Source organism: Clostridium sp. AF32-12BH, assembly GCF_003477935.1.
Classification (GTDB): Bacteria; Bacillota; Clostridia; order Lachnospirales; family Lachnospiraceae; genus Brotaphodocola.
The window spans coordinates 116654-174324 of the sequence record NZ_QUEH01000005.1; the positions used below are offsets into that span (position 1 = coordinate 116654).

Annotated in this window: 48 protein-coding genes and 1 pseudogene (1 of these 49 cut by a window edge); 41 read left to right on the plus strand and 8 right to left on the minus strand. The window is 48.2% G+C overall.

The genetic code is table 11. The features are described 5' to 3' along the window. On the plus strand, positions 1 to 2065 hold the 3' portion of the coding sequence (locus DWZ40_RS06510) for a pyruvate formate lyase family protein (RefSeq protein ID WP_118541909.1). It extends 338 nt beyond the left edge of the window; only the last 2065 of its 2403 coding nucleotides appear in the window; its start codon lies off the left edge, out of view; it ends in the stop codon at positions 2063 to 2065. A 63-nt stretch (positions 2066 to 2128) separates the two neighbouring features. Here DWZ40_RS06510 and DWZ40_RS06515 read toward each other — a convergent pair whose 3' ends face one another. Both DWZ40_RS06515 and DWZ40_RS19410 read right to left on the minus strand, forming a co-directional pair. After that, on the minus strand, positions 2129 to 3454 hold the full coding sequence (locus tag DWZ40_RS06515; protein WP_118541911.1) for a helix-turn-helix domain-containing protein: 1326 nt from the start codon (positions 3452 to 3454) through the stop codon (positions 2129 to 2131). A 115-nt stretch (positions 3455 to 3569) separates the two neighbouring features. After that, positions 3570 to 3725 (minus strand): hypothetical protein, encoded by a 156-nt coding sequence (locus DWZ40_RS19410; protein WP_182431639.1) that lies wholly within the window; start codon positions 3723 to 3725, stop codon positions 3570 to 3572. 214 nt (positions 3726 to 3939) lie between these two features. On the opposite strand from DWZ40_RS19410, the gene DWZ40_RS06525 reads away from it, so the two are divergent. From DWZ40_RS06525 to DWZ40_RS06560, 8 genes are all read left to right on the plus strand, one after another. Further along, complete coding sequence (locus DWZ40_RS06525) at positions 3940 to 4410, plus strand: tripartite tricarboxylate transporter TctB family protein (protein WP_118541915.1); 471 nt, start codon at positions 3940 to 3942, stop codon at positions 4408 to 4410. A 15-nt stretch (positions 4411 to 4425) separates the two neighbouring features. Beyond that, positions 4426 to 5970 carry a tripartite tricarboxylate transporter permease gene (locus tag DWZ40_RS06530; RefSeq protein ID WP_118541917.1) on the plus strand — a complete coding sequence of 515 codons (1545 nt, stop codon included), beginning with the start codon at positions 4426 to 4428 and terminating at the stop codon, positions 5968 to 5970. A gap of 62 nt (positions 5971 to 6032) precedes the next feature. After that, entirely contained in the window at positions 6033 to 7151 is a 1119-nt protein-coding gene (locus DWZ40_RS06535) for a tripartite tricarboxylate transporter substrate-binding protein (protein ID WP_182431640.1), read from the plus strand. A gap of 86 nt (positions 7152 to 7237) precedes the next feature. Continuing rightward, positions 7238 to 8734 carry a PHB depolymerase family esterase gene (locus DWZ40_RS06540; RefSeq protein ID WP_118541921.1) on the plus strand — a complete coding sequence of 499 codons (1497 nt, stop codon included), beginning with the start codon at positions 7238 to 7240 and terminating at the stop codon, positions 8732 to 8734. A 3-nt stretch (positions 8735 to 8737) separates the two neighbouring features. After that, positions 8738 to 11140 (plus strand): pyruvate formate lyase family protein, encoded by a 2403-nt coding sequence (locus DWZ40_RS06545; protein WP_118541923.1) that lies wholly within the window; start codon positions 8738 to 8740, stop codon positions 11138 to 11140. A 215-nt stretch (positions 11141 to 11355) separates the two neighbouring features. Further along, positions 11356 to 13050, plus strand: a complete 1695-nt coding sequence (locus DWZ40_RS06550; RefSeq protein WP_118541925.1) for a PHB depolymerase family esterase — start codon at positions 11356 to 11358, stop codon at positions 13048 to 13050. A 21-nt stretch (positions 13051 to 13071) separates the two neighbouring features. After that, positions 13072 to 14241 (plus strand): alpha/beta fold hydrolase, encoded by a 1170-nt coding sequence (locus DWZ40_RS06555; RefSeq protein ID WP_118541927.1) that lies wholly within the window; start codon positions 13072 to 13074, stop codon positions 14239 to 14241. Between the two features lie 26 nt (positions 14242 to 14267). After that, positions 14268 to 15437: an NADP-dependent malic enzyme gene (locus DWZ40_RS06560; RefSeq protein WP_118541929.1), complete on the plus strand. Its 1170-nt coding sequence runs from the start codon at positions 14268 to 14270 to the stop codon at positions 15435 to 15437. A gap of 3 nt (positions 15438 to 15440) precedes the next feature. Here DWZ40_RS06560 and DWZ40_RS06565 read toward each other — a convergent pair whose 3' ends face one another. Then, positions 15441 to 17060 (minus strand): helix-turn-helix domain-containing protein, encoded by a 1620-nt coding sequence (locus tag DWZ40_RS06565; RefSeq protein ID WP_118541931.1) that lies wholly within the window; start codon positions 17058 to 17060, stop codon positions 15441 to 15443. Positions 17061 to 17322: 262 nt separating this feature from the next. Between DWZ40_RS06565 and DWZ40_RS06570 the strand changes: the two genes are divergently transcribed. The 4 genes from DWZ40_RS06570 (at position 17323) to DWZ40_RS06585 (ending at position 21936) form a co-directional block, all read left to right on the plus strand. Next, positions 17323 to 18612 (plus strand): SLC13 family permease, encoded by a 1290-nt coding sequence (locus DWZ40_RS06570; RefSeq protein ID WP_118541933.1) that lies wholly within the window; start codon positions 17323 to 17325, stop codon positions 18610 to 18612. A gap of 188 nt (positions 18613 to 18800) precedes the next feature. Beyond that, on the plus strand, positions 18801 to 20102 hold the full coding sequence (locus DWZ40_RS06575; RefSeq protein ID WP_118541935.1) for an SLC13 family permease: 1302 nt from the start codon (positions 18801 to 18803) through the stop codon (positions 20100 to 20102). 22 nt (positions 20103 to 20124) lie between these two features. Next, a complete protein-coding gene (locus DWZ40_RS06580) occupies positions 20125 to 21054 on the plus strand; it encodes a DUF4037 domain-containing protein (RefSeq protein WP_182431641.1) in 930 nt (309 codons plus the stop codon). A gap of 156 nt (positions 21055 to 21210) precedes the next feature. Beyond that, complete coding sequence (locus DWZ40_RS06585) at positions 21211 to 21936, plus strand: DUF4125 family protein (RefSeq protein WP_147354142.1); 726 nt, start codon at positions 21211 to 21213, stop codon at positions 21934 to 21936. Here DWZ40_RS06585 and DWZ40_RS06590 read toward each other — a convergent pair. After that, positions 21879 to 22436, minus strand: coding sequence for a PadR family transcriptional regulator (locus DWZ40_RS06590; RefSeq protein WP_118541941.1), 558 nt, complete (start codon positions 22434 to 22436; stop codon positions 21879 to 21881). The two genes, DWZ40_RS06585 and DWZ40_RS06590, sit on opposite strands and share 58 nt — an antisense overlap. Positions 22437 to 22734: 298 nt before the next feature. Between DWZ40_RS06590 and DWZ40_RS06595 the strand changes: the two genes are divergently transcribed. Beyond that, complete coding sequence (locus tag DWZ40_RS06595) at positions 22735 to 24360, plus strand: CoA-transferase (RefSeq protein ID WP_118541943.1); 1626 nt, start codon at positions 22735 to 22737, stop codon at positions 24358 to 24360. A gap of 84 nt (positions 24361 to 24444) precedes the next feature. Here DWZ40_RS06595 and DWZ40_RS06600 read toward each other — a convergent pair whose 3' ends face one another. Beyond that, positions 24445 to 25680: a PucR family transcriptional regulator gene (locus tag DWZ40_RS06600; protein ID WP_207664490.1), complete on the minus strand. Its 1236-nt coding sequence runs from the start codon at positions 25678 to 25680 to the stop codon at positions 24445 to 24447. Between DWZ40_RS06600 and DWZ40_RS19760 the strand changes: the two genes are divergently transcribed. Then, complete coding sequence (locus tag DWZ40_RS19760) at positions 25681 to 25983, plus strand: hypothetical protein (protein ID WP_207664491.1); 303 nt, start codon at positions 25681 to 25683, stop codon at positions 25981 to 25983. 110 nt (positions 25984 to 26093) lie between these two features. On the opposite strand, the gene DWZ40_RS06605 is transcribed toward DWZ40_RS19760, so the two are convergent. Then, positions 26094 to 27737: a helix-turn-helix domain-containing protein gene (locus DWZ40_RS06605; RefSeq protein WP_118541947.1), complete on the minus strand. Its 1644-nt coding sequence runs from the start codon at positions 27735 to 27737 to the stop codon at positions 26094 to 26096. A gap of 291 nt (positions 27738 to 28028) precedes the next feature. Here DWZ40_RS06605 and DWZ40_RS06610 point away from each other — a divergent pair, with 291 nt between their 5' ends. From DWZ40_RS06610 to DWZ40_RS06645, 8 genes are all read left to right on the plus strand, one after another. Further along, on the plus strand, positions 28029 to 29183 hold the full coding sequence (locus DWZ40_RS06610) for a CapA family protein (RefSeq protein WP_118541949.1): 1155 nt from the start codon (positions 28029 to 28031) through the stop codon (positions 29181 to 29183). Between the two features lie 206 nt (positions 29184 to 29389). Continuing rightward, entirely contained in the window at positions 29390 to 30688 is a 1299-nt protein-coding gene (locus tag DWZ40_RS06615) for an SLC13 family permease (RefSeq protein WP_118541951.1), read from the plus strand. 33 nt (positions 30689 to 30721) lie between these two features. Further along, complete coding sequence (locus DWZ40_RS06620; protein WP_118541953.1) at positions 30722 to 31867, plus strand: CapA family protein; 1146 nt, start codon at positions 30722 to 30724, stop codon at positions 31865 to 31867. Positions 31868 to 31955: 88 nt separating this feature from the next. Then, entirely contained in the window at positions 31956 to 33134 is a 1179-nt protein-coding gene (locus DWZ40_RS06625; RefSeq protein WP_182431642.1) for a 2-hydroxyacyl-CoA dehydratase family protein, read from the plus strand. Next, positions 33134 to 34489: a 2-hydroxyacyl-CoA dehydratase family protein gene (locus DWZ40_RS06630; protein WP_118541957.1), complete on the plus strand. Its 1356-nt coding sequence runs from the start codon at positions 33134 to 33136 to the stop codon at positions 34487 to 34489. The genes DWZ40_RS06625 and DWZ40_RS06630 overlap by 1 nt, the downstream gene beginning before the upstream one ends. Before the next feature lie 125 nt (positions 34490 to 34614). Then, complete coding sequence (locus tag DWZ40_RS06635; RefSeq protein ID WP_182431643.1) at positions 34615 to 35838, plus strand: CoA transferase; 1224 nt, start codon at positions 34615 to 34617, stop codon at positions 35836 to 35838. A gap of 4 nt (positions 35839 to 35842) precedes the next feature. After that, on the plus strand, positions 35843 to 37204 hold the full coding sequence (locus tag DWZ40_RS06640; protein ID WP_118541961.1) for an MATE family efflux transporter: 1362 nt from the start codon (positions 35843 to 35845) through the stop codon (positions 37202 to 37204). A gap of 201 nt (positions 37205 to 37405) precedes the next feature. Beyond that, positions 37406 to 38044, plus strand: coding sequence for a DUF6198 family protein (locus DWZ40_RS06645; protein WP_118541963.1), 639 nt, complete (start codon positions 37406 to 37408; stop codon positions 38042 to 38044). Between the two features lie 82 nt (positions 38045 to 38126). Here the strand turns inward: DWZ40_RS06645 and DWZ40_RS06650 are convergent, their stop codons facing one another. Next, entirely contained in the window at positions 38127 to 38837 is a 711-nt protein-coding gene (locus DWZ40_RS06650) for a GTP pyrophosphokinase family protein (RefSeq protein WP_118541965.1), read from the minus strand. Positions 38838 to 39211: 374 nt separating this feature from the next. Between DWZ40_RS06650 and DWZ40_RS06655 the strand changes: the two genes are divergently transcribed. Then, a complete protein-coding gene (locus DWZ40_RS06655; protein ID WP_118541967.1) occupies positions 39212 to 40048 on the plus strand; it encodes an Mrp/NBP35 family ATP-binding protein in 837 nt (278 codons plus the stop codon). 16 nt (positions 40049 to 40064) lie between these two features. On the opposite strand, the gene DWZ40_RS06660 is transcribed toward DWZ40_RS06655, so the two are convergent. After that, complete coding sequence (locus DWZ40_RS06660; protein ID WP_118541969.1) at positions 40065 to 40859, minus strand: GNAT family N-acetyltransferase; 795 nt, start codon at positions 40857 to 40859, stop codon at positions 40065 to 40067. 298 nt (positions 40860 to 41157) lie between these two features. Here DWZ40_RS06660 and DWZ40_RS06665 point away from each other — a divergent pair, with 298 nt between their 5' ends. The 17 genes and pseudogenes from DWZ40_RS06665 (at position 41158) to DWZ40_RS06740 (ending at position 57584) form a co-directional block, all read left to right on the plus strand. Then, positions 41158 to 41544 carry a CidA/LrgA family protein gene (locus DWZ40_RS06665; protein WP_118542112.1) on the plus strand — a complete coding sequence of 129 codons (387 nt, stop codon included), beginning with the start codon at positions 41158 to 41160 and terminating at the stop codon, positions 41542 to 41544. Then, positions 41541 to 42230 carry an LrgB family protein gene (locus tag DWZ40_RS06670; protein ID WP_118541971.1) on the plus strand — a complete coding sequence of 230 codons (690 nt, stop codon included), beginning with the start codon at positions 41541 to 41543 and terminating at the stop codon, positions 42228 to 42230. The genes DWZ40_RS06665 and DWZ40_RS06670 overlap by 4 nt, the downstream gene beginning before the upstream one ends. A gap of 423 nt (positions 42231 to 42653) precedes the next feature. Then, a complete protein-coding gene (locus DWZ40_RS06675; protein WP_118541973.1) occupies positions 42654 to 43574 on the plus strand; it encodes a YitT family protein in 921 nt (306 codons plus the stop codon). 133 nt (positions 43575 to 43707) lie between these two features. After that, positions 43708 to 44625 carry an orotidine-5'-phosphate decarboxylase gene (gene pyrF / locus DWZ40_RS06680; protein WP_118541975.1) on the plus strand — a complete coding sequence of 306 codons (918 nt, stop codon included), beginning with the start codon at positions 43708 to 43710 and terminating at the stop codon, positions 44623 to 44625. A gap of 116 nt (positions 44626 to 44741) precedes the next feature. Continuing rightward, a complete protein-coding gene (locus tag DWZ40_RS06685; RefSeq protein WP_118541977.1) occupies positions 44742 to 45521 on the plus strand; it encodes a dihydroorotate dehydrogenase electron transfer subunit in 780 nt (259 codons plus the stop codon). Further along, positions 45521 to 46423, plus strand: a complete 903-nt coding sequence (locus DWZ40_RS06690; RefSeq protein ID WP_118541979.1) for a dihydroorotate dehydrogenase — start codon at positions 45521 to 45523, stop codon at positions 46421 to 46423. The genes DWZ40_RS06685 and DWZ40_RS06690 overlap by 1 nt, the downstream gene beginning before the upstream one ends. Before the next feature lie 108 nt (positions 46424 to 46531). Continuing rightward, positions 46532 to 47206, plus strand: a complete 675-nt coding sequence (pyrE, locus tag DWZ40_RS06695; protein ID WP_118542114.1) for an orotate phosphoribosyltransferase — start codon at positions 46532 to 46534, stop codon at positions 47204 to 47206. A gap of 11 nt (positions 47207 to 47217) precedes the next feature. Continuing rightward, positions 47218 to 47367: a hypothetical protein gene (locus tag DWZ40_RS19415; protein ID WP_182430467.1), complete on the plus strand. Its 150-nt coding sequence runs from the start codon at positions 47218 to 47220 to the stop codon at positions 47365 to 47367. Between the two features lie 182 nt (positions 47368 to 47549). Further along, positions 47550 to 48014, plus strand: a complete 465-nt coding sequence (locus DWZ40_RS06700; RefSeq protein ID WP_118541981.1) for a VanZ family protein — start codon at positions 47550 to 47552, stop codon at positions 48012 to 48014. Then, complete coding sequence (locus tag DWZ40_RS06705) at positions 48011 to 48352, plus strand: calcium:proton exchanger (RefSeq protein ID WP_118541983.1); 342 nt, start codon at positions 48011 to 48013, stop codon at positions 48350 to 48352. The genes DWZ40_RS06700 and DWZ40_RS06705 overlap by 4 nt, the downstream gene beginning before the upstream one ends. Before the next feature lie 140 nt (positions 48353 to 48492). Beyond that, the gene (locus DWZ40_RS06710; RefSeq protein ID WP_118541985.1) at positions 48493 to 50580 is read left to right on the plus strand and encodes an aminopeptidase; all 2088 of its coding nucleotides are present in this window, start codon (positions 48493 to 48495) and stop codon (positions 50578 to 50580) included. 240 nt (positions 50581 to 50820) lie between these two features. Further along, positions 50821 to 51336 (plus strand): 5-(carboxyamino)imidazole ribonucleotide mutase, encoded by a 516-nt coding sequence (purE, locus tag DWZ40_RS06715; protein ID WP_118541987.1) that lies wholly within the window; start codon positions 50821 to 50823, stop codon positions 51334 to 51336. A 124-nt stretch (positions 51337 to 51460) separates the two neighbouring features. Next, positions 51461 to 52492: a phosphoribosylformylglycinamidine cyclo-ligase gene (gene purM / locus DWZ40_RS06720; protein WP_118541989.1), complete on the plus strand. Its 1032-nt coding sequence runs from the start codon at positions 51461 to 51463 to the stop codon at positions 52490 to 52492. After that, positions 52486 to 53082 (plus strand): phosphoribosylglycinamide formyltransferase, encoded by a 597-nt coding sequence (gene purN / locus DWZ40_RS06725; RefSeq protein WP_118541990.1) that lies wholly within the window; start codon positions 52486 to 52488, stop codon positions 53080 to 53082. Before purM ends, purN begins: the two co-directional genes overlap by 7 nt. A 139-nt stretch (positions 53083 to 53221) precedes the next feature. Then, the gene (gene purD / locus DWZ40_RS06730) at positions 53222 to 54496 is read left to right on the plus strand and encodes a phosphoribosylamine--glycine ligase (RefSeq protein ID WP_118541992.1); all 1275 of its coding nucleotides are present in this window, start codon (positions 53222 to 53224) and stop codon (positions 54494 to 54496) included. 255 nt (positions 54497 to 54751) lie between these two features. Beyond that, positions 54752 to 55268, plus strand: a pseudogene (locus DWZ40_RS19765) (N-acetylmuramoyl-L-alanine amidase); the annotation flags it as partial. A 186-nt stretch (positions 55269 to 55454) separates the two neighbouring features. After that, entirely contained in the window at positions 55455 to 57584 is a 2130-nt protein-coding gene (locus tag DWZ40_RS06740) for a transporter substrate-binding domain-containing protein (RefSeq protein ID WP_118541994.1), read from the plus strand. The last annotated feature ends 87 nt before the right edge of the window (positions 57585 to 57671 follow it).

The window sequence follows — 57671 nt, forward strand, 5'->3', positions numbered from 1 at the left end:
CCATGATCCGGCTACCCAGATCGGTATGCAGGGCGACATCTTCTATGAGCAGGAGGATGAGCGGATCTTAAAGCTGTTAAAGGCAGGTCTGGTTCTTCCGCCGTGGAAAGATAAATCTGAGGGACGTGGCGTAGGCGGCGGTTATGCACAGAGTGGTCTTGGCCTTGGACCGAGCCTTGTGCTTCTTTTGGTAGACTATACCAAAATCCTGGAAAATGGTACACTGGCACTGATCGAGCAGGCAAAGGAATGCCAGAAAGAGCTTCGCTTTACCGATGCAGAATCCATCGACAAGTTCCGTTACTACCGTGCCGTAGTTATGGCATTTGAGGCAATCAACACCCTGGCTGACCGTTACTCTGCACTGGCATTTGAGATGGCAGAAAAAGAGACCGATCCGGTGCGCAAGGAAGAGCTGAAGACCATCGGCGAGACCTGTTCCTGGATCCCGCGCCACAAACCGCGTACTTTCCGTGAGGCAATCCAGTGCTTCTGGTTCCAGTTCTTAATGCTGAGCCCGAGTACCACGCTGCCGGGCGGACGTTTCGACCAGTATATGTATCCGTTCTATAAGGCAGATCTGGAAGCAGGCCGTATTACAAAAGAGGAAGCAATCGAGCTTCTCTGCTGCATGCGCCTGAAAGATATGGAATTAAACCGTACTTCCGGAAAGAACAACCGAAAGAAAAATGCAGGTTTTGCAAAGTGGCATAACTTCATCATTGGCGGTGTAAAAACGGATGGTACCGATGCAACCAACGATTTAAGCTACATGCTTCTGGATGCAGCGCTGATCACCAAAACCCCGCATCACACCATTACCCTGCGTGTGGCTCCGTCTACTCCGAAGGAACTGCTCTTAAAGGGCGTGGAGTGTATCAAGGCAGGCTTAAGCATGCCGGCATTTGTCAGCGATGAAAGCTACACCGAGTTCTTCACCATGCATGGTGTTTCCTTAGAGGATGCAAGAGACTTTGCGATTACCGGCTGTCTCGATGCAAACCTTCCGGGCAAGAGCCGTACGGGCCCGGTTCCGATGACGATCATGACCGTTATCTTCGATCTGTTCCGTCATAACGGTATCAATGTGAAGAACGGCGAGCTTGCAGGAATCCAGACCGGTGACTTCACCCAGTTTAAGGATTTCGAAGAGCTGTTTGCTGCATGGGAGAAGCAGTTTAAGTACTGTGTCGGCATTGTAGGAGAGCGTAACAATGTCGAGTTGAAGGTAACCCAGGAAGTACTTCCGGATCCGCTGCGCAGTGCGCTGATGTACAACGGAATTGAGAGTGGTAAGGATATCTGGTGCCGTCATGACATTCCGTTCGATAACACCGCATCCGTATGTACCATCGGTATGGTTAACGTAGGTGATTCCCTGGCAGCCATCAAGAAACTTTGCTTCGATGAGAAGAAATATACCCTGAAAGAACTTTACGATGCCCTGGAAGCAGACTGGGTAGGATATGAGGATATGCGCAAGGACTTCCTGGATGCACCGAAGTTCGGCAACAACGATCCTTATGTAGATGAGATCGTAGCACGCTGCTATAAGATGTTCACCGACTTTGTTCCGACCCTGACCACCGTTACAGGCGGAATCACCGTTCCGTGTGGTATTTCCATCACCAGCCATCAGCCAGGCGGTCTGTTAACCGGAGCTACCCCGGACGGACGTAAAGCAGGAACCCTTCTTGCCGATGGTACCATGAGCCCGATGCAGGGCATGGATACCCATGGTCCGCTGGCAGTATTGCAGTCTGCCATGAAGGTAGACCAGGATCCGTTCCAGGCAACCCTGTTAAATATGAAGTTCCATCCGTCCGCACTGAAGACCGAGGCAGATATGGAGAAGCTTGCTTCCATGATCCGTACTTACCTGACCAACGGCGGAAAGCATGTACAGTTCAACGTTGTTGCAAAAGAAACCCTGATCGATGCAAAGGAAAATCCGGCAGCGCACAGAGATCTGGTAGTCCGCATTGCAGGCTACAGTGCTTACTTTGTACAGCTGAATGAGTCCATGCAGGAAGAGGTTATCAACAGAACCGAGCATACCTTATAATAGAAGATTGAGATTCTGTGATAAGCAGAAAAAATAAGTGGATGCGCCATTCGGCGCATCCGCTTATTTTTTTTCTGATGTTTCGGTGGATTTTTCAGCTTCCTGTGTACGGAACGAATATTCCAGTTTTTGCTTATTGTAGAAAGGAACCCGGCTGTAACGGTCCTGGTAGAAGAAGATCATACAGGACACTAACAGACGGCACTGGATCATTCCGCTTTTGGTGAAATCATCCCAGATCAGTTCATTCAGTTTGTTGATCTTGGTCTGTATGGTGTTGCGGTGTACGTTTAGGGCAAGCGCCGTTTCGTTGATACTGCAGCCATTTAATAAGTAGTAATACAGAACTTCAAGTAAATTGGTGTTGTGATCCCGGTCATAACTGTTTAACCGCAGAATGGCCGGATGCGTCAGATAGGTCAGGTCTTTGGAGTCATGAATTTCGCTGAAAGAAGCAGCTGCCAGGTCAATCAGGTAATAAATGGAGTAGCTGTTGTGGTAATAAATCCTTGTATTTTTTTCCAATCCCAGTTCTTTGCCAAAACGGGCGGTTGCCTGTGCCAGGATAATATTGGTGCGGTAGCGGTATTTGGTATAGAGGGAAAGCCCGACACAGGCATCGTATTTTTCGAGGAGCCAGTTGAATTTTGCATTTTGCAAGTCCAGCGTCGGTGTTTTTTCCGTGTTTGGACAGAACATGACAAAATCATTTCCGTAAGAACCCACGATGTAATTGGGGAACAGCTGGGTCAGCTCCGACAGGAAAAAAACGTGGGTCATGGCAGAAGCAGAGTCCGGCATGAGGATGTAAGCAAACGTGGTAAAGAGGGATGGAACCAGAGCGAGTGCAGTATAACGCTCATACGCGTCGGTCCAGTTCCGTACATTCTGACTCATGATATCGGAAATCAGCTGGGTGACAGCTTCTTCCCTGGGAGCATAAAAGGGAATGTCATGGTCTGCCATGCTGATGAGAATATGGGAAAGTGCTTCCTGGGCCAGCCACTGGATATCGATGTCGGAAAACGGTTCTTTCTTCAGGAAAACCAGATAAAAGGTACGCCCGTGAAATGCCTGCTCGCGGATACAGATGTGACGATGGTATTCTTCTATGAAAAAAGAAACAGTCAGACGCTGCAGCTGGTTTGCATCCGGAAATGTCAGATTGGCGAGAAGTTCCTCATCTTCTCCGCCGGAGGACAGCAGCATTTTCTTTTTTTCGTCGTAAAGGGCACATTCCGAGGCTGTCATGGAAGCAAGCATGTGAAAGTATGTTTTGATGCCCTGATAGTCACGCAGTGTTTGGGAAAGCAGTTTCTGTGTGGATTCATAATTCTGGTAAATGCGGACAATGCGGGTACAGAGCGCCGGGTAAGACAGGTCACACACAATATAGTTGCAGGTATAAGGAATGTCAGATGGAAGTTCTTCTTCACGGGCCGCAATGAAAAAGCAGATCTTGGGAGGAAGTTCCTGGCGGATTGCATTGGAAAACGTTTCTGCATCACAAAAAATAAAACAGCAAGGTTCTAAAGGAAGCGAGAGTTCTGCATCCAGAAACAGCAGTTTGTTTGTAGGGAAGAGAAAACTGGTTGTAGGGCAGCTGGTAACGGATCACGTGGCTCTCTAAACGTGAAATGATATGATGAAATGTAGCCATAATAATAACCTCCTGATGCAGAAAGTATATCAAAAAATGTCAGTCCAAACAAGAATAGAAGCAACCGGTTTGTGAAGAATGCATGAAAAAGAACTGAAAATTGTGCATCGTGAATAGTGGAATGAAATAAAAAACGAAAATTCTTGTTGTGTGAAAAAAATCTCATTATACTGTAGTCAGATTCAATAAAAGACAGGAGGAAACAAAGGAAAAAATGAAGAAATTGTACAAAGACCAAGTTCTTGGACTGATTATGATTGCATTTTCTCTTTTGGCTGGTTATATGACCAGCAAGATCGGTGTCAGTATCCTGGAGGGTGATCCGGGACCGAAGGTATTCCCGGCAGCAGCCAGTGTGTTGATCGGGCTGTGCGGAATTGTTCTCTTTGTGGCACCGGAAAAGAAAGAGGGAAAACCATTCTTATCCAAGGTTGAATGGAAACGTCTTCTGACTCTGTATGGGCTGTACCTGCTGTACTGGGGGATGCTGTGGCTGGTTGGTTACCGGGTTGCAATTCCGGTCATTCTCTTTATCATCAGCTTTCTGTTTTCAAAGGGAACCAATACCAAGATCGGCAAGATCCTTATTTATACGATCGCCGTATCCGCAGCGATCATGTTTATCTATGTTGTACTGATGGAGACCCGTCTTCCAGAGGGCATCCTGTTTGAAAAATTTTTCTGATTGGAGGAATAAAAAATGGCTGAAGCAATTATGAATACGCTGCAGACCCTTGCTACACCGACCGGTCTCCTTTATATGATCGGCGGTTCTCTGATCGGCGTAATCCTGGGAGCAATTCCTGGTCTTGGCGGAGGTACCATCACCATTCTGCTGCTTCCAATGACGTATCGTATGGATCCGACCCTGGCACTTGCTTTATTCATGGCAATCTATGTAGGAAGTACATCGGGTGGATGTATCGGTTCCATCCTATTAGGAATTCCTGGAACGAACTCATCCATCGTTACCTGTTGGGACGGTTATCCGTTAACCCGAAAGGGCGATCCGGTAAGACCGCTGAGTGCGGCAGTCGTATCGAACTTTATCGGTACCGTACCATCCCTGATCCTGGCTGTAATCCTTTGTCCGTATCTGGCACAGTGGGCAGTGAAGCTTGGCCCGTGGGAGTATTTCGCACTGTGCTACTGTGCAATCGCCATGGTCATCGGTCTTTCGAAAGGAAATGTCGTAAAGGGTCTGATTGCCTGCGGCATGGGAATTCTGGCAGCGTGTGTTGGTTCTGCACCGCTTTGCGGAACTCTTCGTTTCACTTTTGACAGCATGTACTTAATCAGTGGTTTAAATATTGTCAACCTGATGATGGGTATGTTCGCAGGCAGAACCATCCTGATGGAGTACACGAAAGGCTCCAAAGCTTCTGAGTCAGCAAATGTAAAGGTTCGTGGATTTAAGCTGCATATCAAAGATTATACCCAGAACATCGGAAATATGCTCCGCTCTTTTATCATGGGCGCATTCATCGGTTTCCTTCCAGGTCTTGGTGCAAATACCTCTACCGTGCTTGCTTATGCGAATGAAAAGAACATCGCAGAGAAAAAACACAAACAGGGCAAGATCAAAGACGAAGACTGGGTACCGTATGGCGAGGGCAACATCGGCGGTGTTATCGCTCCGGAGACTGCGAACAATGCAGGCATCGGTGGTGCGATGATCCCAATGATCGCACTTGGTATTCCTGGCAACGGTGTTATGACCATTTTCATGACTGCCATGACCGTACACGGAATCAACGCAGGTCCGCTTCTGTTAAAGACAAATCCGGAAGTTGTTTACATGCTTTATACCGCAGCAATCATTGCAGCGATCATTATCCTGGTATTTGAAGTTGTCGGCATGCCGATTTTCCCGGCAATGTTAAAATGCCCGTACCATTTCCTGTATCCGGCGATCATCATCATCTGCATCCTGGGTTCCTACATTTCCGGCGGTAACCTGTTCAGCGTTGGTGTAGCACTGGCAACTTGTGCACTTGGTATTTTCTTCGCTTATTTCCAGATTCCGCAGATGCCGTTTATCCTGGCATTTATCCTTTGCGGTCTGCTTGAGAAGAACTTCAGAAGCGGCATGAACATGGCAACGAACGGATTGCTGTCCTTCTTTACCAAGCCGTTCTCCTGCATCTTCATCATTCTGGGAACTGTTGTTTTATTCAGTAACATCTTTATGCCGACCATCCAGAAAAAACTGGAGGAGAAAAAGGCAGCAAAACAGGCTGCATAAAGCCTGGTTGGATCACGTTAAAAATGTATTGCATTTATATCATGAAAGGAAGGGTTTACATTATGAAAAAAAGAAGTCTTGTACTGGCAGCTGCACTGATGGCAGCCGTAACACTGGCAGGATGCGGAGGTTCTTCTGCAAAGGAGACCACGGCAGCAGAAGCAAAAACAGAGGCAGCAGCTGAGACCAAAGCCGAGGAAAAGGCAGAAGATACAAAAGCAGATGCCGGCGAGAGCAAAGCAGAAGCAGGAACCATTGATACCAGCAATGTAGACTGGCCGACCGGAACCATCGATATCATTGTTCCAGGCAGCGCAGGCGGCAACTCCGATCTGTCAGCCCGTGTTATGGTAGAAGCGTGGGAGAAGAAATATCCGAAGGCAAAATTTAATGTTGTAGATGAAAATACCGGAAGTGGTACCCTGGCTATGGAGAAGACCAGAACTGCAAAGAATGACGGAAGTACGATCATCTTTACCGGTTCCGGATCTAACATCATGTATCATCAGAAAAAATATCAGTACAGTGTTTTGGATCCAGATCAGTTTACCATTATTGCTCCGGCAGCAGGCGGAAATGGCATGGGTTCCATCCTTCTGACCCAGCCGGACAAACCGTACAGTACCCTGGATGAGTTTGTTGAGTACTGCAAGGCACATCCGGGCGAAGTATCTGTCGGCACCAGTACTGGTACGACCCAGGAAATCAAAGTAAAACTTCTGATGGAACATTATGGTCTGGATGTCAAATACGTTGTAGTAAGTGGCAATGATACCGTTACTTCCCTTCTTGCGGGCAACCTGGATGTTGGCTTACAGAACTCTAATCAGGCTTCTGGCTATATCGAAAATGGTGACCTGAAGGGTCTTGTAAACAATACCATGATGAGCAAAGATGAAGTTGCAAAAGATTTCCCGGCACTGGCAGATGTAGATACCTATGAGACTTTAGGTCTTGATGAAATCGCATTTACCGCTCCGATGTACATTGTAGGTCCTGGCAAGATGGATCCGGCTCTGGTTCAGAAGATCAACGAAGAGGTTTGCGCAGTAGCAGATGATCCGGAAAGCGTTGAGAGATGGGCAAGCATGAAGAGCCTGCTGAAACCATGCAGCGTGGAAGATATCCAGAAGCAGGTTGAAGATATGGATGCAGATATTGCAAATGTTCTTGGCAATTAAGACTGAAAAATTAAAAATTGCAGCATGTAGGTGTTATAGTTCTATAACACCTATTGCTGTATCAGGAAAGAGATGAGGCTACAGGTATGAAAATGAGAGTAAAACCCCGTATTAATTACGTAGAAGGTCGTGAGATGTTTGACCGGCCGGACGGGATCATCGACTGTGCAGGGGAGATTGACGGCTTTATGAGAAGCTGGAAAGAATATGTTCCGTCCAGTTACGATGGGAGTAAGACAGTTCCACTGGTTGTGACGCTCCATGGCGGAAGCAGTACACCAGGAAAGAATAATCATCGTGCAGATCTGACCACGGCCTGGGCTTCTGTAGCTGAGCGGGAAGGCTTCATTGTTTTATATCCCCAGTCCCTGACTCCGGAGTGGGCATGGTCTGCGTGGGAGAACTTTTCTGACAAAAAACGGACTGCGGGACTGCCGGACGATATCCGTTATCTGAATCAGCTTCTGGAACTGATCTTAAAGAAATACCAGATCGATACCACCAGAATGTATCTGCATGGTCAGTCCTTCGGTGATGTGATGGGCACATTCTATCTGCTGAATAATCCGGAACATCCTTATGCGGCAGCCGCAACCATGTCCGGACCGGTTGGCGCAGAGCGTTTGTTTGAAAAAGATGGTTCTTTCCGGTATGGCGAGGAGTGCGCGCTTCCAGTTGTAAGAACCCATGGATCGGAAGATCTTGCAATTCCGATGGGCAATTACCAGCATATGAACGATGCGGTTCCGACGTTTGATCTGATGCGTCATATGAAAGAACAGGGCAGAAGTAAAGATGAGATTATTCATGCAAAGCTGGTATTCCATCAGATTCCGCTGCTGGAAAACTGGAAACACTGCAACGGCTGCACGGGCGAAATGCAGATCAGTGTACGTGGGCGTTACAATGCGATCACGTATCCTGGAAAACAGGATTTCCATTTCTATATGGTAGAAGGCGGCGGACATGGACCATCTATGGATATGGCAGATTTTATCTGGACGAATTTTTTGAGCGGCTACAGCCGTGTAGACGGCAAGATTGTAAAGGGTGAGCCGAAACAGGCATTTGTTCCGGATGAAGGTGCTGTGATCCTGGCAGATGGAGCCGGGAAAGCAATCGTTAACAACCAGACCGTGGAACTTAACGGAAAAGTGCGGGAAATTGAGGGCAGCTTTTATGTGCAGCCGGAATGCATCCCGCAGCTGTTTCCAGAACTTTCCGTGGAAGCCGGAGAGAATGAGGCAGTCATCCGTCTGTGCGAGAAAGAAATGCAGGTATCTGCATGCAACCGCACGTTTGTATGGTGTGACCATTTAAAACATGGGGAGAGAACGCTGACCGATGGTGATATCCTGCTGATCCCGGCAGCGCAGATCGCAGAGTATTTCTACGGATGCAAGGCAAAATGCAGGGACGGAGTATGTTATCTGTCAAAAGCCGATGGAGTCCTTACCTATGATTTTGCATATCTGATGCGTCAGATGCTCGGAACAGAGCCGGTTCTGACCCCGGAAGAAATGCGTGAAAAAGCAGATGAAATTTTGGCAAACGTGCCGCAGCCAGGAATGAAGGAGGAATAAGGTATGACCGAACGTGTAGAACGGGTAAAACAGAGAATCCGCAGCGTGAAGCAGTATCCAATCTGTGTGGAGAAAGCCCAGATCATTAAGGACAGCTTCGAGAAGAATGATGGCTATCCGCAGATCATCCGCCGTGCCCAGGCAGTGGCAGATTATCTGGACAAGAAGACCATTTTTATCCAGGACGATGAACTGATCATCGGTAACGTGGCAAGCAAGCCGATGGGCATGGAGCTTGGTTCCCAGGGACCGGGCTGGCCGGATGACGATCTGGACGATCTGTTAGCTGGTGGTCAGATTACCATCACCGACGAGGAAAGAAAAATCTTAAGAAGCCTGGATGATTATTTCCTGGATAAGGGAAGAACCCAGGATGAGTGGCAGGGCAGCTACTATAACGATGAGCGCCTGTGGCCGTTTATCAAGGCTGGTTTCTTATGCCCACCGTGGCAGAAAAAGAACCAGGGCCGTGGACAGGGCGCAGCCGGTGTGGGCTGGGGACTTGGCATGGGACCGACCAGCTTAAACTGCCCGGATTATGAGAAAGTAATCGCAACCGGTTACCAGGCAATTGTGGATGAAGCCAAAGAACGTCTTTTAAACCTGCGTTATTACAGCGATGAAGCAGTAGAGCAGGCAGACTTCTACAAAGCCTGCATCATCGGTTTCCCGGCCATGATCCGTCTGGCAAACCGCTATGCGGACCTGGCAGAAGAGATGGCAGCAAAAGAACCAGATGAAAAACGAAAAGCCGAGCTGTTGGAGATTGCTGAGACCTGCCGCCAGGTCCCGGCAAAACCGGCACGCACCCTGCGTGAAGCAGTACAGGCTTTCTACTTCTACTGGATCCTGATCGGTTCCGGTACTACTCCGGGCGGCCGCTTTGACCAGTATATGTATCCGTACTATAAAGCAGATCTCGAAGCTGGAAGAATTACCCGCGACGAGGCACTGGAATTATTCGAACTGCTCCGCTTAAAGATCATGGAAATGAACTTTGTGGGCGGCGGCAAAGGCCAGCGCGAAAAATGGGCAGGTATGGCAAGATGGCATAACTTCGTGATTGGCGGCTGCGATACCGAAGGAAACGATGCAACCAACGATGTAACCTACCTTCTGCTGGAAGCTGCAAAGGAAACCAAGACCCCGCACAATACCCTGACCATCCGTGTCAGCAAAAATACACCGAAAGAACTGCTCATCAAAGGTCTGGAGGTTGTCCGGACCGGAATCGGTATGCCGGCATTCATTTCCGAGGACAGCTACATCAACTTTGTGGTAAAAGAAGGCATCGACATTCATGAGGCACGGAAATTTGCAATCGCAGGCTGCATGGACTTAATGCTTCCGGGCGCATCCAGAAACCAGGCATTCGGTATGATGCTTGTTCCGATGATCCTGGAGTTGGCGATCAACAATGGTGTCAATCCGAGAACCGGCTACCAGATCGGACCGAAGACCGGCGAATTCAAAGACTTCAAGACCTATGAGGAGTTTTATGAAGCATTCAAGACCCAGTTAAAGACCGTCATTGGCATGGTTGTAGAAGAGCACAACATCCTGATCATGGCACAGCGTCGTCTGTATCCGGACGTATTCCACAGTGCATTCCTGGTAGACGGCATGAAAGTTGCAAAAGATGGTCTGAGCCGTGTGATGCCGTTTGAGAATGGCTGCGCGATCAATGTAGTTGGTATGGCAAACACCATCGACTCCCTTGCATCCATCAAGAAGAATGTATTCGATGACAAGACCATGAGTGCAGAGACCATGTATGAGGCTTTAAAGGCGGACTGGGAAGGCTATGAGAAAGAGCATAAGGCATGTCTGGATGCCCCGAAATACGGAAACAACATCGATTATGTCGATCAGATCGGTGCCGGACTCTGGCATGATCTCGGTCAGATCGTAAGAACCTTTACTTCTGCATTTGGCGGCAAGCCGGTACTTCCGACTGCAATCTCCATCACCGCACATGCACCGGGCGGCGCACTGACCGGAGCAACCCCGGATGGCCGTAAGGCAGGAGAAACCTTCGCAGATGCATCCATCAGCCCGGAACAGGGCAAGGATGTATCCGGTCCGCTGGCAGTTTTACAGAGTGCCATGAAGATTCCGCAGGGCGAATTTATGGCAACCCTGATGAACATGAAGTTCTCCCCGAACACCTTGAAGACCGAAAGCGATCTGGAGAAACTTGCCGTGATGATCCAGACCTACTTAACCAACGGCGGCAAGCAGATCCAGTTCAACGTCGTAGACAAAAAGACTCTGGAAGCAGCCAAAGTCGAGAAAGAAAAGTATCGTGACCTGGTTGTCCGCGTTGCCGGATACAGTGCTTACTATGTGACACTGACTGAGCGCGTGCAGGATGAGCTGATCAAGCGTACTGAGCAGGAACTGTAATCATTTTATTAAAATAGAGACATCTGGGATCGCCATTGGCGGTTCCGGATGTTTTTTTTGTTTTGGAAAAATGAAAAAAGTGTGCATTATGAACAGAGAAAAAAACTGTATATGGAAATCGGTTGTGCAGGATAGTGAATATTGGTAAGCTAAAGACAGAAAAATTAGGAGGATTACCTGAGAAAGGATCAGGCAGAGCAAAAGGAGGAAAAACAATGCTGACAGTGAAAGATTTTCCAGAAGACCGGCAGGTATATTTTAAAAATCCGAATAAACAGGATTTGTACCGGATGCCGTATCATGGTTTATATCATAATACTATGAAAGAATTCCCGGAGCGGGAATATCTCGTTTATATCCCGGAGAGTGCGTACCTCAGCACCCCGGCAGTGCTTCTGATTCCAGATGAGCAGGACAGCAAGCTTGGCTTTGTGGAAAACAGCGGCTGGGCTCAGGCAGCAGACGAGAACGGCATGCTGCTGTTTGTGACAGATCCGGATGTAACGGAAGAAGAATGCTGCAAGATGATCGATGAGATGCGTCTGCGGGAATGCTTTACTGCCAATAAGAACTATCTGTATCTGGCTGGTTATGGCACCGGTGCTGCCCGTGCCCAGCGTCTGGCGATGAAGAATCCAAGTGCGTTTGGCGGACTGGTGCTGGCAGGAGCCTGCGATGTGCCGGAGGAAGAACTGAAGGCAATGAATGAAGTGCCGTCCGAAGTTCCGTTCTGCCCGCTCAGCCAGGTTTCTATGCCGTTATGGCTTTTGACAGAAAAACTGACAGAGAACCAGCGTGCTGTTCTGGAGTACTGGAAGAACGCAAATAAAGTTCAGCCGGAGCCGTATGTATCCCAGGGAAGCACCTGGTATCTGCCGTCAGAATATACAGAGCATTCTCTGATCGAGGAATTGGTAGGCGGCAAAGTCCGTGTCAAGGAAGGCGTTTCATTCAATCCATATCCAAGTGTTTCTCCAGACAAAATCTGGAAAGAGCAGTTCTCCAGATATTTTCGTTCCACCGGTATCGGAAACTTTAACTTGAAAGTATGGAGAACCGAGGAAGAAGCCGGAGTGGAGTTTAAGACCATCGAAGTAGATGGATACCGCAGAGAGTGGTATCAGTATATTCCGTCCAAAATGCGTCAGAATCCGGATTATAAGGCTCCGCTTGTAGTTTCCTGTCATGGAGGAAGCAACCTTCACAAGATGTTCTTCCCGGCTACCGACTGGATCAAGGTTGCAGAGGCGAGAGGTTTTATGGTGGTATTCCCGGCTGCAGCACTCCGACATTTCCCGAAAACAAACTGGCTTCCGCATGCTGCCTGGAATGCAAGTGCGAATGACGAACAGCTGAACGATGAGAAATTTATCCGCGAGATGGTAAATTACCTGACGGAGCATTATTCCATTGACAAGGGAAGAATCTATGCAACCGGACATTCGATGGGGTCTGCCATGGGCCAGAGACTGCTCCTTGCAATGCCGGATATTTTTGCTGCAGCTGGTCTGACCAGCGGCGTGCTGCGCGGCGGTTTCTTTGGCAATTACGAGACACCTGGTATTGTGGAAGACCATCAGCGTCCAATCTGGATTTTAATGGGAGAAAAAGATATCGGCGGCGGCACCCCGGAAAATAACCCGGATGTTGCAAAGTATATCGAATACTGGACTAAGCGCGATAAGACAGCCGCTCCGGAACATCCGAAGACCTACCAGACCGGTGCCTATGCGACCAGAGTATACTGCAACAAAGATGGCGTGCCGATGGTGCATTTCAGTACGGTAGAAAATAAACCGCATTCCTGCACTGCACAGGATTCCTGGTTCTTATACGATGAATTTTTCTCAAAATTCCATCTGGATGAGCAGGGAAGAAGTGTTTATATGAATTCGGATGCAGCAGAGTAAAGCACAGGAAGGGAGAATATTATGAAAACATCAAAACTGACAGGCAGAACATTCTGCTTTCAGCCGGAAGAACTGGCAATTGCAGATGGAAGAGATCTGGTGCTGATTGGGGAACGTCAGTATCGTTTAAAAACAGCAGTCAGAAAACAGGATAATGGCTGGCTGCTTCCGCTTGACGATGTCCTCCGTCTGCTTGCGCCGGATATTGAGGCGCAGGTGCAGGACGGAAACGTTGCGATTACTTATGAGGGCAGAGCATATCAGGTGCCTGCTGAAACCGATGAAGCTGGAAATGAGCTGATTGATCTGAAGTATTTCTTATGTGATCTTGCAGGACTTCCGTTTGCTGTGTTAAAGGATGAATTTATGGTCATTTCCCTGAACGGAAAGCAGCCGGAGTATACGCCGAGAAAAGTGCGCTTCCTGGACTGGAAGCTGCAGGAAAAGCATGTCGGGGAGCTGTTTAAGACCGTATGGATCCCGGAAGCAAACCGGTTGAATTCGTATCGTCTGTATGTGCCGTCTGACTGGGAAAACTTAAAACGAAAGAAAATGCTGATTTTCCTGCACGGTGCGGGCGGCAATGAAGACAACTGCTTTGAGCGCAGCGAGGGCAAAATGCAGTATCTTGCAGAGAAACACGGTTATCTTGTATTTGCGCCAAATTCTTATGTGCATCGCAGCAACTTTGGCGGAAGTGTTCCGCCGTCCGGGCAGTTTAAAAAGCCAGGATTTGTGGATGCAGAAGGAAAGCCGCAGTATTACAGTGAAGCCGATTTAAAAGAAAACCGGAAAGCACAGGAATGGCTGGTGCAGCTCTTAGATCAGGTGATGGAGGAGTATCAGGTCGATCCGGATGCAGTCATGCTGATGGGAAATTCCATGGGTGGCATCGGCACCTTCTATCTGGGCGGCGAAATGCCGGAGCGCTTCCAGGGGCTGATCCCGTGCGGGGCAATCCCGGAGCCGAAGCTGGTTGACTGGAAAAAGTATGGAGAGAAAGAGATTCTTTATATTGCAGGAACCGAAGACCACAATGGATACGAACTGATGGTAAAAGACAGCAATTATATTGCTGCGCAGGGCGTACATATCCGCAGACTGACTGTGGGAGGCGGAGTTCATTCCTATGCGTGGGCAGCAGAACTGGAGGAAGTATTCCGTTTCAGCGACAGTCTGTGTGAAAAATAAAAGAGAATAGCAGGAGAAGGAAAACAATGGATGTAAATGAAGCTTCTTTAAAAATGCATTATGATTTAAATGGAAAGATTGAGGTGGTTTCCAGAAAGAAAATCGAGACAAGGGAAGATCTGTCTTTGATGTATACACCGGGCGTGGCAGAACCATGCCGGGTCATCGCCAAAGATTATGAGCAGTCCTTTAAGCTGACCCGCCGCGGCAATCTGGTTGCGGTCATTACCGATGGAACCGCAGTGCTGGGCCTTGGAGATATTGGTCCGGCAGCCGGTATGCCGGTTATGGAGGGCAAGTGTGCACTGTTTAAAGAATTTGCCGATGTCGATGCATTTCCAATCTGCATTGATTCCAAAGATACCGATACCATCGTTCAGACCATTGCCTTAATCTCCAAGAGCTTTGGCGGAATTAACCTGGAGGATATTGCAGCACCGCGATGCTTTGAGATTGAGCGCCGCTTAAAAAAAATCTGCGATATTCCGGTATTCCACGATGACCAGCACGGAACTGCCATTGTCGTTGCAGCAGCCATGATCAATGCCATGAAAGTCACCCATAAGGAAATGGGCAAGATGCGCATTGTCATCAACGGCGCCGGTGCAGCCGGAACTGCGATCGGAAAGCACCTGATCGGCATGGGCTTTGGCAATGTGATCATGTGTGATATCCACGGCATCATCTGTGAGGGTGATGAGGGCTTAAATGCAGGACAGGAGGAAATCTCCCATATCAGCAACTTAAATCACGAACATGGAACCCTGGCAGATGCGATGAAGAATGCAGATGCATTCATTGGTGTGTCACGTCCGGGTCTGGTGAGCCGGGAAATGGTTGCTTCCATGAACCAGGGAATCGTGTTTGCCCTTGCAAACCCGACTCCGGAAATCATGCCGGATGAGGCACTGGCAGCTGGAGCAGCCGTGGTTGGAACCGGCCGCTCGGATTTCCCGAATCAGATCAACAACGTATTGGTATTCCCGGGTGTATTTAAGGGTGCACTTTCTGTCCGCACCAAAGAAATTACGGAACTGATGAAGCAGCGTGCTTCCTGGGCAATCGCGAGTCTGGTGCCGGATGACAAGCTGACTGCAGAAAACATCATCGCATCCCCGCTCGATAAGACGGTTGCCGATGTGGTTGCAAAGGCTGTTGCAGACACTGCGATCGAGCAGGGCGTTGCGCGGATTTAATTATTATTCTTTCTCATACTCCGGAATATCGAGCTGGTGGAAGGAACTGAGCATGCTTTGCGGGTTGCTGAACGGTTCTTTTAAGTAGCGGTCCTGATAGAAAAAAACCATGCAGGAGATCAGGATGCGGCACTGGATAATCCCGTTTTTGGTAAAATCTTCGTGAATGATCTCGTTAAGTTTGTTCAGCTTTCCCTGGACGGTATTCCGGTGCATATTCAGGCTGATGGAAGTATCGCCTACCCGGCATCCGTTGATCAGGTAATGGTATAAGACCTCCAAAAGGTTCGTATCATGCTCAATGTCATAGCGGTTGATGTGCAGGATACAGGGATGCATCAGATAGGTAAGATCTTTCGAATGATGAATCCGCTGGAACGAATCGGCAGCCAGATCGATCAGGTGGTAAAACGAATATTCATTGCTGAAAAACAGCCGCCGGGAAGGTTCCAGTCCCAGAATCTGACCGAATTTTGCATTGGATTCCGCTATAAGAATAGAAGTCCGGAAACGCCATTTGGTCCAGAGGGAGCTTCCGGCATAAGCCTGGTAGCGTTCGAGAAGTTTTTGCAGTCCCTCTTCGTACTGATCCAGCCGGGACTGCCGGTCCGGGTTTGGGATAAACGCGATGATATCGTCGTTCCAGGGACCGATGAGTGCTTCCGGAATCAGCTTATGCAGTTCATCCAGGAAGAAAATCCGGGATGGTGCAGTATCGGAGTTTGTAAAACGGATATAAAATATAGTCGTGTATTTGCTGTCATAGTGGACCAGGGAGCGGAAACGGGCATAATCCTCAAGCAGATCCATCGATTTCTGATTCATAATATCAGAAATAAATTCCCCGGCTTTCGTTTCCTCTTCGGTGTAGAGCAGTGTGTGAAAATCAGAAAGGCTGTGCAGGATTGCACTCAGTGCTTTTCGGCTCACCCATGTGATATCACAGTGGAATTCATCTGACGTAACTGCGTAGAGAAAGAAGTTTTCTTCGCCCAGTTTCTGACATTCTAAATAAAAAAATCCTGGCTTGTCCGGAAACTTCAGAGGCTGTCGTACCCGTTGAAACAGATGGGACGGCAGCTTTTTTTGCATTTTATATTGAGATGATGCCGGCAGGCTGTCTGCAGATTGGGCAGGAATATCTGGCTCAGAAGAGGAAAACATGGGAAGCAGTTCTCCATTCTGATTATAAAGGGAAAATGCGATCCCGGTTTCGGAAGAGAGCTTCTGCAGATACGAACGGACCTGACGGCTGTCGGTCAGTTCCAGATTTAACAGATAGCGGTAGCGGGTATATTCCTGATAAATCGAAATAAAACGGGTGCAAAGTTCGGAATAGGAATCCCTTACAGCGATATAACAGCAGTTTTGCGGAACATACAGTGTGGAAATCACGTTTTGGCTGTCGGATACGCAAAAGCAGACCTTCGGCGGAAGTGCAAGCTCCAGATACTGGCGGAATGCCCCGGCTGTACACAAAACAATGCTTTCCGAAGAGAGCGGAGCCGAGTTTGGCGTATCGGAAAAAATGAGGTGATAATTTAAGGAAAACTGGTTAAAGGGAAGCTGATATTGAAGTAACGTGTCCTGGAATACGGACAGCAGATACTGGTAGGAAATCATAGTAGGTACTCCTTTATAAGCGAAATGTCATAGATCAGTATGACTGAAATGATGACAAAAAATAAAAAATTTATGTCAATTGTGATTATACTATGAAATAAAATAAAAAAGAATATTCAACATGCACGTGAAAATGCAAAAAAATGTGCACGTTGAATAGAAAAAAATGTGCAGTTTCACAATATCTTGAAATGGCGTTCTGCAAATCATATAATGCTGTTAAATAATTCGCAGGGCTCGCGATAAAACACAGGAGGTACGTATGACGAATGTATTGCTTTTCTTTGGCGGATTTGTTGTAGCGATTGCTTTGGGACAAAAGCTGAAACTGAATCCGGGCTTTCTGGCTATTTTTCTTGGATTTCTTCTTTCCTGGGGCGTATTGGGAGAACCGTCCAAGAACTTTATCGCTCTGTTCCCGACATCCCTGTTCTGGAATATAACCTTACCGATGATCTTTTACGGCTTTGCAAATGCAAACGGAACCATGTCGGTTCTCGGCAGAAACGTGGTATACCGTTTCCGTAATGCACAGTGGGCGATTGCGATTGTAATCTTCTTAACCACTGCACTGGTTACTGCAACCGGTGCCGGTTTAAGCAGCAGCCTGATCATGGCTCCTCTGGCATGGGAACTTTGCATGCAGGCAGGTGTTACCCCGCTTCTGATCCCGTTCTCTACCTGGGCAGGATCCCTGACCATGGGCTTTGCATCCTGGACTGCGAATGGTGCAAAATTCCTTGGCTTCTTTGATGAGTATTTCCCGGAAGTTCCGCCGGAACCGCTCTTACTTCGTATTACCGTATGGCATATCCTGTTCTTCACCCTTGCATTTGCAGCAATGTTCATTATCTGCAAAGGCTGGAAAGTACAGAAAAGTGATGCAATCATGCAGAAACCGGAAGCATTTAACGATGAGCAGAAACGTACGCTGGCAGTTGTAGTTGGATGTATCGCATTTTTGTTAGTCCCGGCAATTGTCGGTCAGATTTTCCCGAATCCGGTATTCAAATGGATGAAATCCAACTTAACCATGCCGGTTATGGCATCCATCGGAATCTCTGTTTTATGTCTGTTCCGCTGTGGTGACTTACGCAAGGTTATGTCCACGAAGGTCGGCTGGCCGGCGATCTGGACCATCACCGGTATGGGTATGTACTGCGGACTTGCAGAAAAGATGGGCGTGATCGATGCGCTCGGAAATATGCTGCAGACCATGCCGAAAGGCGCGATCGCACCGGCAATCTGTCTGGTAGCAGCAGCTTTGAGCTTCGTAGTATCTGCAGGTGCCGTTCAGCCGTTCCTGTTTGCAATGATGCCGGCACTGGCAGCAGCAGCCGGAACTTCAATCCCGGCTATGGTAATCCCGATGCTGATCGGTTGTGCCGTTACTTCCTTCAGTCCGTTCTCTTCCGGCGGCGTTCAGAACCTGGTTGGTTCTACTCCGGAAGTACAGTCCGGCCTGATCAATAAGATGATCATTACGGCAGTTGCACTGGCAATCGTAGGAGCACTGTTCTCCGCAGTTGGAATATTTGCGATCGGTGCATAAAATAAAAAAATGATGACAGCAAGCAGCACAGATCAGGTTTTTGAAGTTTGGAATTCATGCACAGACTTCAAAAAAGGATTTGTGCTGCTTGCACAGTTATACAGAATCTTCTGTGAAAAGATTGTCGAAGATCTGCCAGAAATGGTATAGTCAGGATAATCTAAAAAATAACAAAGGGGGATTTTGTTATGGCTTTGTGGCTTTGCATTCTTGCAATCGTGATTTCCATTCTGGTCGGATGGAAATACAAGCTGAATACCGGTATCATCGCAATGGGATTTGCGTTTGTTATCGGTATCTGTGTCATGGGGATGAAGGCATCTGATGTCATCAACTTCTGGCCGACAACCATTGTATTTTACCTGTTATCCATTTCTCTGTTCTTTAACTACGCAACAGAGAACGGCACCATGAATGTGCTGGGACAGAAACTTCTGCACGCTATGGGCGGAAATGCAAAACTGGTTCCGTTCGCGATCGCAGCAGTATCCGCAATCGTCGGTGGTCTTGGCGCAGGTGCATCCACTCCGGCAATCGTTGGTCCGTTTGCATTCGTTATGGCAGCAACTGCAGGTGTGAATCCGGTTCTGACTGCGATTGCAATTACGTTTGGCAACCTGATCGGTTCCAACAACCCGTACAACGGATACGGCGGCAGTATTTCCAAAAACCTGATCATCGCAAACAATGTGGATGAGGCGATGACCATGGACTGGTCTTTAAAGATCTGGTTTAACTGCTGTATCATCACTTTGATCGTCATTGTCCTGTTCTATTTTGCACTGAAGGGACACAAGGCAGGCAAGGTCAGCATGAAGGAAGCAGCACCGAAGTTCAACGAAGTACAGAGCAAGACCTTCAGCATTCTGCTCGTTGCATTCTTCCTGATGGTAGTTCCGCCGATCTTAAATACCTGGATCAAAGGCGTACCGGCTCTGAAAACCTTAAACCAGCTCTGCCAGCCACAGGTAATCATGATGCTTGGCGCACTGCTCTGTGCAATCCTGAAACTGGGCGATGAAAAGACCGTCATCCGCAAGATCCCGATCAGTACCATCGTTATGATCGTAGGTGTATATTCCCTGATCAAGGTAGCTACGGAGGCTGGTCTGGTTGATTTCATCTCCGGCGTTCTGACAAGCAGCATTCCGAGAGCACTGGTTCCGGGAGCAATCGTACTGTTTGCAGCATTCTTAAGCTTCTTCTCCAGCTCCACTTCTACGGTTATGCCGCTTATGTACCCGATGGTACCGGCACTGGCAAGCGGACTTGGCTTAAACCCGATCGCACTGTATACCTGCATTTTCTTCGGCGGTCTGGCAACTGCATGTTCTCCGTTCTCAACCGGTGGTGCTGTATGTATCGCAGCAAACCCGTACGAAGACCAGAAGGAGCTGCTCTCCAACAAGATGATCATTGTAGCCCTGATCGTACCGGTGATCACGATCATCGCTGCAGAGGTTGGACTGTTCAATCTATTTGGAGTATAAACACATGTAAAGGATGAAACATATGAAGGGAATGGACCTTGCAAGAGACTACTATATGCAGTACGGACGCCCCATGCTCGAGGAGCATTTTGGGGATGATGCGCCGCATATTACCGTTGGTCTGTGTGGGGAAGGTTCCGAGTGTTTCGGATTTGATGATGAAATTTCAAGAGACCATGATTTCGGTCCGGCGTTTTGTTTATGGCTGGACCAGGAACTCATGGGAAAAATCGGGGAGCGCCTCATAGCAGAATATGAGGCACTCCCTGCCTTGTTTTACGGGATGCCGGTCCGCCGTGACAGCCGCATGAGCGGACACCGGATCGGTGTGTGGGAAAGCGGGAAATTTTACCGTCATTTTCTTGGAAATGCGAAGGGACCGCAGTCGCAGATGGAGTGGCTGAACCTGCCGGACAGCTACCTGGCGGTGGCAGTGAATGGCTGCATTTTTAAAGAGGGGAGCGGTTCCTTTCTGGAAGTCCGCAGCCGCTTAAAAGCAGGTCATCCGGAAGATGTGCGCATCAAAAAAATGGTGGCGCGGGCAGCCAATATGTCCCAGTCCGGACAGTACAACCTGCCGCGCAGCGTGCGGCGCGGGGAATATGTGGCAGCCGGGCTGGCGCTCGCGGAGTTTGTGCGCCACGGGATGGCTCTGATTTATCTGCTCAATCACCGCTATGCACCGTTTTACAAGTGGGCACACAGAGGATTGGGAGAACTTCCGGTTCTGGGAAATACACAGGCGCTGTTTGCACAGCTGATGGATCCGAGTGTTGCAGATTGGGAGCAAAAGCAGGAACTCATCGAAACGATCTGCAGTCTGATCTCGGCAGAATGGCAGCGGCAGGGATTGATCACGAAGACAGATCTGTTTTTACAGAACAGTCTGGATGAACTTATAAAGCAGATTCAGGATCCGCAGATTGCGTCATTGCCGTGGCTGTACGGGTAGTGCAGGCAGTACAGGAAGCAGACTAGATCCGTACAGCACAGTTTTGGACGGTATAAATCGGAAATGGCAGGTCTGAATTGATTCAAAATCAGAAGAATGAAACGAACAGAGTGCATGTAACCGTCAAAACGTGAAACAGCGAAATTGGGAAAAATTGTGAAAAGAATAGAAGGTGAGAAAGATATGGAACAGAAGCAGGAAAAGGAAGAGCAAAAAGAAGAACAAAATTTAAAAAAAGAACAGCCCGATCAGGGAAGCGATACACGGATTCATAAAATCGTGCAGGCAGAATGGGAGATGTTTGACCGTGTCTCCAATGCAGGCGGGAGAGCCGGATGTCAGGATGACTGGGAAACATTTGATATTATGCGGCGGAGCCAGTTCTCTGTCTGGGATGCGGAAAGTCTTCAGTCATACTGGAACGATCTGCAGGACGCAGAAGCACAGGGCAGAAACCTTCTCACAGAAAAATACGCTTATATGATGCAGGATACCTGCCCGGAAGAATATCAGAAGATTGCAAAAGAGCTTCCGGTGCTTTCCAAAGAAAAACAGAAACTGGTGTCGGAACTGACCGAACTTCAGACCAGATGGATGGAGCGTTTCCATGAAAGTCATCCATTGTTTGGCAGTCAGGGGCGGGCAGTCCGAAAGAAAGATGCTTACCCGGGGGAGGCATCGGTGGAGACGTATGCAATGGGAGAGTTATCGACCTATTCCGAAAAGACCCTCGCATGTTTAAAAGCTTGCTATGAAACATTAGAACAGCAGGAAAAACATCCGGAGGTCTTACAGATGGACTACATGGCGCGCTGCTATGGGTATCAGTCTGCAGAGGAAGCAGAGCAGCGGCTGAGACAGTCCCGGAGCCAGTCGATATAGGATTTTTCGCGCATGATAGCGCCTTCCAGTACCATGAAGTCGCCGAATTCGCGGGTGCCGATGGCAGGGGCAATATTATTGTGATGTTCCTGCATCATATCGGACAGGTACTGTTCTTTTAAGATATGCTTTTGAAGCTGGTTGGTAAGATGGGTTTTTAACTGCTCCGGGGTCATAAAATCAGAAAAGTACATGCGCAGGCGGAAGACATCCTTCGGGGTGGCTTCCAGCGCTTCGTCTTTCATGAGCCATTCCTGAAGCTGCTGTTTTCCGGCATCGGTGATGGAGTAGAGTTTTTTCTCCAGCTTTTCTCCCTGGATGATCACTTCGCAGGTGACCAGTTTTTCTTCCATGAGACGGCTCAGTTCCGGATAGACCTGGCTGTGCTTGGCGTACCAGAAATTTGCAAGGTTGTTGCTGTTAAATTCGCGGGTGATATCGTAGCCGGTCATGGGCTCCCGATTGATCAGTCCCAGAATCGCATATTTTAAAGTTCTCATAAGAACGTTCCTCCTATATCAAAAATGGCAGCTCCCTGGGAAGACAGCCGTACTGTATATCACAGTATGTCATGATTGATATGTAAATTTTAACATAAAAATGGAAAATGAAAAATAGAAAAATAATTTGTCATGGATATTTCACAAAAATTTGATTTTAAAATCGTGGAATACGCTGAAAAAAGTCATGGTTTTACATGTATATATTTACATGTACTTGTATACATGGTATAATACGTTAATAAAATAACGCAGAAATTATTTTACTACATAGTAGAAAAGAGGAGGTATTTTCATTATGGCTAAGTTTATTACTGCCAGAGAAGCAGCACAGCTGATCCCGGACCACGCAACCGTAGGTGTTGCCGGTATGGGACTTTCCGGCTGGCCGGAGGAGGTTGCATGTGCGATCCGTGATAACTTTGCGGAAACCGGACATCCTTGTGACTTAAACTTAAAGCAGGCAAGTGCACTGGGTGACTGGGGTTACGGAAACAAGTTTAACGGTTGGGACAGAAACCCGCTCCCGGAGGCAGATACCGAACATGGAAACCGTGGTGTTACCCGTTTCGGTGAAGCTGGTCCGGGTCTGATCACAAAATGGACCAGTGCCCACATTGGAAGTGCATTTACCCTTTGCGACCAGGCACGTCAGGGCAAGATTGAGACCCACTGCCTGCCGCAGGGTGTCATCATCAACCTTTGGAGAGAGTGTGCAGCAGGCCGTCCGGGTCTGATCACCAAGACCGGTCTTGGTACTTTCGTAGATCCGCGTGTAGAAGGCGGACGCATGAACGACTGTGCAAACTCCGAGGAAGTGGTAAAACTGGTAGAATTTAACGGAGAAGAATACCTTTTCTACCCGGCATTCAAGTGCGATGTTGCATTGCTTCGTGGAACTATCGCAGATGAGAACGGAAATATCTCCTTCGCACATGAGAGCGTTGTGAACGAGGGCTTTGAGGTAGCAACTGCAGTCAAGAACAATGGCGGTATTGTTATCGTACAGGTTGAGTACCTGGCAAAGAAAGATACCTTAAATCCGAAGGATGTTAAGATTCCAGGAAAATTAGTCGACTATGTGGTACAGGCAAAGGATCCGAAGTCCTGCTGGCAGGCTGAGGGAACTTACTGGGAGCCGTCTTATTCCGGACAGATCAAGATTCCGTTAGACAGCATCCAGCCGCTTCCATTCGATGAGAGAAAGGTTGTCTGCAGACGCTGCGCTATGGAGTTAAGAAAGGGCGACCTCATCAACCTGGGCGTCGGCATGCCGGCTGACATTGCAAAAGTTGTTGCTGAGGAAGGTCTCATTGAAGATGTGACCATGAGTACCGAGAGCGGTATGGTAGGCGGTGTTCCGTCTGCACTGCCGAGCTTCGGAAGCGCTTATAACCCGGAAGCAATCCTCTCTCCTCACGAGATGTTTGACTTGATCAGCGGCGGCGGTTTGAACATGACCTGCCTTGGCATCGGTGAAGTTGACGGAGACGGAAACAACAACGTAAGCCGTATGGGCAAGAGACTGACCGGACCTGGCGGATTCATCGATATCACTGCAGCAACCCCGAAGGTTATTTTCGCAGGTACCCTTATGGGCAAGGCAAAAGTGAAAGTCGGCGGTGGAAAGCTGGAGATCGTAGAAGAGGGAACCATTCAGAAATTCGTAGAGAAAGTCGGACAGATCACCTTCTCCGGACAGTACGCACCGGACAATCAGGAAGTTCTGTACGTGACCGAGCGTGCAGTATTCCAGCTGATCGACCACAAGATGACCCTGATCGAGATCGCACCTGGCATTGACCTGCAGAAAGACGTTCTGGATCACCTCGGATTTACTCCGGTCATCTCTCCGGACTTAAAAGAGATGGATCCTGGTATCTTCGAAGAGCACTGGGGCGGACTGAAAGAGTACTTAAAATAGAAATGTGATTTCTTTATAATTTTCTAAAAAAGCCGGAAAGCGAAAAATGCTTTCCGGCTTTTTTGTGCTTGGCTTTTGAAATGTTTATGTATAATGGATTGGTATCATGGGCATTTCTGCAGATTGCGGATGTTCTCTCATATAAAAGGAAAACAAGAGCTGTACACGGGTATTCGGACATTCTAAGTCCAGCTGGAACAGCTCGGAGAGCTTCTGAATCTGTTTGCGCACGGTATTCCGGTGCATGAAAAGTGCACCTGCGGCCTGGTTGACATTGCAGCTGTGGTAGAGGTAGGTGAACAGGACTTTGGCAAAGGCGGTGTTGTTTTCGCGGTCATAAGTTTCAAGCAATGGGATCACAGGATGACAGTAGCAGGCCGGAATGCTTTTTTGCGGGCAGGACTGCTGCAGACGGTCGAGTGCCAGGGGAACCAGATAGTCCTGATAAGAAAAAAGATAACCGGAATCTGCTGTATGTGCGATGGCATAAAGCTGTTTGCACAGAGTCAGATGCTCCCGCCAGGTTTCCTGCTTTTCGGAAAACGGACCGATGGCGGCATAGGCATTGTGCTGTTTCAGCCATTCTGGAAAATGATCCGGAATCGCAGGAGAGATCGTGTAATTTGCGGTGCTGTACAAAACAGTGACCGTGTCCTGATAGAATGCAAGATTTTGTTCCGGGAAAAACTGCTGCAGCTCATTTTTCAGGATGACCTGATGAAGGGCAGGAGAGTCCAGGCTTGGAAAATGAATATCGATCCAGGCGTTCCACTGCTTAAGCGGCCAGGAAAGTTCATGGATCAGGTCCGGAATATCGGAATCGCTGCTTTCCGGATCAGACAAAAGCGCAATTAACCGGTCACAGGCGGTGGGTACGATGTTGTGGTGGAAATTTTTCTGGAAATCCATATGTTTTTCCCATTGATCGGATATCATATAGAGAAAATCATTGGAGGGGATGTCAATATGCAGCTTTGTTTCATACACGAAAAGCAGGATGATGGAAAATCCCTGAAAGTCACGCAGGGAGTGCAGCATGTACTGCGGACCATTCTGGAATGTACCGCATACCGGATTTTCCGGTGGATTGTGGATCTGTCCTACAAATGGGCGGATTTCTTCCGGCAGATAAAAGCAGGAGCAAAGATTCCTGGTGAATGGGATGTCTAAGCCTGTGCAGGAGTAATCCATAAGGATCAAATCGTTTTGGGAATACATGTAGACCGCGCAGCCTGCTACCCGGGAGAGCTCCGGCATGATGGTACTGGGATTGGCGTAGGTGAAAGTGGTGTTTAAGTGGGTACGCCAGATGTGGTACATATGAAAACAGGCGAGAAACTGGGAATATACTTCCAGAACACTGGCAGAAATGTGCAGCAGGTTCATATAAGAATGCCGGGTATAGAATCCGGCGGTATCGGGCATGGATTTATCCGCGATCACAAGCGTGAGGCGCCGGAATGGGGTAAACATGTCTTCATGAGCCTGGTAATAGGAGAGGCTGCAGATAAAAATCGTAAGGTCGTTGGGGTTCTGTGCCAGAAAACGGTCTTCTTTCCAAAGAATATACCGAAGATCAGATCCAGGAAATTTTCCATGGCATCATGGAAATCGAATCGATAACAAATGTTCAGCGTTTGCTGGATTTGTTATAATAACCAGTGACAGAAATGCCGGCCCCGGTGAATGCGGGACCGGCATTTCGCGATTTATCCAGGCAGTTTTCTGGCTTTTTAATCGCTTTTGGTAGTTGTGTTTGTTTTTTCTTTTTCCAGATTCCGCTTCAGCACCAGAATATCCTCGTGACAGTAGCGTGACATATATTCGATGACGCGGCAGCTGAACAAAAGCCGTTCCCGAAGCTTGGGGTCATCTAAGCTGCTGTCAATGACCTCTTCGATCTTATGGATCTTGTTCAGCATGGTATTGCGGTGGATGAAGAGCGCCTTGGCGGCTTCGCTGGTGTTGCGTTCGTGGAGCAGATAGGTCTGCAGGACTTCCACCAGATTGGTGTGGTACTTTTTGTCGTATAAGACCAGCGCAATCAGTTCATTGTTGCACAGATGCACCAGGTTGCGGCTTCCCAGTTTCTGGCGGGAAGTTTCGGCGGCCAGTTCAATGATATGATAGATACTGTAGTCTTCATAATAGAAAATACGCTGCTTGGGATTCATAATCTGCCCAATACGCAGTGCTTCGTGACACTGGTGGTAGACCGGCGGCAGTGACATGAGAAATTCCGATGCATTGCCGACGCAGGCATAGCCGTGATAACTTTCCAGAATCCGTGAAAGCGCATCTTCGTTGAAGCTGAGGCGGCTGCGGCGCTTCATTTTCCGGATGATCAGGAAAATTTCCCCTTTATAGGTTGTGATATTGCTGAACGGGAAAATGTATTCCAGCTGGTTGATGATGTAGTTCCAGGGAATGGTTGGCCCGGGGTGTTCCGTAGCTGGAAATGCGATCAGCATGGCATGGTAATAGCGCCGGGTGGCAAGTTTGATCTGTTTTAAACGCTGCTGCAGCTCTTCCTCGCTGGCGATCCGGCATTCGATCAGGTCGGCGGCCAGTGCACCGAACTGGGAGTTGCCGCTGTAGTCGCTGCTCTGGTTGTTAAACAGATATTCCGCGACATAGTTTGACAAGAGCTCATTCAGATCAGAATAATACGGATTCGCTTCAGAACTGTTTAAAATGACGCACAGGCGCGCAACGAGTTCATCATGATAGTGGATCAGGCGCACGATCGTGTAATTGCCGCTGAGGGAAGAAATGTATTCCGCGTATTCGCGGTGCTCACCCCAGCGGATCGCAGGTTCATGGTGGATGGTCTGGATGGTGTCATAAGACTGATAACCGTTTTCTCTTAACTCATCGGCGGTCGGATCGTGGGTGTCCGGATCATAGACGGAAGCAATGTGCTTATAACCGGAATTTAAAAGCAGGATCGTGGCATGAAGTTCCTGGTAGGCGTATTCCAAAAGCTTTTGCAGTCCGCCATTTGTATATACGATATGATGCAACTCTTCGTCCCAGACGCGAAAGCGGTGCAGATGTTCATGAACCCGGTTATAAAGGGAAAGCAGTTCCTGATTCGTCTCAATGATCGTAAGATTTTCAGAGATAGAGTCAGGAAGCAAACAAAGGTCCCCGGCGCTGATCAGAAAGGTTCCCGGCTGAATGTCAGGGTTCTGCAGCAGAAACTCTGAAATGGTGTCTGCCTCACCGATATAGAGATATTCCGGGGAAAGAAGCATGTCGGGGTTTGTCATCAGCATAATGCCGCCGCTGCACGATAAGTTTCCCTGACCTGTGCGGACGTTTATGATCAGATCTTTGATCCATGCCTGAAGCATGGTAGAGGTAAAAAGACTCATGCTGGATCATTCTCCTTGTGACTGCCGGCGAATCCAGATGTATGGAGCCGACAGATTTTAAAAATTTGTTTTAGATAAAAAATGAACAACATTATCATAGTAAAAATATTCTGTTTTGTACAGATAAAAGGGAATTGAACGTCTGAAAATGTGCAGACTGCACATGAAAGTGGGGGGAAATGTGTGCGCTTCCGACCTGTTCCCAAGGTGTTATTTGCGATAAAATTAACATATAAAATTTGCCGGAGCGGTAAATGACATATATGTCAATGGAAAGGAGGATATGACGTTATGGGAAAGGAAGCAGAGGATCAGGCGCTGATCCTGGCTACGGGAGATATCATCATCGATGAACCGGATCCGTATTCTTTCTTCGAGCCATCCAGAGAATTCCTGGCGAAAGGGGACTTTGTGATCGGGCAGATCGAAGTGCCGCACACAGACCGTGGGGAAGCGAACAGTACGGACATCCCGGCACCACCGGCACCACCGGAAAACTTAAATCCGTTAAAAGACTGCGGATTTAACATGTGCACCACCTGCGGTAACCACGCCCATGACAATGGAGTTCCGGGAATTGTGGACACCATTGACCTGCTCAAAAAGCTGGGCATTGCGGTGACAGGAACCGGAAGAACCCTGGCAGAGGCGAAAACACCTGCGATCGTGGAAAAGAAAGGAATCCGGGTTGGCCTCATCGGGTTTAATGCGGTAGGACCGAAAGAGGGCTGGGCGACTTCGCACAAAGCAGGAGTTTCCTATGTACAGATCCTGACGCACCATGAGCCGTCACCGAGAGCAACACCGGGACTTCCGTCAAAGGTTTACACTTTCCCGGAGCCGGATTCTCTGGAAGAAATGCAGGATGCAATCCGTGCACTGCGCAGCCAGTGCGACATTCTTTTAGTAGCACTGCATAAGGGAATGGTACATACCCACGCCGAGATCCAAATGTACGAGAAACCTCTGGCACATGCGGCAATCGATGCGGGAGCCGATGCAGTGATCGGACATCATGCCCACATTCTTCGCGGAATCGAAGTGTACCGTGGCAAGCCGATTTATCACAATCTCGGCAACTTTGTCTGTGTTACCCATGCACTGACACCGAGTGGTGACAACAACAGTCCGGAACGCCTGCGCTGGATCGAACAGCGCAAGAAGCTGTTTGGCTTTACACCGGATCCGGATATGCCGTTCTACGCATTCAATCCGGAGAGCCGCAAGACCATGCTTGCCCGGATGACTGCAACAAAAGAAGGCATTACAGAGTTTGGTTTTGTTCCCTGCTATATCAACAAACAGGGAGCACCGGAAATCCTGAAAACCTATGAGGAAGCCAAAGAGGTCATCGACTATGTAGAACAGATCTCAAAGGAACAGAAACTTTCCATCCAGCTGAAGTGGAGAGCAGAAGGATGGGTACAGGTTACAGGAGAAGAATAAGATCTGCTAACATTCAAAAACAGAAAATGTGTAACTATTCAGTAGGTCTGCGCACTTGCTGCGCTGACCGTACGAAAACATGGGCTAGAAAGCAAAAATCCCATTGCCGAAGGCAATTTTCAATGGATTTTTGCTCGTGACTGTGAAGGTACTGAACAGTTACGAAAATGTTTGAAAATCATGCAGCAAAATAAGGGGGAAACGTTATGACAACAGCAATGGGCTTTATCATGTTGGCGATTATCGTTGTATTATTGATCAGCAATAAAACATCCATTATCCCGGTGTTCGGTATCATCCCGATCGTCGCAGCTTTGATCCTTGGATATGGATTAAAAGACATTCAGGGCTTTATGAACGATGGTTTCAAATCGGTTTTGAATACCATTATCCTGTTTTCATTCGCGGTTATGTTCTTCAGCCTGCTCAGTGATGTAGGTATGTTCGATGTTATCGTAAACCGCGTTATGAAATATCTTGGCAACAACGTTTTGGCAGTTCTTTACGTTGCCTGCTTCGTTACCATTATTTCTCATCTGGACGGCTCCGGTGCAACCACAGCTCTGGTTACCATTCCGACCATGCTGCCGATCTTCAAGAAAATGAAGATGCGCCCGATCTGTATCGTATTTGTTATGTGCCTCTTATCTGGTGCAATGAACATCACACCGTGGTGCGCTTCCATGCTCCGTATTACTTCCGTAACCGGTCTGGATGCACAGGAGTTATGGCGTTACCTGGCACCGATCCAGGCATTCGCGATCGTCATTTCCCTGCTTCTCATGATCCCGATCGCAGCACTCGAGAAGAAAAACGGTGCAGGTATGACTGATGAAGAGTTCGCAGAATTAAAGAAAACCTTAGCCCAGCCGGCAAAAGTTTCTGTCAGCAGACCGGTCCTGATCTTTGATATGGCGTTAACCGCATTCATGATCGTTGGTCTTCTTCTTGGCTGGTTTGGTACCGCAATCGGATTTATCGTAGCATTTGGCTTGGCTCTGATCGTAAACTTCAAGACCACCAAGGAACAGGGCGCGAAGATCAAACAGTACGGCGGCCCGGCGATCAACATGGTTATGACCATTATCGCAATCGGTGTTTTAGTTGGTGTTATGAACGGAACCGGCATGATCGAAAGCATGACCAACACCATCCTTGCAGTGCTTCCAGAAAGCCTTGGCAGACATCTGTGCTTCTTAGTATCTCTTCTGGTAATGCCGATCAATACCATCATCGGTAGTGATAATATTTACTTCGCACTGACCCCGATCATGCAGCAGATCGTCAGCACATACGGTGTAACCGATCTGGCACTGGCAACTTCTATCGTAGTTCCGTGTGCGATCGCAGCTGGTATCACCCTCATCGGACCGTCTCCGTACCTGGCACTTGGCCTGGCAGACTGCACCATGGGTGAGCACCTGAAATATTCCTTCAAATGGATCTGGCTTGTAACCATTTTATGTACCGTATTTGGCGCTGTAATTGGTAAGATTCCGTTCTAATCAAGCGGATTTACGATAAGGGGGAGTATTTATATGAATAAAGAAATCAGCATCTGCTGTGTCGGCGATCTGATTTTAGACGAACCCGGACCTATGGAGCCTTATTTCGAGGGAACGCGGGAAATCCTTGGAGAACAGGATGTGCTGATCGGTCATGTGGAGACCCCCCACACGACCCGCAATCTTCCGTCCTGCATCGATATCCAGGCACCGCCATCCAATCCCCAGCACCTTGAGGTGCTGGCGGATATCGGGTTTGATATTGCCACGGTAGCCGGTAACCACCTGTACGACTGTGGGCCGTACGGCGTGATCGATACCGTGGAAAAATTAAAAGAGCTTGGCATTCACCCTGCAGGGGGCGGTGCCAATATCATGGAGGCGAAAAAGCCTGCCATTGTAGAAAAAGACGGTTTGAAAATCGGCGTACTTTCTTACAATGCGACAGGCCCGCAGCTTGGCTGGGCGACTTCCCAGAAGCCGGGAGCCAATTATGTAAAAGTAGAAACCAGCTACGTTCCGGCGCGGGATATGCCGGGCTGTCCAGCAAAGGTTTACACCTTTATCTGGGAGCAGGATATCCGCAAACTGAAGGAAGAGGTAGCGGAACTGAAAAAACAGGTGGATATCGCAGTGGTGGTATTCCACAAAGGAAACGGCGGTGACCATCCGCGTCTGGATGCATATGAGCAGCCAATGTGTTACGCGGCGCTGGATGCCGGAGCCGACATTATCTTCGCCCATCATCACCATGTACTAAAAGGGGTGGAACTCTATAAGGGCAAACCGATTTATCATGGACTTGGAAATTTCGTCTGTGTGACTTACGCCATGACGGCCGGTTACAATGACACCCCGGAGATGATTGCGTACTTAAAGCAGCGGGCAAAAGAAGGCCGGGGAGACGGACATTATGAAGTAGCGTTTTACCCATGGTCGGAACCTTCCCGTTACACCATGATCGCCAAAGTTATGGCAAACAAGGACGGCGTGACAGAGTGCGGATTCATTCCGTGCTACATTGAAAAATCTGGAAATATTGTCGTGAAGACAAGAGACCATGGTGGTCAGAAAGTTCTGGATTTCATTCTTCGTCAGACCGACGGCGCAAATTTAAATGCCGCGCTGCGCTGGAGTGATGACGGCAGTTATGTCATCATGGAAAGCAAGACACCGTGATCGGATTCATGTAAGAGCGTGGAACAGTCTTCAGGAAAATTGGAAAAGAACCTGTTCCACCATATTTTGGAAAGGATGTGACACACCGATGAGCATTCGTAATTGTGCTTTGGAGAGCAAAGCCTTTACTGCTTTGAAAGAAGTCTGGGATCACCGGGACGCAGAAGCTGCAAAGTGGCGCGCCCAGGGGAAAAAAGTAGTTGGTAAACTGGGATTTGATGTTCCGGATGAACTTTTGATCGCAGCAGACATGCTGCCTGTTCAGATCTATGCAGATCCGGACCGTTCCCTGGAGGAGACAAACAAATATCTGGAATACGCGTTTGAGCCGGTTGTCCGTGCGCAGTTTGAAAAACTGATCGACGGCACCTATGGAGAACAGCTGGATGCGCTGGCAATCTCCAACAGTACCGACGTGGTAATCCGTATTTTCCTGTATTTAAGAGAACTGCACCGTGTAGAACCGGAGAAGAACCTTCCTCCGTTTGCATTCATTGACTGGCTGTTTACCAGACACCAGATGCACCAGAAACGGAATGAATTTGTCATGGACCTGTTCCGCAAACAGGTAGAAGAGTGGGCCGGACATGAGATCACGGATGAAGCAATCCGTGAAGCCGGAAAGATCTGTAACGAAAACCGTCAGGCACTGCGTGAGATGGCAGCTCTCCGTCATGGAGACGAGGTACACATTGCCGGAAGCGAAGCGATGGTGATCATCGGAGCCGGACTTTTCATGGAGCGTACAGCCCACACTGAGCTGGTGCGTCAGGTTACGGAAGACGCAAAGAGCTGGCCGGTACTGGAAGGACCGCGTGTCTTCTACACCGGAGCAGAGCATGAAGATACCGCACTCTACGAGAAGATCGAGGCAAAGGGTCTTGTGGTCGTCGGAGAAGATACCAACTGGGGAGACCGTTATTACAACCGTGATTTCAATCTGGAGTACCCGGTAACCCGTGCGCTGGTAGACCGCTATATGCTGAGAGAGTTTTCTGCAAAGAAAGCATTTGTTTCCCAGCGTGTGGAGGCACTGGAACGTGAGGTGGAGGAGACCAAGCCGGAGGCAGTCATCTTCTATACCAATCTTTACGACGAAGTTGCTACCTGGGATATGCCAAACCAGAGAAAGAGTCTTGCAGCCCGCGGCATCAAGTCCTGCACCTTTGGCAGAATGCTCTGGCCGGCAGCAAAAAATGAAGATCTGGACGAAAAACTCGCTGCATTTGCAGAAGAACTGAAAGCAGGAAAAGGAGGGGATCAGTGATGCCAGAAGAAAAGAAAGCAACCGGATCAAAATCCTCCGTTGTGAAAAAACTGAAAGCAACCGCAGCAGCAGGTGCTTACCAGAAACAGTGGTTCTTTGATATGAAAGCCCGCGTAGAGCGGGAAGGATGCGATTTCGCGATCCTGAATGCCGATGTGCCGATGGAAATCTTCCGTGCCATGGACATTCCGTTTGTTGTAAACCAGTGGTGGGCTGCAATCTGCGGAGCAAAACGTATGACCCGCAAGTATGCCCAGCTGATGACAGACAATGGCTATCGCAATGACTTAAACAGCTACGATGCGCAGGCACTGGCAGAGAGCTTTGACCCGGATGACCACAAGCTGGACGAAGAGGGCAAGCCTCTTGGACCGTGGGGCGGACTTCCAAAGCCGACCATCAGCATTACCCGTCTGACCGGTGACTGCCAGAGCAAGATCTTTGGGCTGATCGCACAGAACTATGGTGCTGATCTGTACGTCATGGAAAATACGGTTGCAAGAAAGACCCCGTTAAACTGGTATGAGCTGACTGCAGACCGCTGGGAAGAGCTGTACGATAAAGACCGTATCGACCTGGCAGTCGAAGAGCTGAAAGCCCTGATCAGCTATCTGGAGATGAAGACCGGAAAGATGATGGATATGAACAAGCTCCAGCATGTCATGGACCTGATCAATGAGCAGGAAGGCTACTATAAAAAGATCCGTGATATGATCGCTGCAAGTCATCCGGTTCCGGTTACCGTAGTGGATACGATCAATGCTGTTATGCAGGCACAGTGGCAGCGCGGCACCGAGTGGGCAGCTGCACACGCAAAGAGCCTCTATGAAGAGATCAAAGAGCTGATCGATAAAGGTGAGGCTGCTGTTCCGAATGAGAAATACCGCCTGATGTGGCTTGGTCGCGGTATGTGGCAGGATTTCGGTTTCTATCAGCGTTTTGAGCAGAAGTATGGCGCAGTCTTCATGTGGTCCATGTATCTGGCTATGGGTGCAGATGCTTACCTCCGCAATCATGTAGAAGAAGATCCGCTTCGTGCACTGGCAGCCCGTTTCATCGGAATGGAAGATTTCCTTCATATGCCGCCGTGGAACAGTGAGTGGTTCGTACAGCAGGCAAAGCAGAACGATATCGACGGTGTCGTTTATATGATCCCGGAGAACGATATGCAGGCGGTAGAGGGAAGTTATTTTATTAAGAAGCGTCTGGAAGAGGCTGGATTCCCGGTTCTTGCATTCCATGCAGATCCGGTTAACCCGCGCAAGTGGAACGCGGAGACGATGACCAATCTGGTCGATGAGTTCATTGAGAACCGCGTTATCCCAAACAAAGAGGCGAAAGAAGCAAAAAAATAAAGCAATAAAGCAAAAAATGTCTGTCCGGCATAGCACGATCTGCGAAACCGGGCAGGCAGATGAAAGAAAAAGAAATAAAAACAGAAATCAACTTTGGCGAAAACAAGAATTGGAGGAATGTAATTATGGCATGTAAAGGACCGCTTTCTGGATACCGTGTACTGGATATGACTCAGTTTGAGTCTGGTACTGTTTGTACGGAGACTCTGGCATGGCTGGGCGCAGAAGTATTAAAAGTTGAGCGTCCGGTAAAGGGGGAGCTGGGACGTTATTCCCAGGCAAATCCGGGTGTTGATACCTATGGATTCCTGGTTATGAATATGAATAAGAAATCCATTACCTGCAACGCAAAATCTCCAGAAGGACTGCAGCTGTTAAAGGATCTCGTTGCAAAGAGCGATGTCATCGTAGAGAACATGGGACCGGGATCCATGAACAACCTGGGTCTGACCTATGAGGCTTGTAAGGAAATCAATCCGAAGATCATTTATGCCAGCTTAAAGGGCTTTGCACAGGATGGCCCGTACAAAGATTACCCGGCATTTGACCCGATCGCAACCCACACCGGTGTTATGGTTTCTGCAACCGGACTTCCGGATCAGCCAATCAAGTGTGGTATTTCCGTAGCAGACTCCGGTACCGGTATTACCCTTGCCATGAGTATCATTGCAGCACTCTTACAGCGTGAGCGCGAGGGCATTGGCCAGCGTGTAGACGTTGCAATGCAGGATTTCATGATCGGTCTTTCCCGTTCCCAGTGGGAGCCGTACTACAACAATGGAAAAGTTCCGAACCGCCGTGTCGGCAACGGCATGCCGCTTGAGGATGTGGCTCCGTCCGATACTTATCCGTGCAAACCGTTCGGCAAGAACGATTATGTACATATTTACTGCAGCCGTCATCCGGGCAGCAAGCAGTGGGATAACCTCTGTGATGTCATCGGACGTCCGGATTTAAAACAGGATGTATGTCCGGAAATGGCAACCCCGCGCAGCCGTTATGAGCACAGAGACATCTGCGACGGCGCGATCAAAGACTGGCTGAAAGATTACGATAAGTTCACCGCTATGGATATCCTCTGCAAGGCAGATATCCCGGCAGGCGCACTGCTTTCCGTAGACGATATTACCAACGATCCGCAGTACTATGAGCGCGGCATGATGGTTGAGATCGATCATCCGCAGCGCGGCAAAGTAAAACTGCCTGGCTTCGCACCGAAGATGAGTGAAGTAAAGGTTGAGTATGAGTGCAGTCCGGAACTGGGCGGAAGCAACGAAGAGGTTTATGGCGGTCTTCTTGGTCTGACAGAAGAGCAGCTGGCAGACTTAAAAGCAAAGAAAGTCATCTAAGCCTATGAAATTATTCGTCAGAGAGAAGGCATTTTATAAAAAAGTCTGGGAACTGAGTGCTCCAATCTCTGCACAGCAGGTGATCACCGTTGGCGTAAATATGATGGATACCATTATGCTGGGGCAGTTAAATGAAACTGCCCTGGCCGCCAGTGCGGTGGGAACCCAAGTACACAATTTTTACCATTTCATGTCCATGGGCATGGGAATGGGGGCGAGTGTTCTGATCGCAAGGTACTGGGGTGCAGGAGATAAAGAGAGCCTTTCCAAAACATTAACGATGTTGTACCGCTTCTGCTTTACCATAGCATTGGCGGTGACCCTGATTGTCGGGATGGCACCGGCGGCTGTCTTAAGTCTCCTGACAAAAGAGCCCGAGGCAATCGCGGAAGGAGTCCGTTATCTGAGGTGGACGCTTCCGTGCTTTTTTTTATACGGAAGTTCAACGGTAACGACGCTGGTTTTAAGAAACAGCGGTCAGACACACATTCCGCTCTATACGGCAATCGGGGCATTCTTTATTAATATTTTCTTTAACTGGATGTTTATCTTCGGAAAACTGGGAGCACCGGCCATGGGTGTGGCGGGAGCTGCAGTTGGTACGCTGATCAGCCGTATTTTCGAATTTTCCATGATCTGTGGATATTTCTTCCTGATCGATCAAAAAATCCGTTTCCGACTGCGCGATCTGTTCCGGTCCTGTAAGGAACTGGTATCGGAATATCTGCGCATTTCCCTTCCGGTCATGATCAGTGACACGCTTTTGGGTGTGGGAAACAGCATGGTTATGGCAGTCTGGGGACATATGGGAACCGCCTGCATGTCGGCAAACTCCATTACCAATGTAACCCAGCAGATCGCATCTGTATTTTCAGCGGGACTGGGACAGTCAGCGCTGATCATTACCGGAAATACCCTGGGAGAAGGAGATGCAAAAAAAGCAACAGAACAGGGCATTTCTTTCACGTTTATTGGATTCCTGATCGGAATCTTCTGTGGCGTGCTGATCCTTGCGATCAGTCCGTGGGTGATCGGCATGTACCGGATCACCAGCGAGACCGCAGCCATTGCGGCGCAGCTGATGCGCGCAGTCAGCATTACCGTGATCTTTATGATGACAGGAGGAATCCTGACAAAGGGAATCCTGCGCAGCGGAGGAGACACCCGTTTCCTGATGATTGCGGACATTCTGTTTTTATGGGTATTCAGCGTGCCGCTTGGCGCTATGGCGGGGCTGGTGTGGAAATGGCCGCCGTTCTGGGTTTTCTTCTTCCTCCGGATTGACAATCTGATGAAGACGATCATTTGTCTGTTTCGGATGCGCAGTGGAAAATGGATCAAAAAAATACGGGGTGTCAGCCATTGAATGGAGAGGTACGGTGGATCCTGTTCGATCCGGAACAGCAGAAAACTGTTAGAAACTTAACGGAAAAAGAAAAATGTAAAAATCTCACATTAAAATTTTGTTAAAATTCTCCATATCAGTTTCGACATATCTATATTTACATAATTTTGCTGGTACGTTATAATATTATCAACCACTAAAAAAAGGGAGAAAAGACAAAAAATGAAAATGTTAATGCGAATCCTGTTGTATTGCGTCGGATTATTGTTTATGGCGTTCGGCGTAGCTTTTTCGGTAAATTCCAACCTGGGTGTATCTCCGGTCAACTCTTTACCGTATGTCATTTCACTGATCCTGAAAGTCGATCTTGGCCGGTGCATCATCGGTGTGTTTGTGGCTTACATGGTTGTGCAGATCCTCATCAAGCGTAAGGAATATCAGTGGTTTAACTTAACCCAGCTGATCTTTTCCACGATTTTCGGTTACTTTGCAGACTTTGCAAAAGGCGTGATGCACGGTTTCGTGATTCCGACCTATTTCGGTCAGCTTCTTATGATGGCGATCAGTATTGTTCTGGTAGCGCTCGGCGTAGCAATTTACATGGATGTAAAACTGGTCAACATGCCGATGGAGGGTATGACGCTTGCCATCAGCGACTGCTTCCCGAACATTGAGTTCCATAAGATCAAGATCATGATAGACTGCTCTTCCGTGGCAATCGGTGTGATCTTATCGTTCCTGTTCATGCATGGACTGTTTGGTATCCGCGAGGGCACCGTCTTAAGTGCGATCTTGGTAGGAAAGATCCTTCCGGTCATGAAGAAACGTGTCAGTCCGATCGTGCAGAAACTCTGCTTCTAAAAATAACAATTTCGTTGAAAAAACGATGGACCGTGAAAGTTGCCGAAGGCAACTTTCACGGTCCTATTACGTTAACAATATGTTATTTCGGATGTCTGCCACTTTTATCTTCGATGCGTTTTCGAATCTGGAGCATATGCTGGTCGGTGGCTGCAATGACGTCTGCACACTGGCGCAGGTCCTCACTGATCTCATCGGCAACGTTTCCGATGTCTTTTTTGTATTTGAGCTGGTGGTCCAGACTTGCCCAGAAATCCATGGCGATGGTCCGGATCTGGACTTCCACACGGAGGTTTTTCTTTTCCTCGGAGAAGAAGACCGGGATCTCGATGATCAGATGGTAACTGCGGTAGCCGTTCGGCTTTGGATTTTTGATGTAATCCTTGATGGCAATGACGGTGATATCGTCCTGGCTGACCAGCATGTTGGCTACAGCATAGATATCGTCAACGAAAGAGCAGATGACGCGGATGCCAGCTACGTCGTCTAAGTTGTTCATCATGGATTCCAGGCTGACCGGGAGATTTCTGCGCTGCAGTTTTTCTACGATGCTGATCGGTTTTTTAACACGGGATTTGATCATCTCGATGGGGTTTCTCTGGTTTTTGATGGAAAGCTCATCGTTTAATACTTCCAGTTTGGTTTTTACTTCGCGGATGGCGCAGGTGTACATCATCATGGCCTGCTGGAATTCTCTTGCCTGGCTGACCAGGGCATCTGGTACCTGGACCAGATTTGGTACATTGACAGCGGACTGGACCAGTTCACTGTTCGGGTTCATATTCATGTTCATCAGTAAATACCTCGTTGCTTTTTGTGCAATAGTTCCAGTTTTGAAGAAATATTGTAGAAATATTATCTATATTATACCAGATTTTAAGTGTCATACAAGGGATATTTTTGATATCAGCTGTGTTGGGTGAAATGGGGAGTTTTTGTTTAGTAATTCTGAGAAAGCCAGTATATTTTCCAGTGCAAGTCGGTATATTTTCCGGTACAAGGGTTTTGTTTTTCTTTGAAATGTGGTATGCTTTCAATTAGGGTCTTTTTTGCGAAAATCGCAAAGAGAATAGCAGCTGTCAAACATCCAGGCGGATTGTCTGCCGCATGGATGCCGAATACGGCTGTAAAACAGAAATGTATGATAGAAAATGTGGAGGTATTTACATGAGCGAGAATTGTACTCACAACTGCAGCACCTGCGGGGAATCCTGCGGAAGCCGCACAGCGGAGCAGACAAGCTTTTTAGAGCCGTTAAACCCGGCAAGCAGCGTGAAAAAAGTGATCGGAGTAGTCAGCGGAAAGGGCGGTGTCGGCAAATCTCTGGTTACTGCCATGATGGCTGTGAAGATGAACAGCAAAGGCAAACATACCGCTATCCTGGATGCGGACATTACAGGACCGTCCATCCCGAAGGCATTTGGTTTGAATAATAATATGGTCATGATGACAAAAGACAACCTCATGATTCCGGCAACGTCCGCACTTGGTATTGACATTATGTCTGCAAACCTGCTTCTGGACAATGATACGGATCCGGTCATCTGGAGAGGTCCGGTCATTGCAGGTGCAGTCAAGCAGTTCTGGAATGAAACACTCTGGGAAGATGTGGACTACATGTTTGTTGATATGCCGCCGGGAACCGGTGATGTTCCGTTAACGGTATTCCAGTCTCTTCCGGTCAATGGCATCATCATTGTGACCTCTCCGCAGGAACTGGTTTCCATGATTGTGGCAAAGGCTGTGAAGATGGCGCAGAAGATGAACGTGCCGATCCTTGGACTGGTCGAGAATATGAGTTATCTGGAGTGCCCGGACTGCGGCAAGAAGATTTCGGTATTTGGTGAGAGTCATATCGATGAAATCGCCAAAGAGTACGATCTTCCGGTTCTGGCAAAACTTCCGATCGATCCGAAGGTAGCTGAGCATGTTGATAACGGTACCATTGAGTACCTGGAGCGAGACTGGTTTGATGCAGCAGCCGAGAAAGTGCTGGCACTGTAATCCGAATCTACTGAATTTAATAGAAGTAATACGACAGGGTTTTCGTGACAGAAAACCCTGTTTTTTTGTACAGGGCTATGGCGGGCATATTGTCACCGGCAACCTGAAGCAATGCCGTCTGGAATCCCTGGCTGGCAAGCGCAGGAAGCAGCAGGGTGAAAAATACCGTACCAAGACCCTGATGACGGTATTCTGGCAGAATTTCCACATGATGCAGGCAGACGGTTCCTTCACGGACTGGCTCTGCAAAGGCAGTGCCAAGGCGCAAATCCCCCTGATAAAGACAAAATTCGGAGGCAGAAGTCTGGTGAAGAGAGAAACTGCCGGATGTTATCGAGGGGGAATGCGAAGGGGCGGCAGAAGCGGCTGCCGTTTGCGTAACGTGGAAACAGGAATGGGAAGTTAAGTCACATTCCATCATCAGTTCTTCGGATTCTTTTTCGGCGCCAAGTGCCGCCAGGGTTTTTACGGTATCCTGACAGGATTCAGACACGGCAAAGAGCAGATCGCTGTCTGGGATATGAGAGAGTCCTTCTTCTAACAGTCGGGAGAAGATTCCCTGGTTTCGAAAATCCGGATGCGTGAAAGCGCAGCATTCTGCCAGGTCCTCTTCGTAGGGAATCAGTGCGAGGCAGGCAGCAAGCGAGCCATCCGGGAGATAAGCGAGAAAATGGGTGACGTCTGTTTCTTCCAATGGATAAGAAAGATCATTCTGGTCATGATGATGACAGACAGCAGTCAGATCTGCTGTTTCTTCCTGCTGCTTTTGGGTGAGCAAATTGGTTGAGTAAATGGATAAATTCAGATGCATGGAGCGCCTCCTGATGGGAAAATTCAAGGTTTTCTTTGGTAAGTAAAGTATAAGAAAAAAACATAAAGAATACAAGAATGCACATTGACTTTTTGGTTTCTGGTGGTAGAATACGAGTTATTGTTCGCCCGGGCAGGCAGTTGGTTTGCAGAATACAAACAGATTTGAAGAAAGACAGATTCGTTTTCTGTCGGAAACCGGCAATGCACGGCCTGGCGTGAAAGGGGAGAACCCTGTTGCTGTTTGTGCGGCGCATGAACAGCAACCGAACGACACAGCATTGGAAAGGACAAACAATATGAAATACGTAAAGGAATCTGCAATCATCTTCGGCATTACGATGATCGGAGAGTTTTTCAATGAGCTTTTGCCGCTACCGGTTCCGGCTGGCGTGTATGGGCTGTTTTTGCTTCTGCTTCTGCTTTGTACGGGCTTACTGAAGCTGGATGATATTGAAGCAACCGGAAATTTTCTTCTGGATATCATGCCGATTCTGTTTATTCCGGCATCGGTTGGACTGATTGAAAGCTATGATGCCATGAAGGCAATCCTGGTGCCGCTGGCTGTAACCTGTCTGGTTTCCACGGTCATTGTTATGGGAGTGACCGGAAAGGTGACAGAGTTTATGGTATCTATGCTGAAAAAGAAGAATGGAAAGAATGCAGGGGAGGAGAAAACAGCATGACTTTTTTACAGGAATCCCTTTATTTTGGTTTTGTGATCAGCCTGGCAGCATATCTGGTTGGTGTCTGGGTGAAAAAGAAAGTCGGATGGGCAATTTTAAATCCGCTTCTGGTGTCTGTTGTGATCGTTATCGCAGTGTTAAAGCTGCTGCACGTAGATTATGCTTCTTATAATAATAGCGCCAAGTATATCAGCTACCTGCTGACACCGTCTACGGTGTGTCTGGCGATTCCGCTGTATAAGCAGCTGGAACTTCTGAAGAAAAATTTTATTTCTGTCATTGTGGCAATCGCTTCTGGTGTAGCAGCCAGTGCGGGCAGTATTTTTCTTCTGTGTACGTTATTTGGGGTAGAACATATCCATTACGTATCGTTCCTGCCGAAATCCATCACCACGGCAATTGGCATGGGAGTCAGTGAGGAAGCGGGCGGCATCGTGACGATCACGGTGGTCTGCATCATCATTACCGGTATTTTCGGAAATATCATTGCAGAAATGTTGTTTAAGGTATTGAAAATCCGGGAACCGATCGCAAAGGGACTGGCACTTGGTACCTCAGCACATGCCATTGGTACTTCAAAGGCACTGGAACTTGGTGAAGTAGAGGGAGCCATGAGCAGTCTTTCCATCGCCGTAGCCGGACTGATGACAGTCATTGTGGTTCCGCTGGTGTCGGGACTGATCTGAAAAGCTGCTGCCAAAACTGTATCATACGGGATTTTCAGTTCAGAAAATCCCTGCCTGTGAGCAGTAATCATTCATGTACACATTCATGTACAGATCTGGTTTTCGACTTGACAGAATTCCAGAAAATTTTTATACTGAACTTGTATTAGGCAATGCCTTGATCCACGTCTGTTAGGGAAAAACTCCCTGACAGACGTTTTTTTTTATATGATAGGAAATTGCGTCCTATCATATAAAAATGCTCCGCGAGGAAGCGCACTCGGCGCAAAGGTAGATGGTTGCTGAAGCAACCGCGCCTCGGCGCGAGAATGTGCCAAGGCACATTCTTTTTTGTTTCATAGAAAATTGCGTCTTTGAGTGGGCAGGGCTGGGTACATTTTATGAAGTTTGAGAGGATTGACAGGAAAAGGAGAACAAAAAACGATGGAAACAAAGGAAAAAAACTGGAAAAATCCATGCCAGAAGGCAGCATGCTGCGGTTCACGCGTTGCGCAAACAGCAACAGCAGCTTCCCTTGCTATTGTAATTCTGGGGAATGTTTTGTACGCGCTGACGGTCAAAGCTTTTTTGATGCCGGCGGGACTGCTTACCGGAGGAACAACGGGAATTGGTCTGGCATTGAACCGCGCATTTGGTATACCGGTGTCTGCGTTTGTATTGGTGTTTAATGTAGTGATGCTCCTTGTCGGCTGGAGTGTTCTTGGAAGAAAATTTGCACTGACGACGGTTGTGAGTACCTTTGTATATCCCATTGCGCTGGGCTTTTTTGAACAGATACTGGGAAGTACGATCCTGACGCAGGATCTGTTTTTGAGCACGGTATTTTCCGGACTTGGGATTGGGGCTTCTCTTGGAATTGTGATCCGGGCGGGTGCATCGACGGGAGGAATGGACATTCCGCCGCTTGTGCTCCATCATTATTTTCAGATTCCGGTTTCTGTTTCCATGTATGTCTTTGATTTTTGCATTCTTCTGGTCCAGGCGGTTGGAAATCCACCGGAAAACGTATTGTATGGACTGATTCTGGTCATGGTTTATACCCTGGTACTGGATAAGCTGATGTTATTGGGAACGACGCGCACAGAAGTGCGGATTGTCAGTGAACACAGTCAGAAAATCCGGGAAGCTATCCTGGCGGAAATGGACCGCGGCGTTACGATGCTTTCCGGAGAAACCGGCTACCTGAAACACCAAACGCAGATGATCTTCAGTGTCATCTCAAACCGGGAACTTCCGGAACTGGAAAAGCTGGTCCATCGCATCGATCCGGAATGTTTTATGGTGGTAAACCGGGTCAGCGAGGTGAGCGGACGTGGCTTTTCCATGAAAAAACGATATCGGTAGCAGCTGAAAAGAAAGAGAAAAACAAATATAATGTCGTGCTTTTCCGGTTGAAAGGGGTTTGGGGATATGGTATATTTAAATGAAGTATAAAAAAGAATAGCAATGCGCTATGCATACACTTAAGGAGGAAGCCATGATTCAGAAGCTGATTGAAAAAATTCAGAAGACAAAGGCACCGATCTGTGTGGGATTGGACCCGATGTTAAACTACATTCCGGAGCACATTTTAAAGAAGTCCTTCGGAGAATTCGGGGAGACGTTGGAAGGCGCTGCAGACGCCATCTGGAATTTTAACAAGGAGATCGTGGATCACACCTGGGATCTGATCCCGTCCGTGAAACCGCAGATTGCTATGTACGAGCAGTTCGGCATCGAGGGACTGAACGTGTATGACAAGACCGTAAAGTATTGCCAGGAAAAAGGTCTTGTAGTGATCGGTGACGCAAAGCGCGGTGATATTGGTTCTACTTCCGCAGCCTACGCGACTGCACATCTGGGCAAGGTGAAGGTTGGAAACAGCATCTGTTCCGCATTCAACACCGATTTCCTTACGGTAAACCCGTATCTGGGAACTGACGGCGTAAAACCGTTTGTCGATGTCTGCAATTCCGATGACAAGGGAATTTTTGTTCTGGTAAAGACTTCCAACCCATCCAGCGGCGAGTTCCAGGACAGACTCATTGACGGCAAGCCGCTTTATGAGCATGTGGCTGCAAAGGTCGTTGAGTGGGGCGAGATGTCCATGGACGGTAACTACAGCAATGTCGGTGCAGTAGTCGGCGCAACCTATCCGGAGATGAGCGCAGTGCTCAGAAAGCTTATGCCGAAGACCTACTTCCTGGTTCCGGGCTATGGCGCTCAGGGCGGCACCGCAAAAGATTTAAGACACTGCTTCAATGAAGACGGACTTGGTGCAGTCGTAAACTCCTCCCGTGGTATTATTGCGGCATACCGCCAGGAGAAATACGCAAAGTTTGGCGCAGAGCATTTCGCAGAGGCATCCAGACAGGCTGTTATCGATATGGTTGCTGATATCAACAGCGTACTGTAGGTGCGGCAGGAGGAATGCTTTCTGCGTGGATGATCTGGACTGTAACAGAGATTTTGGGGCAGAAAGCTTTCTGAAAAGCAGAATGAGATTTTGCGAGAACAGAGGAGTAGGGGAAAATGGAAACAATTCAGAAAGAAAAGGTAAAGCTGACGGCTAAGGTGGTCAGCCAGGAAGCTTTGACGGATGATATCTGCAGCATGTGGATCCAGGCAGAGAAAATCGCGAAAGCGGCAAAGCCGGGGCAGTTTATCTCTGTATACACGAAAGACAAAAGTAAGGTGCTTCCGCGTCCGATCAGTCTTTGTGAGATCGATAAGGAGCAGGGCAGACTGCGCATCGTGTACCGCGTGGTAGGGGCCGGAACCAAAGAGTTTTCTGCATACCAGGCAGGGGACGACATCGAGATCATGGGACCGCTCGGAAATGGTTTCCCGTTAAAGGAGAAAAAGGCATTTCTCATCGGCGGTGGTATCGGAATCCCGCCTATGCTGGAGCTGGCAAAGAACTTAAACTGCGAAAAGCAGATGGTGCTTGGCTACCGCGATGTGTTATTCTTAAACGAGGAATTTGAACAGTACGGTAAGGTTTATGTGGCAACCGAAGATGGCAGCGCCGGAACAAAGGGCAACGTCATCGATGCCATCAAGGCAAACGGACTGAATGCAGATGTGATCTATGCCTGCGGACCGACTCCGATGCTGCGTGCACTGAAGGCGTATGCGGAAGAGAACGGCATCGAGTGCTGGCTCTCCTTAGAGGAGAAGATGGCCTGCGGAATCGGTGCATGTCTCGCCTGCGTCTGCAAGTCCAAAGAGGTAGACGATCATTCCCACGTACACAATAAGCGTATCTGCAAGGACGGTCCGGTCTTTGCTGCTGAGGAGGTGGAGCTGTAATGAATACCAAAGTAAATCTTGCCGGTGTGGAATTGAAAAATCCGGTCATGACAGCATCCGGAACCTTCGGAAGCGGAGCAGAGTACAGTGAATTTGTTGATTTAAGCCGCCTTGGCGCAGTTGTGACCAAGGGTGTGGCGAATGTGCCGTGGCCGGGTAACCCGACCCCGCGTATCGCAGAGGTTTACGGCGGCATGCTGAATGCGATCGGTCTGCAGAATCCGGGCATCGATGTATTCGTAAAGCGTGATATCCCGTTTTTAAAGCAGTACGACACAAAGATCATCGTGAATGTCTGCGGAAAGACCACGGAAGATTATATTGAAGTCGTAGAACGTCTGGGCGATGAGCCGGTAGATCTTTTAGAGATCAACATTTCCTGTCCGAACGTAAAGGAAGGCGGCATCGCATTCGGACAGGATCCGAAGGCAGTGGAAGCCATCACCAGAGAAGTGAAGAAGCACGCGAAGCAGCCGGTTATCATGAAGCTGAGTCCAAACGTAACAGACATTACCGTTATGGCGAAGGCAGCAGAGGCAGGTGGTGCCGATGTGCTCTCCCTTATCAACACCCTGACCGGTATGAAGATCGATATCAACCGCAGGGCATTTGCAATCGCCAACAAGACCGGCGGTATGTCCGGCCCGGCAGTCAAGCCGGTGGCCGTGCGCATGGTTTACCAGGTAGCGAATGCGGTAAGTCTGCCGATCATCGGCATGGGCGGCATCGCGACGGCAGAGGATGCGCTGGAGTTTATCATGGCTGGCGCGACTGCAGTTTCCGTGGGAACTGCAAACTTCTATAATCCGTACGCAACGGTAGAGATCGCAGAAGGCATCGAAGCCTTTATGAAGAAACAGAATGTAGAAGACATCCGGGAACTGATCGGATGTGTGAAATAGAACAGATCCAGAATCCCAGTGGATGGCTGGAATGAGAAAAACATCCGCCGGAAAGAATCAGCTATGAAAAAGATTCTGCCGGAAAGGGCGGAACAAAAGGAGAATATCATGGAAGATTACAAGAAAGAATTTATTGAATTTATGATCGACTGCGAAGTGCTGAAATTTGGTGATTTCGTAACCAAGTCCGGCCGCAAGACCCCGTTCTTTGTCAATACCGGTTTCTACCGCACCGGCGCACAGCTGCGCCGCCTGGGTCAGTATTATGCACAGGCAATCAAGGATACCTTCGGAACCGATTTTGATGTTCTGTTCGGACCGGCTTACAAGGGTATTCCGCTGACCGTTGCAGCGACCATGTCCATCAGCGAGCTGTATGATGCAGACATCCGTTACTGCTCCAACCGGAAAGAAGTAAAGGATCACGGCGATAAGGGCATCCTGCTCGGCAGCCCGATCAAAGATGGCGACAAGGTTGTGATCATCGAAGACGTAACCACTGCCGGTACCTCCATCGAGGAGACTCTGCCGATCATCAAGGCACAGGGCGATGTCGATGTGCTTGGTCTGGTTGTTTCCGTAGACCGTATGGAGCGCGGAAAGGGAACCAAGTCTGCATTGAAGGAAATCGAAGAGAAGTACGGCTTCAAGACCACCGCGATTGTAACCATGGCAGATGTTGTAGAGCATCTCTACAACAAGCCTTACAAGGGAAAAGTCATCATCGACGATACCTTAAAGGCAGCAATCGATGCTTACTATGAGCAGTATGGTGCAGAGTAAGGAGTCATATTATGGAAAAGGTGTATAAGACAATGCAGCGCACCGGCGCCTGCAGCATTGCAGTGGGAATCATCATGCTCGTGACCGGCGTGACCGTGGGCATTATGTCCATTGTCTGCGGCGGACTGCTGTTAAAGCGCAAGGGCGAGATCACATTTTAATATTCAAAAAGATACAGGGGGCGGCAGTTTCTGCAACAGGTTTCGGGCGGAGACTGCCCCTTTGCTTGCAGGGTACCATGTGGAATAAAAAGTTTACCTGTGGTCATTGTGCAAAAAGGAAGTGCTTAGAGCGTTTCCGGTGAATTTGGCATTTGGAAATAAAAAGGAGTTTTACTAGAATTATGATCAGAAATACGACCAGGAATCAGAAGCTGGGATGGGTGCTTTTCATCGCTTACATGGCCTTGCTGGTTTATTTTATGTTTTTTGCGGAGTCCTTTGGACGCAATCCGGAGCAGCGCGATTATGCGTATAATCTGGAGCTGTTCAAGGAAATCAAGCGCTTTTATAAATATCGAAAACAACTGGGAATGGAAGCATTCCTTTTAAATATTGTAGGTAACGTAGTAGGATTTATGCCGTGTGGATTTTTTCTGCCGATCATCAGCCGCAGAAGCAAAAAGTGGTACAATACGATTTTATTCGGTTTCTGTTTAAGCCTCTGCATCGAGACAACGCAGTTGATCTTCAAAGTCGGAAGTTTCGATGTGGATGATCTGTTTTTAAACACACTCGGCGGTGCACTGGGCTTTTTAAGTCACTGGACGATTCAGAAGATTCGGATAAAAAGGAGAAGACGCCGATGAAAAAGCCGATGAAAAATAGAAAAAAACGCATATCCTATATCCGGAAACCAATTCCAAAGCAGAGCTTTTTCTGTCTTGGATTTGCGGCGATCGGTCTGTTTTGTTTTTGCTTTAGTCTGGGACGCAGTATCGTAAACCAGGGGAGTGGCGGTCCGGATGTGGCAGCCTGGGCACTGACCAGCCTGTTGTTTTCCGTGGAGTCTGTTATCTGTGGAGTGAAAACGTTAAAGATGAAGGAAATCAACGATATCCTGGCCCGGATCGGAATCATCGCAGGCGGGATTTTATTGTTTTGCTGGCTGGGAATGCTGGTGATTGGAATCGTAACGATCCTATGATACGATTGAGGCAGCAGATTTTATCCGTCTGGAATGGAAAGGACCGGCAAAATTCTATTGCTGTTTGCGCAGTGCAGGAACAGCAGCGAAATATTTCATGGGGCTGAAAGTAAAAAGTCTCAGGAAAGGACAATGAATTTATGGTAAAATATCAGGAATTATGGAACGAAGAAAATACAAATATAACAGAGCGCTATGACCTGGTCATGGAGCGGATTCTGGAGATCCCGGCAGAAAACCGGGTGGCAGAGCCGTACCGTGCTTACTTTAACCAGATGGCAGCATTTACAGCCCAGATCGAAGAACTGGCAAGAATGCAGCTTCGCGAGGATCTCGACAGCCTGAGTTTTCCGGAGCTTCAGAAGATGAATCATAATCTCTATGCGGATATTCTTCCAGAGCATTATGAGGAAAGCTATGCGGATCCGGCATTTGCCGTGCGGATGCTGGGGGCAGACTTGGGCCCGCTTTTATCTGCATTTTATGCACAGTTCCGGGCTGCGATCGTCTTTGCGTATGAATGCAGAATGACGGATATCACGATTTTATGTGAAACTCTCATTGAGATTTATAACATGTTTGAAGATGGAATCCCGCAGGCGCGTCAGGTGCGGGATGTGCTGTACTGGTTTTTCAGCGACTATACCGATGTTACGCTGACCTACCGAATCCGTGAGCAGCTGGACCCGGATTTAAGCTTTGCGAAGGACATCATCATGGAGTCAGACTTAAATGATCTGCGTTATCTGTACCGCTTTGGTGAGTATATTTCTGATTCTGAGCTGCAGATCGCTTCGTATCTGAATTCCCTGCCGGAGGAGACCATCGAGAAGATGGCATCGACCTACACAGAAGGATACCGCAAGGGCTTTGAGGTGATGGGGCGTGACCTTTCTAAGAAAAAGACCGTTTCCATCCGCTATGAGCTGGGCTTTGAGCGCATGATCCGCGCTGCGATCCGCCAGTTTGAGGAGATGGGACTGGAAGTGATTCTTTATCGTGCGGCAGTCTGGTCCGTGACCATGAGTCCGAACCGTAAGATTGGTTACCATGGCACCTCTGCTAATATGCAGTTTGACTACGATCACCGCTACGATCAGGCTATTTATCTGGATAAGGCCTTTAAGGAGCGTAAGCTTGCCGTACTGCGCACCGCATATGAGAATTGCAAAGCAAAAGCAGCAGCGTATGCAGGACCGGCTGTAGTGGAGACTTTTGGTGAGGATGGTTTTGAGCCGAAGAACAAGCCAGAGGTCTATGCTTTGAGTGAAAAACAGGAAGAGCTGCAGATCGCTTATTCCAACGAGGCGATGCCGGTCGTGAACCAGTACATTCCGGGAGATGAGACCAGCTTCACCATCATCGCGTTCCCGGTTCCGGCGATCGGAACGGATTTTGCGGAGATCTTCCATGAGACGATTCGCATCAATACGCTGGATTACGAGGAGTACAAAAAGATCCAGCAGAATCTGGTGGATGTACTGGATCAGGCAGAGTATGTGACGGTAACGGGAAATGCAGAGACCGGCAATGAGACCCATATGAAGATTTCCCTGCATACCCTGACCGACCCGGCAAAGCAGACAAACTTTGAGAATTGTGTAGCCGATGTGAATATTCCGGTGGGAGAGGTTTTCACTTCCCCGGTATTAGCTGGAACAGAAGGTCTGCTTCATGTGAGCCAGGTCTACATTGGTGACTTCCAGTTTAAAAACTTCCGCATGGAATTCAAGAACGGAAAAATCACCGATTATTCCTGCGATAACTTCGCAGACCCGGAAGAGGGCAAAAAGCTGATCCGCCAGCAGATCTTAAAGAATCACGATACCCTTCCAATGGGCGAGTTCGCGATCGGAACCAATACCACGGCATATGCAGTGGCAAAGAAATACAATATTATGGATAAGTTCCCGATCCTGATCGCGGAGAAGACCGGACCGCATTTTGCGGTAGGAGATACCTGCTATAGCTGGAGCGAGGATTCTGCGGTATACAATCCGGATGGAAAAGAGATCATTGCCCGGGATAACGAAATCTCCCTGCTGCGCAAGGAAGATGTATCCAAGGCTTACTTTGGCTGTCATACCGATATCACGATCCCGTATTCTGAGCTGGGCGACATCACGGTAGTCTGCAGCGATGGACGGAAGCTTCCGGTGATCCGAAACGGACGGTTTGTTGTAACGGGAACGGAAAAACTGAATGAAGAGCTGAACGCAAATGTGTAAAAATGCTATGTACTGAAAAAATAGCATTATTTGAGACCGGCTGTTGTGGGTGTGGAGCCTGCAGCAGTCGGTTTTGCATTTATGTGGCAGCGAATCTGGTGCAAAAGGAATAAATTATAAAAACATCAATTTTTCTATATTGACTGCGTATGGAAAATACAGTATTATATTATAAGTAGTGATTCAAACAAGATATGTATTTATTAATTATAATAATAAATTGAAAAAGGAGAACTTACAATGGCGAAAGTAGGAATTGTAATGGGCAGTGATTCAGATATGCCGATCATGGCGAAGGCGGCAGAAATCCTGGATAAGTTCGGAATTGATTATGAGATGACGATCATTTCCGCACACCGCGAGCCGGACATCTTTTTTGAGTGGGCGAAGAGCGCAGAGGAAAAGGGAATCAAGGTGATCATTGCAGGTGCCGGAAAAGCAGCACATCTGCCGGGGATGTGTGCAGCACTGTTCCCGATGCCGGTTGTAGGTATTCCTATGAAAACCTCCGACCTCGGCGGTGTGGACTCCCTGTATTCGATCGTACAGATGCCGTCCGGAATCCCGGTAGCGACCGTAGCGATTAACGGTGGAGCCAATGCCGGCATTCTGGCAGCAAAGATCCTGGCAACTTCTGACGCAGAGCTTCTTCAGAAGCTGAAAAACTACAGTGAGGATATGAAGAATGATGTCGTGAAGAAGGCAGACAAGTTAGAGAGCATTGGATACAAAGAGTATCTGGCACAGATGAAGTAAAACCGTTACTGTTCACAAGGGTGTCCAACAACAGGATTTTGCCGATGCTTCACATTTCAGATTGGCAAAGTCCGTTATCAGAACGATACAACCACAAAACCCATACGATATGGAGGAAAAGAAGATGGATTACAAGAAAGCCGGAGTTGACATTGAAGCAGGATACAAGTCTGTAGAGCTGATGAAAGAGCATGTAAAAAAGACCATGCGTGAGGAAGTGTTAGGCGGTCTGGGCGGTTTTTCCGGCGCATTCTCCCTGGCAAAGATCAAAAACATGGAGGAGCCGGTGCTCTTATCCGGAACCGATGGCTGCGGTACCAAGGTAAAGTTGGCGATCATCATGGACAAGCATGACACCATCGGTATCGATGCCGTGGCTATGTGCGTGAATGACATTGCCTGCGCAGGCGGCGAGCCGTTATTCTTCCTGGACTATATTGCCTGCGGCAAGAACTATCCGGAGAAGATCGCGGATATCGTAAAGGGTGTTGCAGAGGGCTGCCTGCAGTCTGAGGCTGCACTGATCGGCGGCGAGACCGCAGAGCATCCGGGACTGATGCCGGAGGAGGACTACGATCTGGCTGGTTTTGCAGTTGGTGTCTGCGATAAGAAAGAGATGATCACCGGCGAGCACTTAAAGGCTGGCGATGTGCTGATCGGCATGGCATCCACCGGCGTTCATTCCAACGGTTTCTCCCTGGTGCGCAAGGTATTTGAGAAGGAGCTGACCAAAGAAGGACTGAATACATATTACGATTCTCTCGGAAAGACTCTGGGTGAGGCTCTTCTGGCACCGACCCGCATCTATGTAAAGGCATTAAAGAGCGTCAAGAACGCAGGCGTGACCGTAAGGGCCTGCAGCCACATTACCGGCGGCGGATTTTATGAGAACGTTCCGCGTATGTTAAAAGAAGGAACCCGCGCAGTCATCAGGAAAGACAGCTATGAGGTACCGGCCATCTTCAAGATGCTGGCAGACAAGGGCGAGATCGAAGAAACCATGATGTACAACACCTTCAACATGGGTATCGGTATGATCGTGGCAGTGGATCCGGCTGACGTGGAGAAGACCATGGAAGCAATTAAGGCAACCGGAGATGTACCGTATGTGATCGGTTCCATTGAGGAAGGCGAAAAGGGAGTGACTTTATGTTAAGAGTCGGTGTAATGGTGTCTGGCGGCGGCACCAACTTACAGGCAATCCTGGATGCAGTGGATGCAGGAACGATCACCAATGCCGAGATCGCAGTGGTCATCAGCAACAATCCGGGCGCTTATGCGCTGGAGCGCGCAAAGAAGCATGGTGTGGAAGCCCTGTGCATCTCCCCGAAGGACTATGAGAGCCGGGAAGCATTTAACGAGGCATTTCTGGCGAAGGTAGATGAGTATCATCTGGACCTGATCGTGCTGGCTGGTTTCCTGGTAAAGATCCCGGCTGCGATGATCGAAAAATATGAGCATAAGATCATCAATATCCATCCGTCTCTGATCCCGTCCTTCTGCGGCGTTGGTTATTACGGCCTGAAGGTACATGAGGCAGCACTGGCACGCGGTGTAAAAGTGACGGGCGCGACCGTTCATTTTGTGGACAGTGGTATGGATACCGGCCCGATCATCCTGCAGAAGGCAGTCGAGGTGCAGGACGGCGATACGCCGGAGGTATTGCAGCGCAGAGTCATGGAGCAGGCAGAGTGGAAGCTACTGCCGCAGGCCATTGACCTGATCGCAAACGGAAAGATAAAATAAAAACGAACGATAAGGGCAGACCGGTGGGATTCCGGTCTGTCTGCGGTTTGCCTGGCGATGAGAACGCATAGAGAAAAAGAGTTGTTGTTTACGCAAAATGCAGGCAATGACCAGGAACGGTAAAAGGAGGAATATGCAAATGAAGATTTTGATCGTAGGGGGCGGCGGAAGAGAGCACGCCATCGCATGGAAGCTGGCAAAGAGCCCGAAGGTTGAGAAATTGTATTGTGCACCGGGCAATGCAGGCATTGCCGAGGTGGCAGAGTGTGTCAATATCGGTGTCATGGAGTTTGACAAGCTGGTGGCATTTGCAAAAGAGCATGCCATCGATCTGACCGTGGTAGCGCCGGATGATCCGCTGGCAGCAGGTGCAGTCGATGCGTTCGAGGCAGCAGGCCTGCGTGCATTTGGCCCGAGGGCTAACGCAGCGATCCTGGAAGGCTCCAAGGCATTCTCTAAAGACCTGATGAAAAAATACGGCATTCCGACCGCAGCTTATGAAACCTTCAATGACCCGGAAAAAGCACTCGCTTATCTGGAGACTGCAAAGATGCCGATCGTATTAAAGGCAGACGGCCTGGCACTGGGCAAGGGCGTTCTCATCTGCAAGGACTTAGAAGAAGCGAAAGCAGGTGTCAAGACCCTGATGATGGACAAGCAGTTCGGTTCCGCAGGTGATGAGATCGTCATCGAGGAATTTATGACCGGCCGTGAAGTATCTGTTTTATCCTTCGTAGACGGAAAGACCATCAAGATCATGACCTCTGCACAGGACCACAAGCGTGCTAAGGATGGCGACCAGGGACTGAACACCGGCGGCATGGGAACCTTCTCCCCGAGCCCCTTCTATACTCCGGAGGTCGATGCATTCTGCAAAGAGCATATTTACCAGAAAACGGTCGATGCCATGGCAGCAGAGGGCAGAGAATTTAAGGGAATCATCTTCTTTGGCCTGATGCTGACTGCAGACGGTCCGAAGGTACTCGAATACAACGCCCGTTTCGGTGACCCGGAGACCCAGGTCGTACTTCCGCGCATGAAGAATGACCTGGTCGACCTGTTTGAAGCCTGCATCGACGGCACTCTGGACCAGATCAACCTGGAGTTCGAGGATAACGCTGCAGTCTGCGTAGTCCTGGCATCCAACGGCTACCCGGAACACTACGAAAAAGGCTTTGAGATCCGCGGCTTAGAGAACTTCAAAGACAAAGACGGCTACTATGTCTTCCATGCAGGCAGCAAGTTCGATGAGCAGGAACGTGTTGTAACCAACGGCGGACGCGTACTCGGCGTGACCGCAACCGGAAGCAACTTAAAAGAAGCCCGGGCCAATGCGTACAAGGCAACCGAGTGGATTGATTTTGATAATAAGTATATGAGACATGATATTGGAAAGGCAATTGATGAAGTGTGACTCGACGCTGACTATGGTGTCAATTATTATTCCAATCGGAAATAAGCTATGATAACGGAAACAGGATGACGCAAAATGGGCTGTTTTTATTATTAAAAAGGAAATAGAGGTTCGAAATTCAGTACTTTTAGCTAGTTCATTTTATTCAAGGTGGATAAAATGAAATTCCTGTACCGTGTGGCCAGGTGCATTTAGTGTTTCGTTTTGTTCCATAAGTGTACTACTTATAAAGAATTATTTGTTGTTCTTTAGAACAATATTTGCAAACGAAACGGAAAGGAAAAGCTCCTGTGGCTTGGAGACAAGACAAAGACGCTGAACTACGCACCGAAGTCTGATGAAATGGTACTGACGGTACATCGCTGGTTTGCAAATAAAAGCTGCCCCGGCAACTGGCTCTATGCAAGGCTCGGCGAACTGGCGGCGAAGGTTACAGCCAATCTTGGCGACAGCACTGTTACACCATCTGATCCGGCAGCGAGACTTTATCGTGTGCGTAAGTCCTGGGCAGATGCAAAAACGCAGAAAGGTGCGTTCAAGAGCCCGGATAATGCTAAGAAATGTGCCGACAATAACAATGGTTATGCCGTTTTTTGATGCAAACGGCAAGCAGGTCTATCCGACTGCCACAGCAAAGAAATCCGTAGATGCTATTGCTCGTGAAGTGATTCAGGGTAAATGGGGCAACGGAGCAGAGAGAAAGCAGAAGCTGACAGCGGCAGGCTATGATTATTCCGCAGTGCAGAAGCGTGTCAATGAACTGCTCAGATAACTGAATAACCACACAGCAGTAATGCCCATCGAGGAGTCAGTTCCTTGGTGGGCATTATTTTTTTGCAATTTTGAGAAGTTAATTTTGAGAAGTTAAAGATTGACTGTGACTTCTACGAAAGATATACTATATTTGTGATTTTATAGGTATCAGGAATCTCATACAAAGGAGATATTAAAAACACATATGAAAGATAATGTAGCAAAGGTGATCTATCGGCTGTTGCTTGTGATTACCGTAATTGTAACTGCCATTATTGTGGGCTTTACAATTGTTCAAATGGGTGTTTTTTCACCAGAACCGAAAGTAGAAGTAACGGCCAAGTATACAGGTAAAGATGTCCCAGAGTTGCGAATCGCCACGGACTATGATTTTTGCCCAAACACATATATCAACAGCAAGGGCGAATTGTCCGGGCTATATATTGAAATTATGACAGAGCTTGCGAATCAACTGGAAATGAAACCAGTGTTTCTGACAGACAATTGGCTTGGCTGTAGAGCGAAATTGGAAAGCGGAGAGGCAGATGTCCTTCTTGGGCTGGAAATATTCTCCAACATGAAAGGGACGCTGCATACGATTCCAATGGCATCAGATGAATTGTGTATGTTTGGCAAACAAAAGGCACTAAGTGCTGCTGCGCTTTCTGGTAAACGGGTTTCCATTATGGCACGCTCCGTAATCATAGGACTTTTTGATTTGCAATGTGAATATGTGGAGTACAATACAAACACGGAAATCCTTCAGGCTGTGGAAAACGGAGAGGTTGATTTTGCCATCTGCCATAGTGCAGTCGGAGAAAAAATCATTGAAAACAGCAATCTGGATTTGGTAAGGGGCGCATCCATTATGAAGAGCTTTCCGTCAATCGCCGTAAAGGATACCAATCCGGAACTGCAGGAGAAGCTGAATACAGCCCTGCAGGCCATGGCTGAGGATGGAACACTGTACAAGCTGAAAACGAAATGGATTATCGATTTCACACGAAATCACACTCTCGATTATGTCTTGGAGAATAATCAGGCGTTCTATATTATTTCAGTCATGTCAGTTATTCTGCTTTTGATTATCTCCGCAGTGTTTCGGATGTATGCAAGCAGTCAGGAGCGGCATATTAAAGAACTCCTGGTTTACCAGAAGAATCTGGAAGATTCTAACGTAAAGGCAGAGCGCGCCAATCGTGCAAAGTCTGAATTTCTTTCCCATATGTCTCATGATGTTCGAACACCGTTAAATGGAATCGTGGGAATGTCAGGGATCATTCGAAAGAATATTACGAATCCACAGCGTATTAAGGAATGTTTGGATAATATAGATATTGCATCCGGTCATCTTCAGTCCATGCTCAGTGATGTTCTGGATATGAGCAAACTGGAAAGCAGAGAAATTGAATTGGAGCATGTTGCTTTTTCTCTGGACGAGGAGTTAGAGAATGTGCAGGCAATTGTGATAGGTAAGCTGCAGGAGGGAAACATAGATTTAATCATCCAGGATGACCAGGTTCAGCATCGCTTCCTCATCGGAAGTGTGATGCATTTTCGCAGAATACTGCTCAATCTCCTCAGCAATGCAATCAAATATTCGAAAGAGAACGGACATGTACAGACAATCGTTTCGGAAATAGATGGAAACAGCGAAAATAGTACTGTTTTAGAGATAAAGGTGCAGGACGATGGTATCGGAATGAGTCGGGACTTTATCGAGAATAACCTGTATAAACCTTTTACGCAGGAACATAAAACAGCACGCACAAAGTATAAGGGAACCGGTCTTGGAATGGCAATTGTCCATGAACTTGTAGATGCAATGCAAGGCACCATTCAGGTGGATAGTGTTCTGGGGAAGGGGACAACCTTTACGGTTACGTTGCCGTTTGAAATTGGTGTTTCACCGAAGGGGCAGGAAGAAAAAGATGATAAGAGCGGAGATCTTCAGGGGATGCACTTGCTTGTGGTGGAAGATAATGATCTGAACCGTGAAATTACACAGTGCGTCTTAGAAGAGGCCGGGGCAGAAGTCGAGACTGCAGCAGACGGAAAGCAGGCAGTGGAAATCTTCAGCAGCGCAAGAGAGAGCTACTATGATGTAATCCTTATGGATATCATGATGCCAGTTATGGATGGTATAGAGGCCACCAGAACGATTCGCAGTCTGGCCAGAAAGGATGCACAGAACATTCCCATCATTGCTGTTACAGCAAATGCCTTCACGGAGGACAGAAAGAAAACGGAGGAAGCAGGCATGAACGGGCATATTTCCAAGCCGATTGATGAGAAAAAACTGCTGGGTGTAGTGGCGAATTACAAAAAAGCGTAAGTGCATTTTATGAAGATGGTCATATCGTGACAAAAAACTTAACAGGCTGAATAACTGGTATAGAAGCAATGCCCATTGAGGAGTCAA

What these genes read in the sequence shown, in the direction of transcription:
- DWZ40_RS06705 (WP_118541983.1), top strand. Translation starts at nt 48,011, where the DNA reads ATGAAAAAGCCGATGAAAAATAGAAAAAAACGCATATCCTATATCCGG.
- DWZ40_RS06700 (WP_118541981.1), top strand. Translation starts at nt 47,550, where the DNA reads ATGATCAGAAATACGACCAGGAATCAGAAGCTGGGATGGGTGCTTTTC.
- DWZ40_RS06710 (WP_118541985.1), top strand. Translation starts at nt 48,493, where the DNA reads ATGGTAAAATATCAGGAATTATGGAACGAAGAAAATACAAATATAACA.
- DWZ40_RS06640 (WP_118541961.1), top strand. Translation starts at nt 35,843, where the DNA reads ATGAAATTATTCGTCAGAGAGAAGGCATTTTATAAAAAAGTCTGGGAA.
- DWZ40_RS19415 (WP_182430467.1), top strand. Translation starts at nt 47,218, where the DNA reads ATGGAAAAGGTGTATAAGACAATGCAGCGCACCGGCGCCTGCAGCATT.
- DWZ40_RS06535 (WP_182431640.1), top strand. Translation starts at nt 6,033, where the DNA reads ATGAAAAAAAGAAGTCTTGTACTGGCAGCTGCACTGATGGCAGCCGTA.
- DWZ40_RS06645 (WP_118541963.1), top strand. Translation starts at nt 37,406, where the DNA reads ATGAAAATGTTAATGCGAATCCTGTTGTATTGCGTCGGATTATTGTTT.
- DWZ40_RS06540 (WP_118541921.1), top strand. Translation starts at nt 7,238, where the DNA reads ATGAAAATGAGAGTAAAACCCCGTATTAATTACGTAGAAGGTCGTGAG.
- DWZ40_RS06655 (WP_118541967.1), top strand. Translation starts at nt 39,212, where the DNA reads ATGAGCGAGAATTGTACTCACAACTGCAGCACCTGCGGGGAATCCTGC.
- DWZ40_RS06555 (WP_118541927.1), top strand. Translation starts at nt 13,072, where the DNA reads ATGAAAACATCAAAACTGACAGGCAGAACATTCTGCTTTCAGCCGGAA.
- pyrF (WP_118541975.1), top strand. Translation starts at nt 43,708, where the DNA reads ATGATTCAGAAGCTGATTGAAAAAATTCAGAAGACAAAGGCACCGATC.
- DWZ40_RS19760 (WP_207664491.1), top strand. Translation starts at nt 25,681, where the DNA reads ATGAAAACAGGCGAGAAACTGGGAATATACTTCCAGAACACTGGCAGA.
- DWZ40_RS06615 (WP_118541951.1), top strand. Translation starts at nt 29,390, where the DNA reads ATGACAACAGCAATGGGCTTTATCATGTTGGCGATTATCGTTGTATTA.
- DWZ40_RS06740 (WP_118541994.1), top strand. Translation starts at nt 55,455, where the DNA reads ATGAAAGATAATGTAGCAAAGGTGATCTATCGGCTGTTGCTTGTGATT.
- DWZ40_RS06530 (WP_118541917.1), top strand. Translation starts at nt 4,426, where the DNA reads ATGGCTGAAGCAATTATGAATACGCTGCAGACCCTTGCTACACCGACC.
- DWZ40_RS06660 (WP_118541969.1), bottom strand. Translation starts at nt 40,859, where the DNA reads ATGCATCTGAATTTATCCATTTACTCAACCAATTTGCTCACCCAAAAG.
- DWZ40_RS06590 (WP_118541941.1), bottom strand. Translation starts at nt 22,436, where the DNA reads ATGAGAACTTTAAAATATGCGATTCTGGGACTGATCAATCGGGAGCCC.
- DWZ40_RS06610 (WP_118541949.1), top strand. Translation starts at nt 28,029, where the DNA reads ATGGGAAAGGAAGCAGAGGATCAGGCGCTGATCCTGGCTACGGGAGAT.
- pyrE (WP_118542114.1), top strand. Translation starts at nt 46,532, where the DNA reads ATGGAAGATTACAAGAAAGAATTTATTGAATTTATGATCGACTGCGAA.
- DWZ40_RS06600 (WP_207664490.1), bottom strand. Translation starts at nt 25,680, where the DNA reads ATGTACCACATCTGGCGTACCCACTTAAACACCACTTTCACCTACGCC.
- DWZ40_RS06685 (WP_118541977.1), top strand. Translation starts at nt 44,742, where the DNA reads ATGGAAACAATTCAGAAAGAAAAGGTAAAGCTGACGGCTAAGGTGGTC.
- DWZ40_RS06575 (WP_118541935.1), top strand. Translation starts at nt 18,801, where the DNA reads ATGGCTTTGTGGCTTTGCATTCTTGCAATCGTGATTTCCATTCTGGTC.
- purM (WP_118541989.1), top strand. Translation starts at nt 51,461, where the DNA reads ATGGATTACAAGAAAGCCGGAGTTGACATTGAAGCAGGATACAAGTCT.
- DWZ40_RS06550 (WP_118541925.1), top strand. Translation starts at nt 11,356, where the DNA reads ATGCTGACAGTGAAAGATTTTCCAGAAGACCGGCAGGTATATTTTAAA.
- DWZ40_RS06565 (WP_118541931.1), bottom strand. Translation starts at nt 17,060, where the DNA reads ATGATTTCCTACCAGTATCTGCTGTCCGTATTCCAGGACACGTTACTT.
- purE (WP_118541987.1), top strand. Translation starts at nt 50,821, where the DNA reads ATGGCGAAAGTAGGAATTGTAATGGGCAGTGATTCAGATATGCCGATC.
- DWZ40_RS19410 (WP_182431639.1), bottom strand. Translation starts at nt 3,725, where the DNA reads ATGGCTACATTTCATCATATCATTTCACGTTTAGAGAGCCACGTGATC.
- DWZ40_RS06605 (WP_118541947.1), bottom strand. Translation starts at nt 27,737, where the DNA reads ATGAGTCTTTTTACCTCTACCATGCTTCAGGCATGGATCAAAGATCTG.
- DWZ40_RS06630 (WP_118541957.1), top strand. Translation starts at nt 33,134, where the DNA reads ATGCCAGAAGAAAAGAAAGCAACCGGATCAAAATCCTCCGTTGTGAAA.
- DWZ40_RS06650 (WP_118541965.1), bottom strand. Translation starts at nt 38,837, where the DNA reads ATGAACATGAATATGAACCCGAACAGTGAACTGGTCCAGTCCGCTGTC.
- DWZ40_RS06545 (WP_118541923.1), top strand. Translation starts at nt 8,738, where the DNA reads ATGACCGAACGTGTAGAACGGGTAAAACAGAGAATCCGCAGCGTGAAG.
- DWZ40_RS06580 (WP_182431641.1), top strand. Translation starts at nt 20,125, where the DNA reads ATGAAGGGAATGGACCTTGCAAGAGACTACTATATGCAGTACGGACGC.
- DWZ40_RS06670 (WP_118541971.1), top strand. Translation starts at nt 41,541, where the DNA reads ATGACTTTTTTACAGGAATCCCTTTATTTTGGTTTTGTGATCAGCCTG.
- DWZ40_RS06690 (WP_118541979.1), top strand. Translation starts at nt 45,521, where the DNA reads ATGAATACCAAAGTAAATCTTGCCGGTGTGGAATTGAAAAATCCGGTC.
- DWZ40_RS06560 (WP_118541929.1), top strand. Translation starts at nt 14,268, where the DNA reads ATGGATGTAAATGAAGCTTCTTTAAAAATGCATTATGATTTAAATGGA.
- DWZ40_RS06665 (WP_118542112.1), top strand. Translation starts at nt 41,158, where the DNA reads ATGAAATACGTAAAGGAATCTGCAATCATCTTCGGCATTACGATGATC.
- DWZ40_RS06625 (WP_182431642.1), top strand. Translation starts at nt 31,956, where the DNA reads ATGAGCATTCGTAATTGTGCTTTGGAGAGCAAAGCCTTTACTGCTTTG.
- DWZ40_RS06620 (WP_118541953.1), top strand. Translation starts at nt 30,722, where the DNA reads ATGAATAAAGAAATCAGCATCTGCTGTGTCGGCGATCTGATTTTAGAC.
- DWZ40_RS06675 (WP_118541973.1), top strand. Translation starts at nt 42,654, where the DNA reads ATGGAAACAAAGGAAAAAAACTGGAAAAATCCATGCCAGAAGGCAGCA.
- DWZ40_RS06570 (WP_118541933.1), top strand. Translation starts at nt 17,323, where the DNA reads ATGACGAATGTATTGCTTTTCTTTGGCGGATTTGTTGTAGCGATTGCT.
- DWZ40_RS06635 (WP_182431643.1), top strand. Translation starts at nt 34,615, where the DNA reads ATGGCATGTAAAGGACCGCTTTCTGGATACCGTGTACTGGATATGACT.
- DWZ40_RS06525 (WP_118541915.1), top strand. Translation starts at nt 3,940, where the DNA reads ATGAAGAAATTGTACAAAGACCAAGTTCTTGGACTGATTATGATTGCA.
- purN (WP_118541990.1), top strand. Translation starts at nt 52,486, where the DNA reads ATGTTAAGAGTCGGTGTAATGGTGTCTGGCGGCGGCACCAACTTACAG.
- DWZ40_RS06595 (WP_118541943.1), top strand. Translation starts at nt 22,735, where the DNA reads ATGGCTAAGTTTATTACTGCCAGAGAAGCAGCACAGCTGATCCCGGAC.
- purD (WP_118541992.1), top strand. Translation starts at nt 53,222, where the DNA reads ATGAAGATTTTGATCGTAGGGGGCGGCGGAAGAGAGCACGCCATCGCA.